At 71.5% G+C, this 56,042-nt stretch carries 53 protein-coding genes, 1 rRNA gene and 2 pseudogenes (1 of these 56 running past the window's edge); 41 read left to right on the plus strand and 15 right to left on the minus strand.

Features of this window, described 5'->3' with window-relative positions:
• The 3 genes from rrf to ACZ3H8_RS35400 form a co-directional block, all read left to right on the plus strand.
• A 5S ribosomal RNA gene (gene rrf, locus ACZ3H8_RS35390) occupies positions 1-91 on the plus strand; the annotation flags it as partial.
• A gap of 255 nt (positions 92-346) precedes the next feature.
• Complete coding sequence (locus tag ACZ3H8_RS35395; protein ID WP_467408787.1) at positions 347-1,612, plus strand: hypothetical protein; 1,266 nt, start codon at positions 347-349, stop codon at positions 1,610-1,612.
• Positions 1,597-2,274, plus strand: coding sequence for a hypothetical protein (locus tag ACZ3H8_RS35400; RefSeq protein ID WP_467408788.1), 678 nt, complete (start codon positions 1,597-1,599; stop codon positions 2,272-2,274). Before ACZ3H8_RS35395 ends, ACZ3H8_RS35400 begins: the two co-directional genes overlap by 16 nt.
• A gap of 61 nt (positions 2,275-2,335) precedes the next feature.
• On the opposite strand, the gene ACZ3H8_RS35405 is transcribed toward ACZ3H8_RS35400, so the two are convergent.
• The gene (locus tag ACZ3H8_RS35405; RefSeq protein ID WP_467408790.1) at positions 2,336-3,616 is read right to left on the minus strand and encodes a DUF1015 domain-containing protein; all 1,281 of its coding nucleotides are present in this window, start codon (positions 3,614-3,616) and stop codon (positions 2,336-2,338) included.
• A gap of 72 nt (positions 3,617-3,688) precedes the next feature.
• Here ACZ3H8_RS35405 and ACZ3H8_RS35410 point away from each other — a divergent pair, with 72 nt between their 5' ends.
• The 4 genes from ACZ3H8_RS35410 (at position 3,689) to ACZ3H8_RS35425 (ending at position 7,810) form a co-directional block, all read left to right on the plus strand.
• Positions 3,689-4,717 (plus strand): HAD hydrolase-like protein, encoded by a 1,029-nt coding sequence (locus ACZ3H8_RS35410; RefSeq protein ID WP_467408791.1) that lies wholly within the window; start codon positions 3,689-3,691, stop codon positions 4,715-4,717.
• A gap of 51 nt (positions 4,718-4,768) precedes the next feature.
• Positions 4,769-5,821 carry a FecCD family ABC transporter permease gene (locus ACZ3H8_RS35415; protein ID WP_467408793.1) on the plus strand — a complete coding sequence of 351 codons (1,053 nt, stop codon included), beginning with the start codon at positions 4,769-4,771 and terminating at the stop codon, positions 5,819-5,821.
• A gap of 172 nt (positions 5,822-5,993) precedes the next feature.
• Complete coding sequence (locus ACZ3H8_RS35420; protein WP_467408870.1) at positions 5,994-6,971, plus strand: FecCD family ABC transporter permease; 978 nt, start codon at positions 5,994-5,996, stop codon at positions 6,969-6,971.
• Between the two features lie 35 nt (positions 6,972-7,006).
• Positions 7,007-7,810 carry an ABC transporter ATP-binding protein gene (locus ACZ3H8_RS35425; RefSeq protein ID WP_467408794.1) on the plus strand — a complete coding sequence of 268 codons (804 nt, stop codon included), beginning with the start codon at positions 7,007-7,009 and terminating at the stop codon, positions 7,808-7,810.
• Here the strand turns inward: ACZ3H8_RS35425 and ACZ3H8_RS35430 are convergent.
• The gene (locus ACZ3H8_RS35430; protein WP_467408795.1) at positions 7,794-8,141 is read right to left on the minus strand and encodes an SCP2 sterol-binding domain-containing protein; all 348 of its coding nucleotides are present in this window, start codon (positions 8,139-8,141) and stop codon (positions 7,794-7,796) included. The two genes, ACZ3H8_RS35425 and ACZ3H8_RS35430, sit on opposite strands and share 17 nt — an antisense overlap.
• Before the next feature lie 42 nt (positions 8,142-8,183).
• Here ACZ3H8_RS35430 and ACZ3H8_RS35435 point away from each other — a divergent pair, with 42 nt between their 5' ends.
• The 6 genes from ACZ3H8_RS35435 to ACZ3H8_RS35460 all read left to right on the plus strand — a co-directional run bounded on the left by ACZ3H8_RS35435 (position 8,184) and on the right by ACZ3H8_RS35460 (position 14,336).
• On the plus strand, positions 8,184-8,537 hold the full coding sequence (locus ACZ3H8_RS35435; RefSeq protein WP_467408797.1) for a hypothetical protein: 354 nt from the start codon (positions 8,184-8,186) through the stop codon (positions 8,535-8,537).
• A gap of 7 nt (positions 8,538-8,544) precedes the next feature.
• The gene (locus tag ACZ3H8_RS35440; RefSeq protein WP_356226052.1) at positions 8,545-9,360 is read left to right on the plus strand and encodes a TlyA family RNA methyltransferase; all 816 of its coding nucleotides are present in this window, start codon (positions 8,545-8,547) and stop codon (positions 9,358-9,360) included.
• Positions 9,357-10,274 (plus strand): NAD kinase, encoded by a 918-nt coding sequence (locus tag ACZ3H8_RS35445; RefSeq protein ID WP_467408800.1) that lies wholly within the window; start codon positions 9,357-9,359, stop codon positions 10,272-10,274. The genes ACZ3H8_RS35440 and ACZ3H8_RS35445 overlap by 4 nt, the downstream gene beginning before the upstream one ends.
• 234 nt (positions 10,275-10,508) lie before the next feature.
• Positions 10,509-12,269 (plus strand): DNA repair protein RecN, encoded by a 1,761-nt coding sequence (recN, locus tag ACZ3H8_RS35450; protein WP_467408801.1) that lies wholly within the window; start codon positions 10,509-10,511, stop codon positions 12,267-12,269.
• Positions 12,270-12,374: 105 nt separating this feature from the next.
• Positions 12,375-13,154, plus strand: coding sequence for a hypothetical protein (locus ACZ3H8_RS35455; RefSeq protein ID WP_467408802.1), 780 nt, complete (start codon positions 12,375-12,377; stop codon positions 13,152-13,154).
• A 90-nt stretch (positions 13,155-13,244) separates the two neighbouring features.
• Positions 13,245-14,336 carry a glycosyltransferase family 4 protein gene (locus tag ACZ3H8_RS35460; protein ID WP_467408804.1) on the plus strand — a complete coding sequence of 364 codons (1,092 nt, stop codon included), beginning with the start codon at positions 13,245-13,247 and terminating at the stop codon, positions 14,334-14,336.
• 54 nt (positions 14,337-14,390) lie between these two features.
• Here the strand turns inward: ACZ3H8_RS35460 and ACZ3H8_RS35465 are convergent, their stop codons facing one another.
• The 3 genes from ACZ3H8_RS35465 to ACZ3H8_RS35475 form a co-directional block, all read right to left on the minus strand.
• A complete protein-coding gene (locus ACZ3H8_RS35465) occupies positions 14,391-16,016 on the minus strand; it encodes a PucR family transcriptional regulator (RefSeq protein ID WP_467408806.1) in 1,626 nt (541 codons plus the stop codon).
• 133 nt (positions 16,017-16,149) lie between these two features.
• Positions 16,150-17,547, minus strand: a complete 1,398-nt coding sequence (locus tag ACZ3H8_RS35470) for an FAD-binding oxidoreductase (protein ID WP_467408807.1) — start codon at positions 17,545-17,547, stop codon at positions 16,150-16,152.
• A gap of 97 nt (positions 17,548-17,644) precedes the next feature.
• Entirely contained in the window at positions 17,645-19,447 is a 1,803-nt protein-coding gene (locus tag ACZ3H8_RS35475) for a glycoside hydrolase family 15 protein (RefSeq protein WP_467408872.1), read from the minus strand.
• A gap of 408 nt (positions 19,448-19,855) precedes the next feature.
• Here ACZ3H8_RS35475 and ACZ3H8_RS35480 point away from each other — a divergent pair, with 408 nt between their 5' ends.
• From ACZ3H8_RS35480 to ACZ3H8_RS35540, 13 genes and pseudogenes are all read left to right on the plus strand, one after another.
• Positions 19,856-21,505, plus strand: coding sequence for a CTP synthase (locus tag ACZ3H8_RS35480; protein WP_398989253.1), 1,650 nt, complete (start codon positions 19,856-19,858; stop codon positions 21,503-21,505).
• A gap of 85 nt (positions 21,506-21,590) precedes the next feature.
• Positions 21,591-22,217 carry an NUDIX domain-containing protein gene (locus ACZ3H8_RS35485; RefSeq protein ID WP_467408809.1) on the plus strand — a complete coding sequence of 209 codons (627 nt, stop codon included), beginning with the start codon at positions 21,591-21,593 and terminating at the stop codon, positions 22,215-22,217.
• A 173-nt stretch (positions 22,218-22,390) separates the two neighbouring features.
• Positions 22,391-24,436 carry a tetratricopeptide repeat protein gene (locus tag ACZ3H8_RS35490; protein ID WP_467408811.1) on the plus strand — a complete coding sequence of 682 codons (2,046 nt, stop codon included), beginning with the start codon at positions 22,391-22,393 and terminating at the stop codon, positions 24,434-24,436.
• Between the two features lie 143 nt (positions 24,437-24,579).
• Positions 24,580-25,695, plus strand: coding sequence for an alanine dehydrogenase (ald, locus tag ACZ3H8_RS35495; RefSeq protein WP_467408874.1), 1,116 nt, complete (start codon positions 24,580-24,582; stop codon positions 25,693-25,695).
• Positions 25,696-26,076: 381 nt separating this feature from the next.
• Positions 26,077-27,222 (plus strand): ParA family protein, encoded by a 1,146-nt coding sequence (locus tag ACZ3H8_RS35500; RefSeq protein ID WP_467408814.1) that lies wholly within the window; start codon positions 26,077-26,079, stop codon positions 27,220-27,222.
• Positions 27,207-27,797: a hypothetical protein gene (locus ACZ3H8_RS35505; RefSeq protein ID WP_467408817.1), complete on the plus strand. Its 591-nt coding sequence runs from the start codon at positions 27,207-27,209 to the stop codon at positions 27,795-27,797. The genes ACZ3H8_RS35500 and ACZ3H8_RS35505 overlap by 16 nt, the downstream gene beginning before the upstream one ends.
• 48 nt (positions 27,798-27,845) lie before the next feature.
• Positions 27,846-29,003: a segregation and condensation protein A gene (locus tag ACZ3H8_RS35510; RefSeq protein WP_467408818.1), complete on the plus strand. Its 1,158-nt coding sequence runs from the start codon at positions 27,846-27,848 to the stop codon at positions 29,001-29,003.
• Positions 29,000-29,602 (plus strand): SMC-Scp complex subunit ScpB, encoded by a 603-nt coding sequence (gene scpB, locus ACZ3H8_RS35515; protein ID WP_467408820.1) that lies wholly within the window; start codon positions 29,000-29,002, stop codon positions 29,600-29,602. Before ACZ3H8_RS35510 ends, scpB begins: the two co-directional genes overlap by 4 nt.
• Entirely contained in the window at positions 29,602-30,702 is a 1,101-nt protein-coding gene (locus tag ACZ3H8_RS35520) for a pseudouridine synthase (RefSeq protein WP_398989267.1), read from the plus strand. Before scpB ends, ACZ3H8_RS35520 begins: the two co-directional genes overlap by 1 nt.
• Before the next feature lie 91 nt (positions 30,703-30,793).
• Positions 30,794-30,985, plus strand: a pseudogene (locus ACZ3H8_RS35525) (nicotinamide riboside transporter PnuC); the annotation flags it as partial.
• Positions 30,986-31,011: 26 nt separating this feature from the next.
• The gene (locus ACZ3H8_RS35530; protein WP_467408821.1) at positions 31,012-31,731 is read left to right on the plus strand and encodes an NUDIX hydrolase; all 720 of its coding nucleotides are present in this window, start codon (positions 31,012-31,014) and stop codon (positions 31,729-31,731) included.
• Positions 31,732-31,736: 5 nt separating this feature from the next.
• Positions 31,737-32,759: an ADP-ribosylglycohydrolase family protein gene (locus ACZ3H8_RS35535; protein WP_467408875.1), complete on the plus strand. Its 1,023-nt coding sequence runs from the start codon at positions 31,737-31,739 to the stop codon at positions 32,757-32,759.
• Between the two features lie 81 nt (positions 32,760-32,840).
• A complete protein-coding gene (locus ACZ3H8_RS35540) occupies positions 32,841-33,575 on the plus strand; it encodes a nucleotidyltransferase domain-containing protein (RefSeq protein ID WP_467408877.1) in 735 nt (244 codons plus the stop codon).
• Here the strand turns inward: ACZ3H8_RS35540 and ACZ3H8_RS35545 are convergent.
• From ACZ3H8_RS35545 to ACZ3H8_RS35560, 4 genes and pseudogenes are all read right to left on the minus strand, one after another.
• Entirely contained in the window at positions 33,507-34,256 is a 750-nt protein-coding gene (locus ACZ3H8_RS35545; RefSeq protein ID WP_467408822.1) for a nucleotidyltransferase domain-containing protein, read from the minus strand. The genes ACZ3H8_RS35540 and ACZ3H8_RS35545 overlap by 69 nt on opposite strands.
• Before the next feature lie 23 nt (positions 34,257-34,279).
• A complete protein-coding gene (locus tag ACZ3H8_RS35550; protein WP_467408879.1) occupies positions 34,280-34,708 on the minus strand; it encodes a Rieske (2Fe-2S) protein in 429 nt (142 codons plus the stop codon).
• A 51-nt stretch (positions 34,709-34,759) separates the two neighbouring features.
• Positions 34,760-34,861, minus strand: a pseudogene (locus ACZ3H8_RS35555) (hypothetical protein); the annotation flags it as partial.
• Positions 34,862-34,887: 26 nt separating this feature from the next.
• Complete coding sequence (locus ACZ3H8_RS35560; RefSeq protein WP_467408825.1) at positions 34,888-35,220, minus strand: DUF952 domain-containing protein; 333 nt, start codon at positions 35,218-35,220, stop codon at positions 34,888-34,890.
• Positions 35,221-35,332: 112 nt separating this feature from the next.
• On the opposite strand from ACZ3H8_RS35560, the gene aroH reads away from it, so the two are divergent.
• The 5 genes from aroH (at position 35,333) to der (ending at position 39,948) form a co-directional block, all read left to right on the plus strand.
• Positions 35,333-35,695 carry a chorismate mutase gene (aroH, locus tag ACZ3H8_RS35565; protein WP_307664353.1) on the plus strand — a complete coding sequence of 121 codons (363 nt, stop codon included), beginning with the start codon at positions 35,333-35,335 and terminating at the stop codon, positions 35,693-35,695.
• Positions 35,692-36,777: a prephenate dehydrogenase gene (locus ACZ3H8_RS35570; protein ID WP_467408826.1), complete on the plus strand. Its 1,086-nt coding sequence runs from the start codon at positions 35,692-35,694 to the stop codon at positions 36,775-36,777. Before aroH ends, ACZ3H8_RS35570 begins: the two co-directional genes overlap by 4 nt.
• A 258-nt stretch (positions 36,778-37,035) precedes the next feature.
• Positions 37,036-37,770: a (d)CMP kinase gene (gene cmk, locus ACZ3H8_RS35575; RefSeq protein ID WP_467408829.1), complete on the plus strand. Its 735-nt coding sequence runs from the start codon at positions 37,036-37,038 to the stop codon at positions 37,768-37,770.
• Between the two features lie 53 nt (positions 37,771-37,823).
• Positions 37,824-38,411, plus strand: coding sequence for a lysophospholipid acyltransferase family protein (locus ACZ3H8_RS35580; protein ID WP_307666035.1), 588 nt, complete (start codon positions 37,824-37,826; stop codon positions 38,409-38,411).
• Between the two features lie 70 nt (positions 38,412-38,481).
• Complete coding sequence (der, locus tag ACZ3H8_RS35585) at positions 38,482-39,948, plus strand: ribosome biogenesis GTPase Der (protein ID WP_467408830.1); 1,467 nt, start codon at positions 38,482-38,484, stop codon at positions 39,946-39,948.
• A 70-nt stretch (positions 39,949-40,018) separates the two neighbouring features.
• Here der and ACZ3H8_RS35590 read toward each other — a convergent pair whose 3' ends face one another.
• A complete protein-coding gene (locus ACZ3H8_RS35590) occupies positions 40,019-40,303 on the minus strand; it encodes a hypothetical protein (protein WP_398989279.1) in 285 nt (94 codons plus the stop codon).
• A gap of 158 nt (positions 40,304-40,461) precedes the next feature.
• Positions 40,462-41,241, minus strand: a complete 780-nt coding sequence (locus tag ACZ3H8_RS35595) for a hypothetical protein (protein WP_398989281.1) — start codon at positions 41,239-41,241, stop codon at positions 40,462-40,464.
• A gap of 522 nt (positions 41,242-41,763) precedes the next feature.
• Here ACZ3H8_RS35595 and ACZ3H8_RS35600 point away from each other — a divergent pair.
• A complete protein-coding gene (locus ACZ3H8_RS35600) occupies positions 41,764-42,408 on the plus strand; it encodes a transglycosylase family protein (protein ID WP_467408832.1) in 645 nt (214 codons plus the stop codon).
• Positions 42,409-42,509: 101 nt separating this feature from the next.
• Entirely contained in the window at positions 42,510-43,076 is a 567-nt protein-coding gene (locus ACZ3H8_RS35605) for a transglycosylase family protein (protein WP_467408833.1), read from the plus strand.
• Here ACZ3H8_RS35605 and ACZ3H8_RS35610 read toward each other — a convergent pair.
• The 3 genes from ACZ3H8_RS35610 to ACZ3H8_RS35620 are packed head-to-tail and all read right to left on the minus strand — an operon-like array spanning position 43,063 to position 46,766.
• A complete protein-coding gene (locus ACZ3H8_RS35610) occupies positions 43,063-43,725 on the minus strand; it encodes an ATP-binding cassette domain-containing protein (RefSeq protein WP_467408835.1) in 663 nt (220 codons plus the stop codon). The two genes, ACZ3H8_RS35605 and ACZ3H8_RS35610, sit on opposite strands and share 14 nt — an antisense overlap.
• Positions 43,722-46,343 carry an ABC transporter permease subunit gene (locus ACZ3H8_RS35615; RefSeq protein ID WP_467408837.1) on the minus strand — a complete coding sequence of 874 codons (2,622 nt, stop codon included), beginning with the start codon at positions 46,341-46,343 and terminating at the stop codon, positions 43,722-43,724. Before ACZ3H8_RS35615 ends, ACZ3H8_RS35610 begins: the two co-directional genes overlap by 4 nt.
• Before the next feature lie 3 nt (positions 46,344-46,346).
• The gene (locus tag ACZ3H8_RS35620) at positions 46,347-46,766 is read right to left on the minus strand and encodes a hypothetical protein (protein WP_467408839.1); all 420 of its coding nucleotides are present in this window, start codon (positions 46,764-46,766) and stop codon (positions 46,347-46,349) included.
• Between the two features lie 120 nt (positions 46,767-46,886).
• On the opposite strand from ACZ3H8_RS35620, the gene ACZ3H8_RS35625 reads away from it, so the two are divergent.
• From ACZ3H8_RS35625 to ACZ3H8_RS35650, 6 genes are all read left to right on the plus strand, one after another.
• Entirely contained in the window at positions 46,887-47,420 is a 534-nt protein-coding gene (locus tag ACZ3H8_RS35625; RefSeq protein ID WP_467408841.1) for an MTB12 C-terminal domain-containing protein, read from the plus strand.
• Positions 47,398-48,681, plus strand: a complete 1,284-nt coding sequence (locus ACZ3H8_RS35630) for an ABC transporter substrate-binding protein (RefSeq protein WP_467408843.1) — start codon at positions 47,398-47,400, stop codon at positions 48,679-48,681. Before ACZ3H8_RS35625 ends, ACZ3H8_RS35630 begins: the two co-directional genes overlap by 23 nt.
• A gap of 54 nt (positions 48,682-48,735) precedes the next feature.
• Positions 48,736-50,022, plus strand: a complete 1,287-nt coding sequence (locus ACZ3H8_RS35635; protein ID WP_467408846.1) for a glycosyltransferase family 4 protein — start codon at positions 48,736-48,738, stop codon at positions 50,020-50,022.
• Positions 50,019-50,810: a hypothetical protein gene (locus ACZ3H8_RS35640; RefSeq protein ID WP_467408849.1), complete on the plus strand. Its 792-nt coding sequence runs from the start codon at positions 50,019-50,021 to the stop codon at positions 50,808-50,810. Before ACZ3H8_RS35635 ends, ACZ3H8_RS35640 begins: the two co-directional genes overlap by 4 nt.
• A gap of 53 nt (positions 50,811-50,863) precedes the next feature.
• A complete protein-coding gene (locus ACZ3H8_RS35645; protein ID WP_467408852.1) occupies positions 50,864-51,823 on the plus strand; it encodes a helix-turn-helix transcriptional regulator in 960 nt (319 codons plus the stop codon).
• Between the two features lie 378 nt (positions 51,824-52,201).
• Positions 52,202-52,417: an I78 family peptidase inhibitor gene (locus tag ACZ3H8_RS35650; protein ID WP_467408854.1), complete on the plus strand. Its 216-nt coding sequence runs from the start codon at positions 52,202-52,204 to the stop codon at positions 52,415-52,417.
• Between the two features lie 97 nt (positions 52,418-52,514).
• Here ACZ3H8_RS35650 and ACZ3H8_RS35655 read toward each other — a convergent pair whose 3' ends face one another.
• A complete protein-coding gene (locus tag ACZ3H8_RS35655) occupies positions 52,515-53,498 on the minus strand; it encodes a phosphatase PAP2 family protein (protein ID WP_467408856.1) in 984 nt (327 codons plus the stop codon).
• 434 nt (positions 53,499-53,932) lie between these two features.
• Here ACZ3H8_RS35655 and ACZ3H8_RS35660 point away from each other — a divergent pair, with 434 nt between their 5' ends.
• Both ACZ3H8_RS35660 and ACZ3H8_RS35665 read left to right on the plus strand, forming a co-directional pair.
• The gene (locus ACZ3H8_RS35660) at positions 53,933-55,573 is read left to right on the plus strand and encodes an MFS transporter (RefSeq protein WP_467408858.1); all 1,641 of its coding nucleotides are present in this window, start codon (positions 53,933-53,935) and stop codon (positions 55,571-55,573) included.
• A gap of 80 nt (positions 55,574-55,653) precedes the next feature.
• Positions 55,654-56,042, plus strand: partial view of an acyl-CoA dehydrogenase family protein gene (locus tag ACZ3H8_RS35665; protein WP_467408860.1) — the start only. The gene runs 802 nt beyond the window's last position; only the first 389 of its 1,191 coding nucleotides appear in the window; the start codon lies at positions 55,654-55,656; its stop codon lies beyond the right edge, outside the window.

The following is a 56,042-nucleotide window of genomic DNA, read 5'->3' on the forward strand; positions in this document are numbered from 1 at the left end:
GCCCGGTTACATTCCGAACCCGGAAGCTAAGCCTTTCAGCGCCGATGGTACTGCAGGGGGGACCCTGTGGGAGAGTAGGACGCCGCCGAACAATCTTTCAAGGACCCGTGGTCCAGCGTTCATGCTGGACCACGGGTCCTTTTTGTTTTGCTTGCTTTTCCGAAGCGCGTCCGAAGGCCGGCTGCGCGAGAATGACTGCAGTACCCGAAGACAGGAGTCACGCCGATGTCCACCAACTCTCCCGACGATCGTCCGGAGCGCGAGCCGCGTCGTAGGGACGGTGGTGAGCGGGGCGGCTTCCGCGGTGGCCGTGACGACAGGGGCCGTGACGACCGGGGTCCGCGTCGTGACAACGACCGTGGTGGGTACCGCGGTCCGCGCGACGACCGTGACCGGCGTGACGACCGGCGTGATGACCGCGGCCGTGATGACCGTTCGGGTGGGTTCCGTCGTGACGACCGCGACCGCGACCGGGGCCGTGACGACCGCGACCGGGGCCGCGACGACCGTGGTCCGCGTCGGGACGACGACCGTGGTCCGCGTCGGGACGACGACCGTGGTGGGTTCCGCGGTGGGCAGCGTGACGACCGTGGCTCTCGCCCCAGCGGCGGCGGGTACGGCTCTCGCCCCAGCGGCGGCGGTGGCGGCGGGTTCCGGCGTGACGACCGCTCCGGTGGTGGCGGTGGCTATGGGCGTCGTGACGACCGGCCGAGCGGGCCGCGTCGTGATGACGACCGTGGTGGACGGCCCAGTGGTGGACGTCCCACTGGTGGCGGCGGCTACGGTCGCCGTGACGACCGCGGCCGTGATGACAGGCGTGACGACCGTCCGTCGGTCCGCCGCGACGACGACCGTGGTGGGTACCGCGGTGGGCAGCGTGACGACCGTGGCTCTCGCCCCAGCGGCGGCGGGTACGGCTCTCGCCCCAGCGGGGGCGGTGGCGGCGGGTTCCGGCGTGACGACCGCTCCGGCGGTGGGTACCGCGGTCCGCGCGACGACCGTGACCGGCGTGACGATCGGCGTGATGACCGCGGCCGTGATGACCGTCCTGGCGGGTTCCGTCGTGACGACCGCGGCCGTGATGACCGGCGCGACGACCGTCCGTCGGTCCGCCGCGACGACGACCGTGGTGGGTTCCGCGGTGGGCAGCGTGACGACCGTGGCTCTCGCCCCAGCAGCGGCGGCGGCTACGGAGGCCGCGACGACCGCGACAGGGACCGTGGGCCGCGTCGCGATGACGACCGCGGTGGACGGCCCGGTGGTGCACGTCCCACTGGTGGACGTCCCACTGGTGGCGGTGGCTACGGGCGCCGTGACGACCGCGACCGTGGTGGGTACCGCGGTCCGCGCGACGACCGGCGTGATGACCGACGCGATGACCGGCGTGACGACCGCGGTGGCCATCGCGGCTCCCGGGACGACCGTGGTGGCTACGGGCGGCGCGACGACCGTGACCGCGACCGCGGGGACCGCGAGCCGATCAAGCGGCTGCCGATTCCCGAGGACGTCACGGGCGAGGAGATCGACAAGGATGTACGGCAGGAGCTGCAGAGCCTGCCCAAGGGCCTTGCCGAGGACGTCGCCAAGAACCTCGTCATGGTCGCCAACCTGATCGACGAGGACCCGGAGCAGGCGTACGCGTACTCCAAGATCGCGCTGCGGCTTGCCTCGCGTGTGGCTGCCGTACGCGAGGCCGCGGGCTTCGCCGCGTACGCGACGCAGAAGTACGCCGAGGCTCTGGCCGAGTTCCGGGCGGCCCGGCGGATGACCGGGAGCGTTGAGCTGTGGCCCGTCATGGCGGACTGCGAGCGTGGGCTCGGGCGTCCCGAGCGGGCGATGGCGATGGCCGGTGAGCCCGAGGTGCTGAAGCTCGACAAGGCGGGTCAGGTCGAGATGCGGCTGGTCGCGGCCGGCGCGCGCAGGGACATGGGGCAGATCGACGCAGCCATCGTGACCCTGCAGAGCCCCGAGCTGGCGTCCAACTCCATACAGCCCTGGACCGCGCGGCTGCGTTACGCGTACGCCGATGCTCTGCTTGCGGCCGGGCGTGAGGCTGAGGCGCGTGAGTGGTTCGCCAAGGCGCTCGAAGCGGACAAGGACGGGGCGACCGACGCCTCGGACCGGCTCGCCGAGCTGGACGGTGTGGAGTTCGTCGACGCCATCGACACGGACGAAGCCATCGACGCGGACGGCACGGACGACGATGACGACGCGTCCGGCGATGACGACGGTGACGACGCGTCCGGCGATGTCGACGGTGACAAGTCCGAGTAGCAGGACGTAACGAGGAAGGGCGGCACCCCAAGCGGGTGCCGCCCTTTCGTATGCGTACGTCCTAGTCCAGCGCGAGGCTTCTCAGCACCAGGCCCGTCGCCGGCTTCGGGCCGAACGAGGTGGACTTGCGGGGCATCGTGACACCCTCGCGGGCGAGATCCCGTACGACCTCTTCCCGTACCGGATGCATCAACACCGCCGTACCGCCGCGGAGTTCGGCCTGCGTCACGACCGCCTCGGTGTCGTGGATGTACGCGATGTGTTCCGGGGTGTCCGGGATCCGCCAGATGTCGTCCAGGAGCGTCGAGTGCAGGACCGTCGCGTCGAGCGTGCGCCACGCCTCGGGGCGGTCGGCGCGCACCGTGCGTGACAGCAGCTCCGGGTCCGGGCGGTCGACGAGGTGGAAGGCGCCGTCACCCGCGAGGAGGAAGGCGTTCCCCTCGGCTGCTCCGTCCGCAAGCGCCTCCAGCGCCTCCGGGAGCGGGACTTCCAGGCGCTGGACGCGGAAGGAGCCGGTCAGCGCGGCGAGTGCCTCGGAGACCGGGAGGCGGTGCAGCAGGCGGTGGATGGCGCGGACCCGCAGCGGGTAGCGGGCCGTGTCGATCAGCAGGACGAGGCCGTAGTTCCACGGGCCGTTCGAGGGGTGTTCGGCGCGCAGTCGCAGATACGTCGCCCAGCGGTGGTGGCCGTCGGCGATCAGGGCCTGACGGTCGGACAGGTCGGCGCGGATCTCGGCCAGATCGGCGGTGTCCGTCACCGACCACAGGCGGTGGCTGAAGCCGTCCTCCGTGGTGGTGGCCAGCAGCGCGGGCCGCAGGACGGTGCGTTCGATGACGGCGGTCGCGCCGGTCGCGTTGCCCATGCTGCGGTAGGTGAGGAGCAGTGGTTCCAGGTTGGCGGCGGTGGTACGCATCAGGGCCGCGCGGTCCGCGACGATGTCCGGCATGACGTCCTCGTGGGGGAGGACGACGCCTTCGGACGGTTCGGACAGGGCGAGCGCGCCGATGACGCCGCGCTGCAGGATGTCGCCCCGGCGCTGCTCGTACACATACAGCGCCGGCTCGGGGTCCGCGGCCAGGATGCCGTCGGCCAGCCAGCGGGTGAGGGTTTCGGCGGCCTGCTGGTGCCGGGCCTGCGCGGTCGTCGCCTGCGGGAGGATCAGCCGGACGATGTTGTGGGGGTCCGCCGACTCGAGGTGGAGCAGTCCGTCGGGCCTGACGACGACGTCGTACGGCGGCGAGGTCACGGCGGCGAGGCTGCCGACCCGCTCGGGGACATAGCGCAGTCCACGGAACGGGATCAGGTGCAGACCGTCGTTGGCCGCGGGACCTTCGGTGTTCATTTGTGCATCGTATGTGGGTGCGCGGATAAGCGATGATCGGGGGGAGTGGCACCGAGTGAGGAGCGGAAGCGAATGAGCCAGCAGAGCAGGAACCGGCCGAGCGGAAGCGCGACGGCGCTGAGCGAGGCTTACGACACGGCACTGCTCGACCTGGACGGCGTGGTGTACGCGGGCGGTGAGGCGATCGCGTACGCCGTGGATTCGCTGCTGACGGCGCGGGAGCGGGGAATGCACCTCGCGTATGTGACGAACAACGCGCTGCGCCCGCCCGAGGCCGTGGCCGGGCACATCACCGAGCTGGGTGTACCGACCGATGCGTCGGACGTCATCACCTCGGCGCAGGCGGTCGCCCGGCTGATCTCCGAGCAGGTGCCGGCCGGGTCCCGGGTGCTGGTGATCGGCGGCGACGGACTACGGGTCGCGCTGCGTGAACGGGGCCTTGAGCCGGTCGAGTCGGCGGACGACGATCCGGCGGCGGTGGTGCAGGGGTACGGCGGTCCTGATCTGGCGTGGGGGCGGTTCGCGGAGGCGTGTTACGCGATCGCCCGGGGTGTGCCGTGGTTCGCGTCCAACACCGACCTGACGATTCCCAGCGCGCGCGGGATCGCTCCGGGCAACGGTGCGGCCGTCGAGGTCGTACGGATCGCGACGGGCGCGGAGCCGCAGGTGGCGGGGAAGCCGCTGCCGCCGATGCACAAGGAGACGATCCTGCGGACGGGCGCGCGCAAGCCGCTGGTGGTCGGGGACAGGCTGGACACGGACATCGAGGGCGCGTTCAACGGGAGCGTGGACTCGCTGCTCGTACTGACCGGGGTGACCGACGGCGCGCAGCTGCTGGCCGCGCCGCCCCAGCACCGGCCGACCTATGTGGACGCCGATCTGCGCGGGATGCTGACCGGGCAGCCCGAAGTGGCCGAGGCGGACGGCGGGTTCACGTGCGGCGGGTGGACCGCGTCCGTACGCGACGAGGCGCTGGCACTCGACGGCGAGGGTGCGCCGCTGGACGGGCTGCGGGCGCTGTGCGCCGCGGCGTGGACGCAGGCCGGGGACGGCGTGTGCACGCTGGACGCGGGCAAGGCGTTGTCCCGGCTGGGGTTGTAGGCCGCGTCAGGGACAGGCTTGATCGGTAGGAGGGTAGGCTAACCTAACCTCGTGTTGGTCGACAGTCCCCCCAAACAGAGCGCGGATCCGATATCCGCAGCTGCGTCCCAGAAGCGCCACGCGGTGCGCGCCATCGGGCTGCTGGTGTCCATCGGCCTCCTGCTGCTGGTCTGTGTCGCGAGCATCGTCGTCGGTGCCAAGTCGATTCCGCTCTCCGACGTGTGGCACGGCCTGTTCCACAACGCGGGTGCCGGCAATGACGTGATCGTCCACGATGTGCGCGTGCCGCGGACCCTGCTCGGTCTGATCGTCGGCGCGGCTCTCGGCCTCGCGGGCGCCGTGATGCAGGCGCTGACGCGCAACCCGCTGGCGGAACCCGGACTGCTCGGCGTGAACGCGGGAGCGTCGGCTGCCGTCGTCTCAGCCATCAGCTTCCTCGGCGTCACATCGCTCACCGGCTATGTGTGGTTCGCGTTCCTCGGCGCGGCCGCAGTCTCCGTTCTCGTGTACGTCCTCGGCGGCAGCCGCGGCGCGACTCCGGTACGGCTCGCGCTCGCCGGGACCGCGGCCACCGCCGCGCTCTACGGATACATCAACGCCGTACAGCTGCTGGACGCCGCCGCCCTTGAACGGCTGCGGTTCTGGACGGTCGGCTCACTCGCCTCGGCCGACATGGCGACCATCGGCAAGGTCGCACCGTTCATCGGCGTCGGCGTGGTGCTCGCGCTGCTGCTCGCGCGGCCGCTCAACGCCATGGAGATGGGCGACGACACCGCCCGCGCGCTCGGCGCGCATCTGAACCGTACGCGCGCACTCGCGATGCTCACCGTCACGCTGCTGTGCGGGGCGGCCACCGCCGCCTGCGGGCCGATCGTCTTCATCGGGCTGATGATCCCGCACCTCGTGCGCACCATCACCGGACCCGACATGCGGTGGATCCTGCCGTACGCAACCGTCCTGTCGCCCGTCCTGCTGCTCGGCGCCGACGTTCTCGGCCGGGTCGTCACCCGCCCTTCCGAGCTGCAGGTCGGCGTCGTCACCGCGCTGATCGGCGGGCCCGTCTTCATCCATCTCGTACGCCGCAAGAGGATGGCCCAGCTGTGAAGGCCGTGCTGTGTCTTCCCGGGGGACGCCGCGCCCCAAAGCGGCTTCGCCGCCGGCCGGACCCCCGGCAGGACAGACAGCTCCGACGACCTGCCCGGAACGTCATGCGAGGGAAATCCCAGTGAAAGCGATACGCACCCGCAGCGGGCTCTCCGTACGGGTCGATCCGAGGATGGCAGCCGTCGTCCTGCTGCTCACCGCGGCCGTCGCGGCCGCCGGAGTCGTACTGATCGGCAGCGGCGACTTCCCGATCCCGCCCGGAGAGGTCATCGCCACGCTCCTCGGGAACGGCACCCCGGCGCAGGAGTTCATCGTCCAGGACCTGCGGCTGCCGCGGGCGCTCGTCGCACTGCTCGTCGGCGCCTCGCTGGCCCTCAGCGGCGCGATCTTCCAGTCCATCTCCCGTAATCCGCTGGGCAGTCCGGATGTGATCGGCTTCGGGCAGGGCGCGACCGTCGGCGCGCTGAGCGTGATCGTGCTCTTCGACGCCGGGGCGGTCGCGGTGGCGGGGGGCGCCGTCGTCGGCGGAGTGGTGACCGGCGTCGCGGTCTACCTGCTGGCGTGGAAGCGCGGCGTGCACGGCTACCGGCTGGTCCTCGTCGGCATCAGCATCGCCGCCATGCTCATCGCCGCCACCCACTATCTGCTGACCAAGGCCAGCCTGGTCGACGCCACCCAGGCCACGCTGTGGATGACCGGCTCGCTCGACGGCCGCGACTGGGCCGAGTTCTGGCCGCTGCTCGGGATGTGCGTCGTCCTGGTCCCGCTGGTGTTCATGTACGGGCGGCCGCTGCGGATGCTGGAGATGGGCGACGACGCGGCGTACGCGCTGGGCGTGCCGGTCGAGCGCACGCGCGTGGTCCTGATGGGCTCGGGCGTTGTGCTCATCGCGGTCGCCACCGCGGCCGCCGGGCCGATCGCCTTCGTCGCGCTGAGCGCGCCCCAGCTCGCCCGCCGGCTGACCCGCTCGCCGGGGCCGAACCTCGCCGCGGCCGCGGTGATGGGCGCCGCGCTGCTGCTGATCGCCGACTGGGTGGCCACCACCGCCTTCGGCGAGCGCCAGCTGCCGGTCGGTGTGGTGACCGGAGTGCTCGGCGGTTGCTATCTGCTCTGGCTGCTGGTCACCGAACGCAAGGCGGGACGCATATGAGCCCCGTGAACCCCCGATCCAGGAGTACGACCCCTATGCAGCGCCTCACCGCGGAATCGGTCACCCTCGGCTACGACCAGCGCGTCATCGCAGAGAACCTCTCGGTGGAGATCCCCGACAACTCCTTCACCGTGATCGTCGGCCCGAACGCCTGCGGAAAGTCGACTCTGCTGCGCGCCCTGTCCCGGATGCTCAAGCCGACCCAGGGCCGGGTCCTGCTCGACGGGCAGGTCATCCACTCGCTGCCCGCGAAGAAGGTCGCCAAGACGCTCGGCCTGCTGCCGCAGTCGTCGATCGCGCCGGACGGGATCACGGCCGCCGACCTGGTCGCGCGCGGCCGCTATCCGCACCAGGGACTCCTGCGCCAGTGGTCGCCCGAGGACGAGCGGATTGTCGAGGAGTCGATGGCCGCGACCGGAGTCGGCGAACTGTCAGAGCGCTATGTCGATGAATTGTCCGGCGGGCAGCGGCAGCGCGTATGGATCGCAATGGCGCTGGCCCAGCAGACCCCGCTGCTCCTGCTCGACGAGCCCACGACGTTCCTTGACATCCAGCACCAGCTCGAAGTGCTCGACCTGTGCGCGGAGCTGCACGAGACGCAGGGGCGGACACTCGTCGCCGTACTGCACGACCTCAACCAGGCCGCCCGTTACGCGACGCACCTCGTCGCCCTGCGCGACGGGCAGGTCGTCGCCGAGGGCGCGCCCGCGGATGTGGTCACCGCCGAGCTGGTGGAGCAGGTCTTCGGGGTGAAGAGCCAGGTCATCGACGACCCCGAGTCCGGGACGCCGCTGGTGGTGCCGGCTGCCCGGAGGCGTACCGCTACAGCAGTGTCCTGAGGCGCAGCAGATCGCGGAAGCCGGCCTCGAGCCTGACCCGGCCCGATGCCCAGGCCTTGGCGAAGTTCAGGTCGCCGTTGACCATCGCCACCAGGTCGTCGCCGTTCATCGCCAGGCGGATCTCCGCCCTGTCGCGCGGCGGACCCGGGTGGGTGTCGGCCACCTCGATCCGGCCGTCGTCCAGACGGCCGGTGAAGGTGATGTCCAGATCCTTGATGTGGCAGCTGAGGGATCGGTCGAGCGCGGCCGCGCCACGCACGTCGCCGTCCGCCTTTGCCAGGTTGTCCGAGAGTTTGTCGAGTGCGGTGCGGCACTCTTCCGTTGTCGCCATCGTGATCGACCGTACCTCAGGGCTTCGCGATAGCGTCTGGGCATGAGCGACTCGATGCCGGGCCCGGAGATCCACGAGCAGGGGATCCAGGAGGCGCCACAGAGCCCCGAGGCCGGGAACCCCGAGGCCAGGAGCCCCGCGCCCGGGAGCCCCGCGCCTGCGGCGGCCGCCGCCCAGGCGTACGAACCCGCCGCGCCCGCGCCCCTCGGCGTGCAGCGCGTACCCACCGGCGACGCCGGCGTGGACGCCCAGCTGGAGCGACTGGCCGACGCCGACCACCTCCCGGCGGACGGACACCTCGAGGTGTACGAGGATGTACACAGGGGGCTGCGAGACGCGCTGACCGCGCTCGACGCACGCCCCCAGCCGTCACCCTCGTACAACCACAGGAGCTGAACCGAACGTGGCAGGAGTGGCCCGCCGCCGCCTCGACGCCGAGCTGGTACGCCGCAACCTCGCACGCTCGCGGGAGCACGCGAGCCAGCTGATCGCCGCGGGGCGGGTGACCATCGGTGGCAACACCGCGACGAAGTCCGCCACTCAGGTCGAGACCAGCGCGGCCATCGTCGTCGCGGCGGACGACGGCGACCCCGACTACGTCTCGCGCGGCGGCCACAAGCTCGCCGGCGCGCTGGAGGCATTCGTACCGCTCGGTCTGAAGGTCGAGGGACGGCGGGCGCTGGACGCGGGCGCGTCGACCGGCGGCTTCACGGATGTACTGCTGCGGGCGGGCGCCGGTCATGTGGTCGCGGTCGATGTCGGATACGGACAACTTGCCTGGTCTCTGCAGAGCGATGAACGCGTCACCGTCAAGGACCGTACGAATGTACGCGAGTTGACGGTGGAGGCGATCGATGGAGAGCCGGTGGACGTGGTGGTCGGGGACCTTTCCTTCATCCCGCTCGCCCTGGTGCTGCCCGCACTGGTGCGCTGCGCGGCTCCCGACGCGGACCTGGTGCTGATGGTCAAGCCGCAGTTCGAGGTGGGCAAGGAGCGGCTCGGCAGCGGCGGGGTCGTACGCAGTCCAGAGCTACGGGCTGACGCGGTGCGGGCCGTGGCGCGCAAGGCGGCGGAGCTCGGGCTCGGTGTGCTGGGCGTCACCGCCAGTCCGCTACCGGGCCCCTCCGGCAATGTTGAGTATTTTCTGTGGCTCCGGGCCGGAGCGCCCGAGCTCGATCCGGCGGATGTCGACCGTGCAGTGGCGGAGGGACCTCGTTGACAACGAAACCAGCAGCGACACCAGCACGCACCGTTTTCCTGCTCGCACACACCGGGCGGCCCGCGGCGATCCGCAGCGCCGAACTCGTTGTACAGGGACTGCTGCGCTGCGGTCTGGGCGTGCGCGTCCTTGAAGCCGAGGCGGCCGATCTGCCGCTGCCGCCGTCCGTCGAGACGGTCCGGGAGGCGACCCCCGGCGTACTCGAGGGCTGCGAGCTGCTGGTCGTGCTCGGCGGGGACGGGACGCTGCTGCGCGGTGCCGAGTTCGCCCGGGCCTCCGGGGTGCCGATGCTCGGCGTCAACCTCGGCCGCGTCGGCTTCCTCGCCGAGGCCGAGCGCGACGACCTCGACAAGGTCGTCGACCGGGTCGTCACGCGCGCCTACGAGGTCGAGGAGCGCATGACCATCGATGTCATCGTGCACAGCAACGGCGACATCGTGCACCGGGACTGGGCGCTGAACGAGGCGGCCGTGCAGAAGGTCTCGCCCGACCGGATGCTGGAGGTCGTCCTCGAGATCGACGGGCGGCCGGTGACCGCCTTCGGCTGCGACGGCATCGTGTGCGCGACGCCGACCGGCTCGACGGCGTACGCCTTCTCGGCCGGCGGGCCGGTGGTGTGGCCGGAGGTGGAAGCGCTGCTGATGGTGCCGATCAGCGCGCACGCCCTGTTCGCCAAGCCGCTGGTGACCTCGCCGACCTCGGTACTCGCGGTGGAGGTGCAGCCGCACACGCCGCACGGGGTGCTGTGGTGCGACGGGCGCAGGACCGTCGAACTGCCGCCGGGGGCACGGGTGGTGGTACGGCGCGGGGCCGTTCCCGTACGTCTCGCACGGCTGCACCACGCGTCGTTCACGGACCGTCTGGTGGCCAAGTTCGCGCTGCCGGTCTCGGGTTGGCGCGGCGCGCCGAGCTGAGCGTCGCGCCGTGGTGAGGGGACTGGGGCCATCCCCGCGTGCGTGGGGAGCAAAGTATCCGGAGCTCGCCCAAAACGGAGACGACCGGACCATCCCCGCGCGGGCGGGGAGCCGTACGGTCAACGAGCCGCGCACTGAAGAGTGACTCCCCGCCCGGTGTCTCCCCGGCGCCGGTTTCCCCGCATACCGTGCAGGGAGGCGGGGCGACGTCGCATCGAATGGGGGAAACCTCGTATGGTCAGGTCCGTGTTGGAGGAGATGCGGATACGGTCGCTCGGAGTCATCGACGACGCTGTCGTCGAGCTGTCGCCCGGTTTCACCGCGGTGACCGGCGAGACGGGCGCGGGCAAGACCATGGTCGTCACCAGCCTGGGGCTGCTGCTCGGCGGGCGCGCCGACCCCGCCCTGGTGCGGATCGGCGCGAAGTCGGCGGTGGTGGAGGGGCGGATCAGTGTGCCCGCCGACGGCCCCGCGGCCGTACGGGCCGAGGAGGCCGGCGCCGAACTCGACGACGGCACCCTGCTGATCAGCAGGACCGTCTCCGCGGAGGGGCGCTCACGGGCCCACCTCGGCGGACGGTCCGTGCCGGTCGGCATGCTGTCCGAGCTGGCCGACGAGCTCGTCGCCGTCCACGGCCAGACCGACCAGCAGGGACTGCTGCGGCCCGCGCGGCAGCGGGAGGCGCTCGACCGGTACGCGGGCGGCGCGGTCACCGGGCCGCATGCCAAGTACGCGGCCGCGTACCGGCGGCTGCGCGCCGTCGCCACCGAGCTGGACGAGCTGACCACGCGCGCCCGCGAGCGCGCCCAGGAAGCCGATCTGCTGCGCTTCGGGCTGAACGAGATCGCGGGCGTCGAGCCGCGGGCGGGCGAGGACGTCGAACTCGCCGCCGAGGCCGAGCGGCTGGGCCACGCGGAGGCGCTCGCGTCCGCCGCGTCCGTCGCGCACGCCGCGCTCGCGGGCAACCCCGAGGACCCGGAGGGCGTCGACGCGACGACGCTCGTCGCGGGCGCGGGGCGGGCGCTCGACGCCGTACGCTCCCACGACCCGGCGCTGGCCGCGCTCGCCGACCGGATGGGCGAGATCTCCATCCTGCTCGGCGATGTGGCGGGAGAGCTCGCCGGGTACGCCGACAATCTGGACGCCGATCCGCTGCGGCTGGCCGCGGTGGAGGAACGGCGGGCGGCCCTGACGCAGCTGACGCGCAAGTACGGCGGGACCGGTGAAGGTATCGACAAGGTCCTGGCCTGGTCCGAGGAGGGCGCCGAGCGCCTCACCGAGCTGGACGGCGACGACGAGCGGATCGATGAGCTGACGGCGGAGCGGGACGCGCTGCGGGGCGAACTGTCGGGTCTGGCCCAGGCGTTGACCGACGCCCGTACCGAGGCGGCGGCGCGGTTCGCCGACGCCGTCACCGCGGAACTGGCCTCGCTCGCCATGCCGCACGCGCGCGTGTCGTTCGACATCCGCCAGACCGAGTCCGTCGACGAGGCCTCCGGCGTGGAGGTCGGCGGCCGCCCGGTGGCGTACGGCCCGTCCGGCGTCGACGAGGTCGAGCTGCTGCTTGCCCCGCACCCCGGTGCGCCGCCGCGGCCGATCGCCAAGGGGGCATCCGGCGGTGAGCTCTCGCGCGTGATGCTCGCGGTCGAGGTCGTCTTCGCGGGGACCGACCCGGTGCCCACCTACCTCTTCGACGAGGTCGACGCGGGCGTCGGCGGCAAGGCGGCGGTCGAGATCGGCCGGCGGCTTGCGAAGCTCGCGAAGTCGGCGCAGGTGGTGGTCGTGACGCACCTGCCGCAGGTGGCGGCGTTCGCCGACCGTCAGCTGCTGGTCGAGAAGACCAACGACGGCTCGGTGACGCGAAGCGGCGTCACGGTCCTCGAGGGCGAGGACAGGGTGCGCGAGCTGTCGAGGATGCTGGCGGGCCAGGAGGACTCCCGGACCGCGCGGGCGCACGCGGAGGAACTGCTGGCGACGGCCCGGTCGGACGGGTAGCGGGCCCTGCGGACGGGTAGCCCTGCGGACGGGTGGCGGGGGCGGACGGTGAGGCTGCGGCCGGGGGCGGACGGCCGACCAGTGGTCCGCCCTAGGGTGGGTCGTATGCGAGCAGCCCAGAACCCCGGGCCCGGTGGCCGTGTTGCCGCGTTCGTCACCGCCCTCGGCGCGACCCGCGGCGTCTACGAAGCGCTGCGCAGGCGGGCGCCGGGAGACCCCACCCAGTGGCAGCGCAAGAACTACGCGGGCCGCACCGTCGACCTCTACGCCGGGCCCGCCGCGGCGGTCGGAGCCGCGCTCGGGACCGTGCCGGCCCGGACCCGGGGCGCGGCAGGGTTCGTGGTGGTCGTGGCCGGGGCGTGCGGGGCGTACGACGACATCGCCGGGGCCGGTGACCCGCGCCGCGGGTTCCGGGCGCATCTGGCCGCGCTCCGGCAGGGCGAGATGACCAGCGGGACCGTCAAACTGTTCGGGATCGGGGCCGCCGGGCTGGCCGCGGGCGCGCTGCTCAAGGAACGGCCGGCCGACAAGCTCCTCGCCGGGATCGTGATTGCCGGCACCGCGCACCTCGTCAACCTCGTGGACGTCGCCCCGGGGCGGGCCGCCCTCGCCGTGCTCGGCATCGGCGCACCCGGGCTGCTGCGGCGCGGCAGCGCGGGCGCCCTCGCCGCGGCGCCCATGGGAGCCGCCGCGGCGATCCTCACCGAGGACCTGGGCGAGCGGACCATGATCGGAGACACCGGCGCCCACGCCCTGGGCGCGGCCCTCGGCGCCGCGATCGCCGCGGGCAACGGCCGCGCGGGACTGGCCGTTCACGCGGCGGGTCTGATCGCGGCGGCGGCCTACGGGGACGAGGTCAGCCGGCTCGCCGGTTCCCCCATGTGAGTGATCCCGCGACACGGCCGCCCGGTACCTGACACGGCGGCGACATCCCGACGGTGCCGGAACGTGCGTACGGGCTGGCATCCTTGGCGCGTGACACAGCTGCGTACGGCCCAGGTGCTGGGCGGCGGCAGTGCGGGCAGCAGCGCGCACGTCAGGTCGCTGGCCGCGGGGCTGGTGGCACGGGGCGTGCGGGTGACGGTGTGCGCGCCCGCCGAACTGGAGCACGTCTACGACTTCCCCGGCGCCGGGGCCCACTTCGCGCCCGTGCCGCGGCGGAGCGACCCGGCGGCGGTCGGGGCGCTGCGCGTGGCGTGCGCGGGGGCGGACGTGGTGCACGCGCACGGGCTGCACGCCGCCGTACGCACCACGCTGGCGCTCAGGGGCCAGCACGTACCCCTCGTCGTCACGTGGCACACGCGCTCCCACGACGACGGGGCGCGGGCGCGTGGCCGGTTGCTGCAGCTGCTGGAGCGAAGGGCCGTGCGGGCGGCGGCAGTTGTGCTCGGCACCTGCTCCGAGCTGGTCGACCGGGCTCGCGTCCGGGGCGCACGTGACGCCAGGCTCGCACCGGTCGCGGCGCCGGCGCCGCGGGGCTGGGCGGGCGCGATCGAGGGGAAGGCCCGGGCCGAACTGGGCGTGGTGGACCAGCCGTTGCTGATGGCCGTCGGCAGCCTGGAGCCGCGCCGGGGGTACGGGACGCTGCTGGACGCGGCGCGGTTGTGGCGGGGCCTGGACCCGATGCCGCTGGTGGTGATCGCGGGGGAGGGGCGGGAGCGGGGCGCGCTCCAGCGCCGCATCGAGGCGGAGGATCTGCCGGTGCGGCTCATCGGCCGCCGCGACGACATCGCCGACCTGCTGTCGGCGGCGGACGTGGCCCTGCTCACGAGCCGCTGGGAGGCCCGCTCCGTGCTCGCCCAGGAGGCGCTGCGCCTGGGCGTCCCGCTGGTCGCGACGGCGGTCGGCGGCGTGCCGGAACTGGTGGGCGAGGCGGCGGAACTGGTCCCGTACGGCGACGCGGCCGCGCTGGGCGAGGCGGTGGCGCGACTGCTGGGGGACGCGGGGCGGCGGGAGGAACTCGCGGCGGCGGGGCGGGCGCAGGCAGGGACGTGGCCGACGGAGGACGACACGATTGCGCAGGTGCTGAGCGTGTACGACGAGGTGGTGGCGGGGCGGGGGGCCTGACCCCGGAGCGGAGCCCGACGCCGCGCACCGCACCCCCGGGCCCCGGTCTCACCCTCACGGCACGTGACGCCTCGCCCTCAGTGCCAGGCTCAGGGCCAGCACCGTCTGGGGGTCGTCCAAGTCCGTGCCCAGGAGTTCGGAGATGCGGGCCAGACGGTTGTACAGCGTCTGGCGGTTCAGGTGGAGTTCGCGGGCCGTTTCCGCCTTGCGGCCCGCGTGAGCCAGGTACGTCTGCAGCGTGGGGAGCAGCGGCGGACGGGACGTCGCGTCGTGGTCGCGCAGCGGGCCGATCGCGCGGTCCACGAAAGCCGCCAGGTCCGGGTGGTCCCGTAGGCGCCACAGCAGCAGGTCGATGTCCAGGCGGCGTGCGTCGTACCACGGGCGGTCGGACAGGCCCTGCGCCGCCGTCGCCGTTTCCGCCGCGTGGCGCAGGCCCGCCGATGCCGCCGCCCAGCCGCCTGCCATGCCGACCACCACGACCGGCGGGTGCGCGCCGGCCCTCTCCAGGCCGGCCCGTTCCACGCCCGCTCGCAGTGCCGCCGCGACCCGGTCCGCGACCGCCGTGCGTTCGGATTCGGAGCGCAGGCCCAGCAGCAGCGGGACCCGGCCCTCCACGGGGCGTACGCCCAGCAGCACCGGTACGCCCACCGAGGACAGCTCCTCCAGTACGGCCCGGGCCAGCAGCGCCCAGTTCCCGGAGGGGGTGAGCTCGGGGGCCAGACGCATGACGACCGGCAGCAGCGGTCCTTCGCCCGGTTTGAAGCCCAGGACGCGGGCCTGGGCCGGCGCGTCCTCCGCCGTGATGCGGCCCTCCGCCAGGTCCGTCAGGAAGTCGCCGCGGCCGCGTGCCGCCAGTTCCTCCTCCTGGCGGGCCTGCATCAGGACGACCGCCAGCAGCCCGGCGGCCCGCTCGGCCGCCATCCGGTGCACCGTGAGCAGCGGGGAGCCGACGGCCAGCAGCACCAGCCGGGCGCGTACCGAAGCCGCCCCCTGCCCGCCCCCGGGGACGTCCACCAGGACCGTTCCGGCCGGCGGGGACTCCCGCACGGCCCGCTGCCCGCGCAGCCCGTCCCACACCTGGAGCGGATCCGCACCGGCCTGCCCCGACTCGGAGCCTGCCGCGTACAGCAGCTGTCCGTCCGCCGTCTCCAGGAAGACCGGGTTCGCGGTGAAGTCCGCGAGGATACGCAGCACTTGGGGCACCCCGCCCCCGCCGAGCAGTGCGTCCGTACACCGCCGGTGCACATCCTCGGCCTGCCGCAGCAAGGCGTAGTGCCCATTGACGATCTCGGTGTGGATCTCCTCCGTCACCGAGACGAAGGCGACCTCGCGGTGCAGCTGCACCAGCGGCAGCCCGGCCGCCCGCGCCGTCTCCACGATCGCCGCGGGCAGCCGGTCGAAGCGCGGCCCGAGCTCCACCACCAGCGCGGCGATCCCGCGGTCGGCGAGGCGCCGTACGAAGGCACGCTGCTCGGCCGGCCGGGTGCCGAGGCCCAGGCCCGTGGTGAGCAGCAGCTCGCCGCCCTTCAGCAGCGAGGCGATGTTCGGCACCTCGCCGGCGTGCACCCAGCGCACCGTGCGCTGCAGCCGGTCCGCGCCGGCGACGACCTCCGGAAGCCCGCCGCGCAGCCCGGGCAGTTCCAGCGCCCGCTGCACCGTGATTCCGCCTTGGGTCTCCACTGACTCTCGCCTCGCGATTTCACTCGGGCCGGACGGGTGGCGCCGCCTTGGACGAAGGCGTCGCCCAGGATTCGACGCTACTGTGCCGGTGCGCGTCGGCGATTGCCAGGCCCCCTGACGGATACGGCGGGTGTCACGCGCCGTTCGGCGGGGCCGGTTGGATGTTGTGGTTCAGCCGGAACACATTGTCCGGGTCGTACTCGGCCTTGACGGCGGCGAGCCGCTTGTAGTTGTCGGCGCCGAAGCTGGACATCACCCGCTCCCGGCCCTCCTGCCCGATGAAGTTGAGATACACCGTGCCGCTGGACCAGGTCGCGAAGTCGGCCCGGACGTCGCGGACCCACTGCTTGCCGCGTTCGTCGTCCATCGGGTTGTCCCAGATGCCGAAGGGATGGACGGCCCACGGCGATGCGCGCCAGGGCACCGGATAGTCCGCCCGGCCCCTCGCCACCGCGCCCCCTACCGGGAAGAGGATGTGCTGCGAATTCGAGGGCACCGGCATGGCGGAGGCATGGGAGCAGAAGACGTCCACGGCCTCGTCCGGGAAGCTCTCCAGATACTCGGCGGACCAGTAGTTCCGCAACCCGGGCGGGTCGTCGAGCATGCACTGCAGTTCCGCGTACGGAAGCTCCGCGATCACCTCTGCCTCATGACCGAGCCCCTGCAGCGGCTCGGTGACCTCGCGGGCCTCCGCCTCCCCGCCCGTGTAGGTGACCAGGGCAACGAGCATGAGCTCGCCCACCAGCTGCTCGGGGACGAACGGCTCCGGCGGCCCGGTGAGGTAGATGCAGCCACCGCCGGCCTCATCCGGGGCGGATTCCCCGAAGTCGCGGAAGGCTTGCAGCACTTGGGGTCCGGCCTCCGGCCGGAACACCAGCATGACCATGCTCATCGCGGGCAGCTCGTGCAGTGTCAGGGTGATCGAGGTGGCCACGCCGAAGTTGCCGCCGCCGCCGTGCAGCGCCCAGAACAGCTCCTGGTTCTCGTCCTCACTCGCGTGCACCGTGCTGCCGTCGGCGGTCACCAACTCGACGGCGATGAGATTGTCGCAGGCCAGTCCGTACTTGCGCTCCAGCCAGCCCGATCCGCCGCCCAGTGTGAAGCCGCCCACGCCGGTGGTCGACGCGCGGCCGCCCGTGGTCGCCAGGTCGTACGGCTGTGTCGCGCGGTCGAGGTCGCTCATCGTGGCGCCGCCACCGATGCGTGCCGCACGGGAGTCGGCATCGACGATCACGGTGTGCATCCGGCGCAGATCGATCACGATCCCGCCGTCGGTCAGTGACATGCCCGCGACACTGTGGCCGCCGCCGCGGACCGCGATCTCCAGTTCCTGATCTCTCCCGAAGCGGATCGCCCGGGCCACATCCGCCTGCGTCTCGCACTGGGAGATCACGGAGGGCCGCCGGTCGATCATGCCGTTGAAGACCGCGCGGGCCTCGTCGTATCCCCTGTCACCAGGGACGATTGCTTCCCCGGTCAGTTCTTGGCGGAAACCGGCCAGAGCCGTGTCCGCTATGTCTTGGGGCGCCATAGTGGCCCCCTTTCGAGGGCGCGACAGGACTTTCTCATCGTAGTCCCGCAGGGCGGGACGTGATCAGTCGGGAGAAGGGCCCAGCCGCGCCGCTCGGCTACCCTCCGTACGCCCCTGAAGCCGTCAGCCGCAGCGCCGTGTCGATCAGTGGAACGTGGCTGAACGCCTGCGGGAAGTTCCCCACCTGACGCTGGAGCTTCGGATCCCACTCCTCGGCCAGCAGCCCCAGGTCGTTACGGAGCGACAGCAGCTTCTCGAACAGCCGCCGCGCCTCGTCCACCCGCCCGATCATCGCCAGGTCGTCGGCGAGCCAGAACGAGCAGGCGAGGAACGCGCCCTCGTCGCCCTCGAGGCCGTCGACGCCGGCCTCCTCGCCGGCCGTCGGATAGCGCAGTACGAAACCGTCCTCGGTCGACAGCTCCCGCTGGATCGCCTCGATCGTGCCGATGACGCGCTTGTCGTCCGGTGGCAGAAAGCCCATCTGCGGAATCAGCAGCAGCGACGCGTCCAGCTCCTTGGAGCCGTACGACTGTGTGAAGGTGTTGCGCTCCTTGTCGTAACCCTTCTCGCAGACATCGCGGTGGATGTCGTCGCGCAGCTCACGCCACCGCTCGATCGGCCCGTCCGCGTCCCCGGACTCGATCAGCTTGATGGTCCGGTCGACCGCGACCCAGGCCATGACCTTGGAGTGCACGAAGTGCCTGCGCGGCCCGCGCACCTCCCAGATGCCCTCGTCCGGCTGGTCCCAGTGCTTCTCCAGGTAGCGGATCAGCTTGAGCTGCAGCAGCGAGGCGTAGTCGTTGCGGGCCAGACCCGTCATATGGGCCAGATGCAGCGCCTCGGTGACCTCGCCGTACACATCCAGCTGAAGCTGGTGCGCGGCACCGTTCCCGACCCGGACAGGGCCGGAGTTCTCGTAGCCGGGCAGCCAGTCCAACTCGGCCTCGCCCAGCTCCCGTTCACCCGCGATCCCGTACATGATCTGCAGGTTCTCCGGGTCGCCCGCGACCGCGCGGAGCAGCCACTCGCGCCAGGCGCGGGCCTCCTCGCGGTAGCCGGTGCGCAGCAGCGACGACAGGGTGATCGCCGCGTCGCGCAGCCAGGTGTAGCGGTAGTCCCAGTTGCGTACGCCGCCGATCTCCTCCGGCAGCGACGTGGTCGGCGCGGCAACGATCCCGCCCGTCGGCGCGTACGTCAGCGCCTTCAGCGTGATCAGTGAACGGACCACGGCCTCGCGGTAGGGCCCGTGGTACGTGCACTGCTCGACCCACTCCCGCCAGAAGTCGCCGGTCGCCTCCAGGGAGCCTTCCGGGTCCGGCAGCGCCGGCGGCTGGTGGTGCGAGGGCTGCCAGCTGATCGTGAACGCGATCCGCTCACCGGGAGCGACGGTGAAGTCGGAGTACGTGGTGAGGTTCTTGCCGTACGTCTCAGTCTCGGCGTCCAGCCACACCGAGTCGGGCCCGGCGACGGCGACCGTACGCCCGTCGACCTTGTGGACCCACGGCACCACACGCCCGTAACTGAACCGCATACGCAGCGCCGAGCGCATCGGCACACGCCCGCTCACGCCCTCCACGATCCGGATCAGCTGCGGCGCACCATCGCGAGGCGGCATGAAATCCGTCACACGGACCGTGCCGCGCGGCGTGTCCCACTCCGATTCGAGGATCAGCGAGTCACCGCGGTAGCGGCGCCGGTCGGCCGTCGGGGGCTCCGCCTCCGCGGCGTGCGCCGGCCCGAGCCGCCAGAAGCCGTGTTCTTCGGTGCCGAGCAGGCCGGCGAAAATGGCATGCGAGTCGAAGCGGGGCAGGCACAGCCAGTCCGCTGTGCCGTCCCTGCAGACCAGGGCAGCGGTCTGCATGTCCCCGATGAGTGCGTAATCCTCGATGCGCCCGGCCACGTGCATCTCCAGTCGAACGGCCACGTCCGCCCCGCGGGGCGCTTACTGCAGTCAAGGGTCGTTGACGAGCCCTGCTCGATGCGCTTCGCCCGCGCCCTTGTACATCGCTCGGCAGCGAGTGTCCGAGCAGGATACGACGCACCCTGATGATCCGCGCGGCCCGCCCGACAACCTGAGACGGCCGAACGGGTGAGCCAAGGGTGAGCCCCCGGTGATGGGTGTGCCTATAAGACCATGCGTGGCCGGAAGCGGTCACGCGCTGTCGCTGATACCCTGGTACCCCGTGGACCGGTGGCCGTCCTGTGTGAAACAGGGGCCCCGAAACCGCAGCGACGGCACCCCCCGAACCCCCTCGGAGGCACGCCGGCACGCACCTCACCTCGCGACCACGGGAGCCCCCTCTTGGCGATGCCGCCCAAATCCATGACGACCAAGCACATCTTCGTCACCGGGGGTGTCGCCTCCTCCCTCGGCAAGGGCCTCACGGCCTCCAGCCTGGGCGCGCTGCTCAAGGCGCGGGGCCTGCGGGTCACGATGCAGAAGCTCGACCCGTATCTCAATGTCGACCCGGGCACCATGAACCCGTTCCAGCACGGTGAGGTGTTCGTCACCAACGACGGCGCCGAGACCGACCTGGACATCGGCCACTACGAGCGCTTCCTCGACGTCGACCTCGACGGCTCCGCCAACGTCACCACCGGTCAGGTCTACTCCACGGTCATCGCCAAGGAGCGGCGCGGTGAGTACCTCGGCGACACCGTCCAGGTCATCCCGCACATCACCAACGAGATCAAGCACCGCATCCGCCGCATGGCCACCGACGACGTCGACGTCGTGATCACCGAGGTCGGGGGCACCGTCGGCGACATCGAGTCGCTGCCGTTCCTGGAGACCGTCCGCCAGGTCCGCCACGAGGTCGGCCGCGACAATGTCTTCGTCGTACACATCTCGCTGCTGCCGTACATCGGCCCGTCCGGCGAGCTGAAGACCAAGCCGACCCAGCACTCCGTCGCCGCGCTGCGCAACATCGGTATCCAGCCGGACGCGATCGTGCTGCGCGCCGACCGTGACGTGCCGACCGCGATCAAGCGCAAGATCTCGCTGATGTGCGACGTCGACGAGGCGGCCGTGGTCGCGGCCATCGACGCCAAGTCGATCTACGACATCCCCAAGGTGCTGCACACCGAGGGCCTCGACGCCTATGTCGTACGCAAGCTGGACCTGCCGTTCCGCGATGTCGACTGGACCACCTGGGACGACCTGCTGGACCGCGTGCACAACCCCGACCACGAGGTCACGGTCGCGCTGGTCGGCAAGTACATCGACCTGCCCGACGCCTACCTCTCGGTGACCGAGGCGCTGCGCGCCGGAGGCTTCGCCAACAAGGCCCGCGTCAAGGTCAAGTGGGTCACCTCCGACGACTGCAAGACCCCGGCGGACGCGCAGAAGCAGCTCGGCGACGTCGACGGGATTCTCATCCCCGGCGGCTTCGGCGACCGTGGCGTGACCGGCAAGGTCGGCGCGATCACCTTCGCCCGCGAGAACAAGATCCCGCTGCTCGGCCTCTGTCTGGGCCTGCAGTGCATCGTGATCGAGGCCGCGCGCAACCTCGCCGAGATCCCCGAGGCGAACTCCACCGAGTTCGACGCCACCACCGCCCACCCGGTGATCTCCACCATGGAGGAGCAGCTGGCGTACGTGGAGGGCGCGGGCGACCTGGGCGGAACGATGCGCCTGGGCCTCTACCCGGCGAAGCTCGCCGAGGGCTCGATCGTGCGCGAGGTCTACGGCGACCAGCCCTACGTCGAGGAGCGCCACCGCCACCGCTACGAGGTGAACAACGCCTACCGCGCCGAGCTGGAGAAGAAGGCGGGCATCCTCTTCTCGGGCACGTCCCCCGACAACAAGCTCGTGGAGTACGTCGAGTATCCGCGCGAGGTGCACCCCTACCTGGTCGCCACCCAGGCGCACCCGGAACTGCGCTCCCGCCCGACCCGCCCGCACCCGCTCTTCGCGGGCTTGGTGAAGGCCGCGGTGGAGCGCAAGACGGGCAAGTAATCGCAGGCGATACGGTTGCCGGGGTACGGGGCTTTTGGGTTCCCCTACCCCGGTTTTCTGTTGTGTGTGGTGGGAGGACTTTTTCATGACCATCAAGGACACGCCCGAGGAGTGGCACGTCGCCGCTACCGCGACGCCTTTCCGGGGCAACAAGACCAGCGTCCGCACCGACGACGTGGTCATGCCCGACGGCACGGTGGCGCGGCGGGACTACCAGGTCCACCCCGGCTCGGTGGCGGTGCTGGCGCTCGACGACACGGGCCGTGTCCTCGTACTGCGTCAGTACCGGCACCCCGTGCGCCACAGGCTCTGGGAGATTCCGGCCGGTCTGCTGGACGTGCCGGGTGAGAACCCGCTGCACGCCGCGCAGCGCGAGCTGTACGAGGAGGTGCACGTCAAGGCCGAGGACTGGCGGGTGCTGGTGGACGTCTACACCACGCCTGGCGGCTGCGACGAGGCCGTACGGATCTTCCTCGCCCGTGATCTGTCGGAGGCCGAGGGCGAGCGCTTCGAGGTCTCAGAGGAGGAGGCCGACATGGAGCTCGCGCGGGTACCGCTCGACGAGCTCGTACGTGGCGTGCTCGCCGGTGACCTCCACAACAACTGCCTCGTCGTGGGCGTCCTGTCGGCCACCGCCGTACTGGCGGGCGACGGCTTCGACTCGCTGCGCCCGGCCGAGGCCCCCTGGCCGGCCCGCCCCTTCGAGGCCTGAGCGAGGACCGATCGGGCTCGATCGGGGCTTTGTCCGACGATCCGCTGAACCGAACGGGCGATGCCCCCGCCGCGCTCTGCAGGGATCGTCGCAGAGAGTGAACTACGCTCGGAACGCCCGTGCGGAGTCCCGGCGGGCTCGGCTCGTGCGCGGACTGGACGGGAGCGTGGCCCGTGGCGGATCAAGCGGTGGACTCGGGCGGCCGGGCCGGGGCGTCCCGGGACCAATTCTTCGGGCGGCAGCGGGAGTTGAAGTCCCTGCGGGCCGATATCGAACGGGCCGGCCTGAACACCCTGTCCGGACGCAAGGCACCCCGCGCCCGCGTTCTCCTGATCGCAGGGCGGCCCGGATCCGGACGTACCGCACTCGCCGAGGAACTCGCCTTCCGGCTCGCCGACGACTATCCCGACGGGGTGCTGCGCGCCCGGCTGACCGAACCCGGCGGGCGGCGCGTCCCGATGGACTCGGCCGCCCGCGAACTGCTCGACTCCCTCGGCGTCGCATCGCCGCCCGGCGCCGACGAGGACGAGCTGACCGAGATGGTCCGCGAGGCGCTCGCGGAACGCCGGATGCTGCTGCTCCTCGACGACGCCGGTGACGCCGAGCAGGTCGACCCGCTGCTGCCCGACAACCCCGACTGCCTGGCCGTGGCGGTCTCCGAGGGGCCGCTGACCGGCATCCCCGACGTACGGCCGTGCACGCTCGGCGGGATGGACGCGAAGTCCGCGATCGAACTGCTCAGCACCTTCACCGGGTCGGTGCGTATCACCGTCGACCCGCAGGCCGCCGAGTCCATCGCCGAGGAGTGCGGCGGGCTTCCCGCAGCACTCGTCCTGGTCGGCGGCTGGCTCGCAGGCAGGCCGAGGGCGTCCGTCGCCGACGTGGCCAAGCGGCTGCGGGCACTGCCCGACGACGGGGCGCAGCCAAGGGGTGCAAGGCCGCTGGCCCGGGCCTTCCGGCTGGTGTACGAGTCCTTGCCGCAGTCGGCCGCCCGGATTCTGCGACTGCTGGCCCTCGCGCCCGGCGGGTTCGCCGACGTGCACACCGCGTCCGCGCTGGCCGGCTGCTCGCTCTCGGCCGCCCAGTCCACGCTGGACGACCTCGTCGCCCTCCGCCTGCTGCACTCGGTGGGTGCCCCTCTACCGGAGACAGGGGAAGGGCAGTACGTGGTGCCGGGCTGTCTCCTGCCGATGCTGCGCGCCCTGCTGGAGACGCAGGACCGGCCTTCCGAGTTGCAGCTGGCCCGGGCCCGGATGCTGGAGCGGACCGTGCGACAGCTGCAGTCCTGCCGTGCCATCACCGAGCCGGACGGATCCCCGGCGCGCAAGAAGCTGGCCGGGCTGCCGAGCGGACTGCGTTTCCCGAACGCGCCCGCCGCGGCGGCGTGGCTGAGTGCGCGGCTGCCCGCTCTGCTGGCATCCGCACGCCTCGCGGTCGAGGACGGCGGGCTGGACACCCTGGCGCGCCGGCTGGTTGCGGCGCTGGTCAGGGCGCTGGCCGCGCACCGCGGCACCGGGGCCGCCGCTCCCGAGCTCTACGGCCTGCACCGGCTGGTCCTCGGCGTCGCCGAGCGGCGCGGACTGCACCGGGAAGCGGCCGCGGCCCTGCTCAATCTCGCCGATCTGGATGCGCAGACCGGCCGCATCGAGGCGGCGCTGGCCCGCTACCGGGCCGCGCTGGACGCCGGACGGGCCGCGAACGATCCGTACGCGACCGGCCGCGCGATGGAATCCGTAGGCGGCGCCTACCAGGAACTGGGGGACTGGCAGCGGGCCGCCGACTGGTACGGCCGGGCGCTCGCCCAGCGCCAGGCGCGCGGCGAGCGGGCCGAGGAGGCACGGCTGTACGGCCGGCTCGGCACCGCGCACACCTACGCCGGCCGGTACGGCGACGCGCTGCGCAGCTGGCGGGCCGCGGTGGCCGGCTACCGCAGAGTCGGCGATCTCCCGTCCCAGGCACGAGCGTTGAGCGAGGCGGCTCGCGTACAGGAATATGCGGGCCGGCCGGAAGAGTCCTTGCACACCTGCAGGGAGGCGGTGGACTGGGCGCGGCAGGCCGGGGACGTACGGCTGCAGGCAGCTCTGCAGCTCAGGCTGGCCGACACGCTCGACCGGCTGGGCGACCCGGCGGCAGCCCGGCTGCACCGTTCCGCTGCGGAAAGACTGCTCGGAGAAGAGGATTCCACCTACGAAATCCGTAGCACTTCAGCCAAGGATTGATGCTTTGTAAGGCTAGACAGCGAGAAATCCTTCATTAGACTGGCTCCGCCACGTGTTCTCGTGGTGTCATCCGGTGCGTCATACGTATCCGGGTATGTATGGCTATGCCCCCTGTATCCCCTGAGCCAAGGACCGTGATCGACGTGAAGGTCGGCATCCCCCGCGAGGTCAAGAACAACGAGTTCCGGGTGGCGATCACCCCCGCCGGCGTGCACGAGCTCGTGCGCCACGGCCACCAGGTCTTCATCGAGCAGAACGCCGGTGTCGGCTCCTCGATCATGGATGACGAGTTCGTCGCCGCGGGTGCGCAGATCCTGCCCACCGCCGACGAGGTCTGGGCCATCGCCGACCTGCTGCTGAAGGTCAAGGAGCCCATCGCCGAGGAGTACCACCGCCTCCGCAAGGACCAGACGCTCTTCACCTACCTGCACCTGGCCGCCTCCCGCGCGTGCACGGACGCCCTGCTGGAGTCCGGCACCACCGCGATCGCGTACGAGACGGTGGAGACCGCGAACCGCGCGCTGCCGCTGCTCGCCCCGATGTCCGAGGTCGCGGGCCGGCTGGCCCCGCAGGTCGGCGCGTACCACCTGATGCGCTCGGTCGGTGGCCGCGGTGTACTGCCGGGCGGCGTCCCGGGCACGGCGGCCGGCGAGGCTGTCGTCATCGGCGGCGGCGTCTCCGGCTGGAGCGCCACGCAGATCGCGGTCGGCATGGGCTTCCACGTCACCCTGCTCGACCGTGACATCAACAAGCTGCGCGAGGCCGACAAGGTCTTCGGCACCAAGGTGAAGACGATCGTCTCCAACGCCTTCGAGCTGGAGAAGGCCGTCGTCGAGGCGGACCTCGTCATCGGCGCCGTTCTCATCCCGGGCGCCAAGGCCCCGAAGCTGGTCACCAACGAGCTCGTCGCCAAGATGAAGCCCGGAAGTGTACTTGTCGACATTGCAATCGACCAGGGCGGCTGCTTCGAGGACTCGCGTCCGACCACCCACGCCGAGCCGACCTTCATGGTCCACAACTCGGTCTTCTACTGCGTCGCCAACATGCCCGGCGCGGTGCCCAACACCTCCACCTACGCGCTCACCAACGCGACGCTGCCGTACATCGTGGAGCTCGCGAACCGCGGCTGGGTCGAGGCGCTGCGCCGCGACCCCGCGCTCGCCAAGGGCCTCAACACCCATGACGGCCAGGTCGTTTACGGCCCGGTCGCCGAGGCTCACGGCCTTCAGAGCGTCGAACTGAGCGCGCTCCTCGGCTAGGCGTCAACGCGCGTCGTCAACATCAATCCCACGGCCGGACCTTGCCGAGCAAGGTCCGGCCGGATGTGTATCCGACCATTTTGCGACGCTCGCTCAACTCGCGTCGAACGTAACCCTTTAGCCGTTTCGCGCACCATCGAAACCAGAGGGCCAGGTCACGCCGGAAGTCCTGAGCACTCTTGACAGAAGGGTGTTCGGTTGCCGACACATCGGGCCGGGTCCGGCGGATTGTGTTGCTGCGGACCGGTGACACGCCATAGAGTCGCCAACCGTCGGCATGGTGCCACGCTGACCTATCGATAAAGTTTCCTGGTCACGTCCAAGGAGGTAAGACGACTTGTGAATGAGTCGACATTTACTCCCGGGGGTGGTCAACCAGGTATGCCTGCGAGGGGCCTGGTCCCGTCAACAGAGCAGCCCGGGCTCGAGGCTGTCGGCTCCGTTGCTGTCCGAACCTCCGTGACACGCCAGCACACGACGCACATGACGACAGCCCACACGATGAAGATGATGGACGGCCAACACGTGAACGCCATGGCCGGCAACGAGAGTGGCCGAGAGTCCACCCACTTCGCCGCCTACGAGGAAGTCCCCGAGGGGCACTTCTACGACCCCGACGCCGAGTACGAGCCAGACCCCGAGTACGCGGCCACCCTCGCCCCTGACGCCGCGCGTCAGCGCCGCGAGCGGATCGGCCCCACCGGGCGGCCCCTGCCGTACTTCCCGATCCCGGGCCCGCTGACCGACCACGGTCCCGCGAAGATCATCGCGATGTGCAACCAGAAGGGCGGCGTCGGCAAGACGACGTCGACCATCAACCTGGGCGCCGCGCTCGCGGAGTACGGACGGCGTGTACTGCTCGTCGACTTCGACCCGCAGGGAGCCCTGTCGGTCGGCCTCGGCGTCAACCCGATGGAGCTCGACCTCACCGTCTACAACCTGCTCATGGAGCGGGGCATGGCGGCGGACGAGGTGCTCCTGAAGACCGCGGTGCCCAACATGGACCTGCTGCCGAGCAACATCGATCTCTCGGCCGCGGAAGTGCAGTTGGTGAGCGAGGTCGCGCGCGAGTCGACGCTGCAGCGCGCGCTGAAGCCGCTGATGTCGGACTACGACTACATCGTGATCGACTGTCAGCCGTCGCTGGGCCTGCTCACGGTGAACGCGCTGACCGCCGCGCACAAGGTGATCGTGCCGCTCGAGTGCGAGTTCTTCGCGCTGCGCGGGGTGGCGCTGCTGACCGAGACGATCGAGAAGGTCCAGGAGCGGCTCAACCCCGACCTGGAGCTCGACGGCATCCTCGCCACGATGTACGACTCGCGCACGGTGCACAGCCGTGAGGTGCTGGCGCGGGTGGTCGAGGCCTTCGACGACCACGTCTACCACACGGTGATCGGGCGGACCGTGCGCTTCCCGGAGACGACGGTCGCCGGTGAGCCCATCACCACGTACGCATCGAACTCCGTCGGCGCCGCCGCGTACCGTCAGCTCGCCAGGGAGGTGCTCGCCCGGTGTCACGCCGAGTGAGTCTGCCCGGGGCCGACGAGCTGTTCCGTACGACCGGGGGCATGGCGCTGCAGGCTTCCTCCCCTGCGTCGCAGCGCCGCAAGGCGAACGGCGAGCCGAGGGTACCGGCGCCGGCGGGGGAGAGCGATCCGGCCGGCGATGGCGCGGCCGAACCGTCCTCGTCCGTCAGTTCGTCCAACTCGTCGTCGGAGGAACACTCCACTGCGGACGCGGACTCCTCCGCGGAAGGGCGCAGCCGGGGGGCGGAGGCGGAGGCCGTACCGAAGGCTCGTCGCCCGCAGGAGGCGGCCTCTGCGGGAGCCGCCGCCGTTTCGCCGACCGGACAGACGCGCCGCAGGGGGCGTGGCGCGAACCGCCGGCCCAGCGGCCGCGAACGGCACGACGAGAAGATCACGGTCTATGTCTCGGCCGAGGAACTGATGGACCTCGAGCATGCGCGGCTGGTGCTGCGTGGCGAGCACGGGCTGGCCGTCGACCGCGGGAGGATCGTCCGCGAGGCGGTGGCGGTGGTACTGGCGGATCTTGAGCAGCGCGGCGAGGCGAGCATTCTCGTACGACGTCTGCGCGGGCGCTGACGGTAGCCTGCGCGCTGCCCTGCCTGCTCCTTTTGCCCCTGGACCGCGATGCCCCCGACCGATGACTCCGCCATCCCCCAGCCTTCGGCCGGGGGCGCCGGCTCGTTTCGCTCACCCCGCCGCTCGCTGGGCCGCGGCCCGGGCGCGCCGGCCGCCCCCGGCGAGGCGGAGGCGGCGCAGCCCGAAGTCCCGAGCGAGCCGGAGGCGGCCGAGACCGACCCGCCGGGCGAGGCCAGGGCCCCGGAGCCCGGAGCTCCGAGCGAGCCGGAGGCGGGCGCGCCGGACGCTCCCGGCGAGGCGGAGGCGGCGCAGCCCGAAGCCCCGAGCGAGCCGGAGGCGGCCGAGACCGACCCGCCGGGTGAGCCCGAGGCCGCCGAGGGCGTCCCCGCCGAGCAAGCCGTCGACGATGGGCGGTTCAAGGTGCGGCTTGCCAACTTCGAAGGGCCCTTCGATCTCCTGCTGCAGCTGATCTCCAAGCACAAGCTCGACGTCACCGAAGTCGCCCTCTCCAAGGTCACCGACGAGTTCATGGTGCACATCCGGGCCATGGGCGACGACTGGGACCTCGACCAGACCACCGAGTTCCTCGTCGTCGCCGCCACCCTGCTCGACCTCAAGGCCGCCCGGCTGCTACCGACCGCCGAGGTGGAGGACGAGGCCGATCTCGCGCTGCTCGAAGCGCGGGATCTGCTCTTCGCGCGGCTGCTGCAGTACCGCGCCTACAAGCAGATCGCCGAGATCTTCAGCGCACGGCTGGACGAAGAGGGCAAGCGGTATCCCCGTACCGTCGGACTCGAAGCCCAGTACGCCGAGCTGCTGCCCGAAGTCGTCATCAGCATCGGCGCCGAGGGCTTCGCCAAGCTCGCCGTGAAGGCGATGCAGCCCCGGCCCAAGCCGCAGGTGTACGTCGACCACATCCACGCCCCCCTCGTGTCCGTGCGCGAGCAGGCCGAGGTGGTCGTGGCGCGGCTGCGGGAGGCCGGTGAGGTCACCTTCCGGGAGCTCGCCGCGGACGCGCCCGACACCCTCACCGTCGTCGCGCGCTTCCTCGCGCTGCTGGAGCTGTACCGAGACAAGGCCGTCGTTCTGGAGCAGGACGACGCCCTGGGGGAACTCGTGGTCAGGTGGACCGGCGGCGAGTCGGATGCGACTGTCACCGATGAATTCGATTCTGAGGTTCGCGAGAACCAGGAGGAGGAGGCGTGAGCGATCTCAAGCCCGCGCTCGAAGCGGTCCTCATGGTCGTCGACGAGCCGGCCACCGAAGAGCACCTCGCCAAGGTCCTGGAGCAGCCCCGCCGGGCCGTCGCCGACGCGCTGCGGGAGCTGGCGGACGAGTACACGGTCCAGGGCCGCGGCTTCGAGCTGCGGCTCGTCGCGGGCGGCTGGCGGTTCTACTCGCGGGCCGAGCACGCCGACGCCGTGGAGCGCTTCGTACTCGACGGGCAGCAGGCCCGGCTCACCCAGGCCGCCCTGGAGACCCTCGCGGTCGTCGCGTACCGCCAGCCGGTCAGCCGTTCGCGCGTCTCGGCCGTGCGCGGAGTGAACTGCGACGGCGTGATGCGCACCCTCCTCCAGCGCGGTCTGGTCGAGGAGGCGGGCACGGAACCTGAAACAGGTGCGATCCTGTACAGGACGACGAACTACTTTCTGGAGCGGATGGGCCTGCGCGGCCTGGACGAGCTCCCGGAGCTCGCGCCCTTTCTCCCTGAGGCGGAGGCGATCGAGGCCGAGACGCAAGAGGGTGTGCCGTCGTTCGATCCGGACGCACCGGACACCGACGCAGACGACAAGACGGAATTTTGATGCGAAGCAGCGGCAGGAACAGCGGAAGCGGCAACCGGGACTCCCGGGGCGCCGGCGGGAACCGGGACTCCCGGGGCGCCGGCGGGAAGGGGCGCGACGACAAGCAGGGGCAGCGCCCCCGCCGCCCCCGGCCCGAGGAGCGCCGTTACGACGTGGGCGGTTCCACCGAGGAAGGCGGCGGCGTCCGCAAGGGCCGCGGCGCGTCCGCGCGCGGCGGCGCCAAGGGCGGCCCGAAGCCTGCGCAGAAGCCTCAGGGTTCCCGGCGTGGCGCACCGGCCCGCCCCCGTGAGCTCGACGCCAAGATCGAGCAGCGCAACCGGGACAGGTACGCCGACAAGCCGCAGATCAAGACCCCCAAGACCTTCCCCGGCGCCGAGCAGGAGGGCGAGCGGCTGCAGAAGGTGCTGGCCAGGGCCGGCATGGGCTCCCGCCGCGCCTGCGAGGAGCTGATCGAGCAGGCCCGTGTCGAGGTCAACGGCAAGATCGTCGTCGAGCAGGGGCTGCGCGTAGACCCCGACAAGGACGAGATCAAGGTCGACGGGCTGACCGTCGCGACCCAGTCGCACCTGTTCTTCGCGCTGAACAAGCCCGCCGGCGTCGTCTCCACGATGGAAGACCCGGACGGGCGCCAGTGCCTCGGTGACTACGTCACCAACCGCGAGACCCGTCTCTTCCACGTGGGCCGGCTCGACACCGAGACCGAGGGCATCATCCTGCTCACCAACCACGGCGAGCTGGCCCACCGGCTGACCCACCCCAAGTACGGCGTGAAGAAGACCTACCTCGCCGCCATCCAGGGTCCGCTCCCGCGCGAGTTGGGCAAGCGGCTCAAGGACGGCATCCAGCTCGACGACGGCTACGCCCGGGCCGACCACTTCCGGGTCGTCGAGAACACCGGCAAGAACTACCTGGTCGAGGTGACGCTGCACGAGGGCCGCAAGCACATCGTGCGCCGGATGCTCGCCGAGGCCGGCTTCCCGGTCGACAAGCTCGTACGGACCTCCTTCGGGCCCATCGCACTGGGCGACCAGAAGTCGGGCTGGCTGCGCCGCCTGACCAACACGGAGGTCGGCATGCTGATGAAGGAAGTCGGCCTGTAGCCACACCAGTTCTCGCACGAAGCCCGCGGTCACCTTCGGCCGCGGGCTTCACGCATCTTGTGGGACAGGCCCGTTCGCCTTTATAGTCAACATGACTATTAAGGGGGCGGGCGTGAGTCTCTCGGACATCGTCGAACTCCTCGGCTTCGGCAGCGGCGCGCTCTGCGTCCGGCTCGTCGCGCGCCCGCGCATCGCCACCCCCGCCGTGTACGGCTGGTGGACCTGGACCCACGGGGGTGGACCAGGTTCCGACGCTCCGCTCGCGGCGGGGGTGGTGGGGACCCTCGCGCCCCCCATTCCGGAGAAACGATGATGCAGGGCTACGACCCCGGCGCCTTCCCGCCCTTCGCGGTCACCGTCGACCTCGCCGTCTTCACCGTCCGCGAGGGACGGCTGAACGTCCTGCTCGTCGAGCGCGGGGAGGACCCGTACAAGGGCGATTGGGCGCTGCCGGGCGGCTTCGTACGCCCCAGGGAGTCCGCCGGGCAGGCCGCACGCCGCGAACTGGCCGAGGAGACCGGCCTGTCGCGAGAGACCGCCGCCGACCTCCACCTGGAGCAGTTGCGGACCTACAGCGACCCCGACCGCGACCCGCGGATGCGGGTCGTGTCCGTCGCGTACACCGCGCTGCTGCCGGATCTCCCGGAGCCGCGCGGCGGCGGGGACGCGGCGCTGGCCCAGTGGATGCCTCTCGCCGACGCCCGGCTCGCCTTCGACCACGACCAGATCCTCGCCGACGCACACGAGCGGATCGGCGCCAAGCTCGAATACACCTGCCTGGCCACCAGCTTCTGCCCGCGCGAGTTCACGCTCGGCGAGCTGCAGCAGGTGTACGAGACGGTCTGGGGCGTCGACCTCGACCGGCCCAACTTCCGGCGCAAAGTCCTCACCACACCCGGCTTCGTCGAGGCGGTCGAGGGCCCGCCGCGCCGCACCGGCGGCCGCGGGAAACCGGCCGCACTGTACCGGGCGGGTGCCGCCTCGGCCCTGCACCCTCCACTTCTGCGACCGGAAGGACGGCACGCATGACCGCCATGAGGACCACGAGGACCATCACCAAGCAAGCGGCCACCGGCTCGCTGATCGGGCTCGCGCTCGGGGATGCGCTGGGCTTCCCGACCGAGTTCGACGACGTGCCCCAGATCCTCGCCAAGTGCGGGACGTGGCGGATGATGGACCTGCCCAGGCCCGCGATCGTCTCGGACGACACCCAGATGACGCTCGCCCTGGCGCGCGGCATACGCACCGCGATGGACCGCGGACTGCTCGTCGCCTCCAGGCTGACCCGGCCGGTGCGCGAGGAGTTCGTCGACTGGTACCACTCCCCGGAGAACAACCGCGCCCCCGGCCGCACCTGCATGGTCGCCTGCCAGATGCTCGACAGCGACCGGCCGTGGCAGGAGGCCAGCCAGATCGGCTCCAAGGGCTGCGGCGCCAATATGCGGGTCGCGCCGATCGGTCTCGTACCGGGGCTGAGCGAGGAACAGCGGGCGGGCGCCGCGCAGTTGCAGTCCGCGCTCACCCACGGCCATCCGACGGCGCTCGCGGCGAGCGACCTCACGGCGCGCGCGGTGTTCCTGCTCGCGCAGGGTGCGGAGCCGATGGGTCTGGTCGGCCAGCTGCGTTCGTACGCGTACGAGATGCGCAGCCACTACTACCACCACTGGCTCGGCAACCTGTGGACCTACTCCCACGACCCGACGCCCGAGGCGTTCATCGCGCGGGGGTGGGACGAGTGCCTGAAGGTCCTGGAGCGGCTCGCGACCGCGGTGCGCACCGCCAACCCCGAGACCGATCCGTGCCTGGCCACGGGAGACGGCTGGATCGCCGAAGAGGCCCTCGCCACCGCCCTGCTGTGCTTCCTGCTCTTCCCCGAGGAGCCGGTCATGGCACTGCGCCGGGCCGCCTGCACCAAGGGCGACTCGGACTCGATCGCCTGCATCGCGGGCGCGCTCGTCGGCGCGCATCTGGGGGCGGGCGTCTGGCCCAAGGAGTGGTCCGAGCGGATCGAGTACCGCAGCGATCTGATGTCGCTCGGCGCCCTCTGGGACTCTTGATCCATGACTGACCCGCTGACTGACCCGCTGACCGACCCGCTGTCTGATCCGCTGCCTGATCCGGTGTCTGATCCGCTGGAGATGGAGCTCGGCCCCGTCGTCGACGAACAGTCCGACCCGCTGCTCTTCGTCACCGTCTCCGGGGCGCATCTGTACGGATTCCCGTCCCGGGACTCGGACGTGGACCTGCGCGGGGTCCATCTGCTGCCCGTCGAGGACCTGCTGGGGCTGAGCGAGCCGGACGAGACCCGGTCCCGGATGTGGGACCGGGACGGCGTCGAGATGGACCTGGTCACGCACGACGTACGCAAGTTCGTACGGCTGATGCTGCGGCGCAACGGCTATGTGCTGGAACAGCTGCTCTCACCGCTGGTGGTGCACACCTCGGACGCACACGCGGAGCTGGCCGCGCTCGCCCCGGGCGTGCTCACCAGCCACCACGCCCACCACTACCGGGGGTTCGCGAACACCCAGTGGCGGCTCTTCGAGAAGACCGGGGAGCTCAAACCGCTGCTGTACACCTTCCGCGCGCTGCTCACCGGTATCCATCTGATGCGCAGCGGCGAAGTGCAGGCCCATCTGCCCACCCTGCTCGCGGAGGTCGACGCCCCGGGTCATCTGCCGCAGCTGATCGCGGCCAAGGCGGACGCCGAACACGGCCCCGCGTCCGGCGTCGACCGGGAACGGGTGCGCTCCGACGTCGAAGCGCTGCACGCAGTCCTGGAGGAGGCGCGGCTGGCCTCGCGGCTACCCGACGAGCCCACCGCTTACGACGCCCTGCGCGATTTCGTGGTCCGCGTACGCCTGGAGCGCTGACGCCCGGCGGGTGCGGAACAGGAAGTCCTCGACCCGTGCCCGGTCGGCCTCGGCCGGCAGCGGTGAGCCCGGCGCTGCCGCGTCGGCCTCGTCCGCGAGGTGCGTCATCCATGCCTCGACCCGCGGCCACGGCACTTCGCCCCGCTTGACCGCGAGCAGCCGCTCCCGGTCGGCGCCGGCGTCGATGACCAGCTCGCCCGTACGCAGCAGGTCCCGGCAGCTGCCGAGCAGCCGCAGCAGATGCATGGCGTGCTTCCAGCGCGGGGCGCCGTGCTGACGGACGTCCGCCTCCAGCTTCTTGCGCTGGCCCACCGCATAGCGCACGAACGTCTGGTGGGCCTGCCGGGACAGGAACGCGTCGCGCAGGGCGAGCAGTTCCCGGCCGGTGTCGTCGACGTGCTCGACGAGGGGGGAGTGCAGGCACTCCAGGACGTTCGGGTTGGCCCGCAGCGCGAGCTCCAGGAAGCGCTCCAGCTCCCAGGAGAACTGCTCGTGGGCCGGGCCATCGAGATGCGTCGGAGGCTTGTCGAAGCGCCAGTAGAGCGCGGCCGGGGCGAGGAAGACCCCGCGGCGGTCGGTGTCGCTGCCGTCCGTGGCCAGCCCGAAGGCGCGCGAGCCCATCACGCAGGAGTAGACGGTGTGGTCGCGGACGAGTGCATCGGGCGTCACCTCGGGCGTCATGCGCGAGAGGGTACGTGAGGGGGTCAGACCAGCCGGATGCTGTCCCCGGAGATGGCGATCTGCTTCGCGGGCAGCGGTGTGGTGGCGGGGCCCTCGGCGACCGAGCCGTCCGTGATGCGGAACTTGCTGCCGTGGCAGGGGCAGTCGATGGTGCCGGCCGCGATCGTCCTGACGAGGCATTTCTGGTGGGTGCAGAGGGCCGAGAACGCCTTGAACTCGCCTGCCTCCGGCTGGGTCACCACGACCTTCTCGTCGACGAAGACCCTGCCCCCGTCGACCGGGATGTCGGCGGTCTTGGCGAGCTCGGCGCCGGCCGGTGAGGCACTCGGTGCTTTGCTGGCCGGCGGTGCGCTGGTCGGGCCGCCGCCCCCGTCCCCGTCGCCGCAGCCCGACACCAGAGCGGCGGCGCCCGCCGCACCCGCCGCCAGAAGCGTCCTTCGTTGCGCGTCCATGGCTGTCTCCCTGTTGTCGTGACCTTCAGCCGGATCACCGAGCATCTTGGCGCTCAAAGCGCCGAAGACGAAGCAACCGGGCAGCGTGTGCCGCATCAGGCGGGCGCTGTACGTCTGACAGCCCAGTCCGCGAGGGCCGCGGAGGGCCGGCATCCAGCCCTGGTCCTCCGGCCGGGCCGTCAGGCCCAGGGGATGAGCTCCCGCGCGTGCCCGTCCGCGTCCCGGCACACCGCAAGCACCGCGGTGACGGCGGCCCGCTCGATCGGCCCGTACACATGCGGGAAGAGCATGTCCTCAGAACCCTCCCAGCGGATCTCTGCGGCGAGCTCCGCCTCGTCGATCTGGAGGACCAGCAGGTCCGGCACGTCCCGGTAGAGGCCGTCGGCGATGGCGAGCGCGGCCGGCCCGTCGGGCGAGCAGTGCACAAAGCCTTCGGTGGCCAGGGAGGCCGGGGCGTAGGGACGGTCCACGTCCGCCGTCCATTGGTCCACCGGAACGACATGAAAGAGCATGCCGCCAGTTGTAGCGCAGGGCTGCCGCGTGCTCGAAGGGTGGTCGCCGCAGCCGTGTACCCCGGTCCCTGACTACGCTGAACGGAGCACTCGCCCAGTTAAGGAGCACGACGTGGCGGTACGAGCGGTCCGGGGAGCTGTCCAGCTGGAACGGGACGAGGCCGGACACATGGACGAGCAGGTCAGCGAACTGCTCACCGCCATCCTGGAGCGGAACGGGCTGGGCACGGACGATCTGATCAGCGTCTGGTTCACGGCCACTCCGGATCTGCACAGCGACTTCCCGGCGGCGGCCGCGCGCAAGCTGGGCATCGTCGACGTACCACTGATCTGCGCGCAGGAACTGGACATCGTCGGGGCGATGCCCCGTGTCGTACGGATCCTCGCGCACGTCGAGTCGGATCTGGCCAAGTCGGAGATCGCGCACGTGTACCTCGGTGCCGCGGCCGCCCTGCGCAAGGACATCGCCCAGTGAGAACCGCCGTCGTCATCGGAACCGGCCTGATCGGCACGTCCGCGGCCCTCGCCCTGGCGGGGCGCGGAGTCGCCGTGCACCTCGTGGACCACGACCCGGAGCGGGCCCGTACTGCCGCCGCGCTCGGCGCGGGGACGGACGACCCGCCCGAGGGCCGGGTCGACCTCGCGATCGTCGCCGTACCGCCGGCGCATGTCGCCACCGCGCTGGCCGACGCGATGCGCGGCGGGACCGCGCGCGGCTACCTCGACGTGGCGAGCGTCAAGGGCGGGCCGCGGCGTGAGCTGGAGGCGCTGGGCCTGGACCTGAGCGCGTACATCGGCACGCATCCGATGGCGGGCAAGGAGCTCTCGGGTCCGCTGGCGGCGACAGGGGATCTCTTCGAGGGCCGCCCGTGGGTACTGACGCCCACGCGCGACACGGACACCGAGGTGCTCAACCTCGCCCTCGAGCTGGTCGCGCTCTGCCGGGCCGTCCCGGTGGTCATGGACGCCGACGCCCACGACCGGGCGGTGGCCCTCGTCTCCCACACCCCGCAGCTGATCTCCTCGATGGTCGCGGCCCGGCTGGAGGACGCGGACGACACGGCGGTACGGCTCTGCGGCCAGGGCATCCGTGACGTCACCCGGATCGCGGCGTCCGACCCCCGGATGTGGGTCGAGATCCTCTCCGCGAACCCGGGCCCGGTGGCCGACGTGCTGGCCGGGGTCGCGGCGGACCTGGACGAGACGGTCCAGGCGCTGCGGTCCCTTCAGTCCTCCGACGAGTCCAAGCGCCAGGACGGCGCGGAGGGCATCGAGGACGTCCTGCGCCGGGGCAACGCGGGCCGCGTCCGCGTCCCGGGCAAGCACGGCGCTGCCCCGACGTCGTACGAGATCGTGGCGGTCCTGATCAGCGACCAGCCGGGCGAGCTGGCGCGGATCTTCGCGGATGCGGGCCGGGCCGGTGTGAACATCGAGGATGTCCGCATCGAACACGCGACGGGCCAGCAGGCGGGCCTGGTCCAGCTGATGGTGGAGCCGGCGGCGGCGACGGTGCTGACGGCGTCGTTGCGGGAGCGGGGCTGGTCGATCCGCCAGTGACCACGGCGTCGGGCGGGAAATCAAGCCCCTCCGGCGATTGAGGAGCGGGGGTCCGGGGGCTCCGCCCCCGGACCCGGACGGCGCCTGGACTCCAACCGCCGACGGTCTGAAATTCAGCCCGTCCGGCGATTGAGGACTGGGGTCCGGGGCGAAGCCCCGGTGGCGCCGCCATCCGTGTGTAAAGGCGGCCCCAAGTACTCGGTAACCTTGTTCAGGGCCCACCGGCAATTCCGCCTGCCCTCTCCGCGTACCAGGAAGGTGTCCGACACCGTGGAATCCGTGATCGTCGCCATCGACGGCCCCTCCGGCACGGGCAAGTCGAGCACCTCCAAGGCGGTCGCCGCAGCGCTGGGGCTGAGCTATCTCGACACCGGCGCCCAGTACCGCGCGATCACCTGGTGGATGATCAGTAACGGCGTCGACCTCCAGGACCCGGCCTCGATCGCCACCGCCGCCTGCAAGCCCGCCATAGTCTCCGGCACCGACCCGGCCAACCCCACCATCACCGTGGACGGCGTGGACGCCACCGGGCCGATCCGTACGCCCGAGGTCACCTCCAAGGTGAGCGCGGTCAGCGCCGTCCCCGAGGTGCGGGCCCGGATCACCGAGCTGCAGCGCTCCATCGCCTCGGCCGCCGAGACCGGCATCGTCGTCGAGGGGCGCGACATCGGCACCACCGTCCTGCCGGACGCGGACCTGAAGATCTTCCTGACCGCATCGCCCGAGGCCCGCGCCGCCCGCCGCAGCGGGGAGCTGAAGGGCACCGACGTCGCGACCACCAAGGAAGCCCTGATCAAGCGGGACGCGGCCGACTCCAGCCGTAAGACGTCCCCGCTCGCCAAGGCTGACGACGCGGTCGAGGTGGACACCACCGACCTGACCCTGCAGCAGGTCATCGAGTGCGTCGTCACCCTCGTCGAGGAGCGGCGCAGCCGAGGAGCGGAGTCGAGGCGGAGCGCGACCGACAACACAGAGAAGCGAGCCGCCCGGTGACCGTACCCTCGAAGAAGGGCGCGGCGGTCGGTCGGGGCATCGGCATCGGGCTCATGTACGGACTGTTCAAGCCGCGGGTACTCGGCGCCTGGCGGGTTCCGGCGACCGGCCCCGTGATCCTCGCCGTGAACCACTCGCACAACATCGACGGCCCGATGCTGATGGGCACTGCACCCCGTCCCGTGCACTTCCTGATCAAGAAGGAGGCGTTCGTCGGCCCCCTCGACCCGTTCCTGCTGGGAATCGGTCAGCTGAAGGTGGACCGTACGAGCACCGACCGCACTGCCATCACCAACGCCCTCGGCGTCCTGGAGAACGGCGGCGTCCTCGGGATCTTCCCCGAGGGCACCCGGGGCGAGGGAGACTTCGCCTCGCTGCGCGCCGGGCTCGCGTACTTCGCCGTACGCTCCGGCGCCCCGATCGTCCCGGTGGCGGTGCTGGGAAGCACCGAGCGCCGCGGACGGTTGATACGGGCACTGCCTCCGCTGCGCAGCCGGGTCGACATCGTCTTCGGTGACGCCTTCGAGGCGGGCGACGGCAGCGGCCGCCGCACGCGCAAGGCGCTGGACGACGCCACCGTGCGTATCCAGGATCGGCTGACCGCCCACCTGGAAAACGCCAAGCGCCTCACCGGGCGCTAGGCGAGACTTTAGTAGTGGATCGCGCGACAAGCGGTCCATCGATGATGCAACTTAACGAGGTAAGCACTTCATGAACGACCAGATCCACTCCGGCGACGAGCACGAGCACGGAGCGCTTGGCGACGCCGAGTACGCGGAGTTCATGGAGCTCGCCGCGGATGAGGGCTTCGACGTCGAGGACGTCGAGCACGCGATCGGCGAGGCCGGTCACGGCCCGCTGCCCGTCCTCGCCGTCGTCGGCCGCCCCAATGTCGGCAAGTCGACCCTGGTGAACCGCATCATCGGCCGCCGTGAGGCCGTCGTCGAGGACAAGCCCGGCGTCACCCGTGACCGCGTCACCTACGAGGCCGAGTGGGCCGGCCGCCGCTTCAAGGTCGTCGACACCGGCGGCTGGGAGCAGGACGTCCTCGGCATCGACGCCTCCGTCGCCGCCCAGGCCGAGTACGCCATCGAGGCCGCCGACGCGGTGGTCTTCGTCGTGGACTCCACGGTCGGCGCGACCGACACCGACGAGGCCGTCGTCAAGCTGCTGCGCCGGGCCGGCAAGCCCGTCGTGCTCTGCGCCAACAAGGTCGACGGACCCAGCGGCGAGGCGGACGCCACCGCCCTGTGGTCGCTCGGCCTCGGCCAGCCGCACCCCGTCTCCTCGCTGCACGGCCGCGGTACGGGCGACATGCTCGACGCCGTCCTGGAGGTGCTGCCCGACGCCCCGGCCCAGACCTTCGGCAACGCCGTCGGCGGCCCGCGCCGCATCGCCCTGATCGGCCGCCCGAACGTCGGCAAGTCCTCGCTGCTCAACAAGGTGGCGAACGAGGACCGGGTGGTCGTCAACGAGATCGCCGGCACCACCCGCGACCCGGTCGACGAGCTCATCGAACTCGGCGGTGTCACCTGGAAGTTCATCGACACGGCCGGCATCCGGCGCCGGGTCCACCTCCAGGAGGGCGCGGACTACTACGCCTCCCTGCGTACCGCCGCCGCCGTGGAGAAGGCGGAGGTCGCGGTCGTCCTGATCGACGCGACGGAGTCCATCAGCGTCCAGGACCAGCGGATCATCACCATGGCCGTCGAGGCCGGGCGTGCCATGGTCGTCGCGTTCAACAAGTGGGACAACCTCGACGAGGAGCGCCGCTACTACCTGGAGCGCGAGATCGAGACCGAGCTCGGGCAGATCGCCTGGGCGCCGCGGGTCAATGTGTCCGCCCGTACCGGCCGCCACATGGAGAAGCTTGTCCCGGCGATCGAGACGGCCATCGCGGGCTGGGAGACGCGCGTCCCGACCGGTCGGCTGAACGCCTTCCTCGGTGAGATCGTCGCCTCCCACCCGCACCCGATCCGCGGTGGCAAGCAGCCCCGCATCCTCTTCGGCACCCAGGCCGGCACCAAGCCGCCGCGGTTCGTGCTCTTCGCCTCCGGCTTCCTGGAGCACGGCTACCGCCGCTTCGTCGAGCGCCGGCTGCGCGAGGAGTTCGGCTTCGAGGGCACCCCGATCCACATCTCGGTGCGGGTGCGCGAGAAGCGCGGCCGCAAGAAGTGACCTGAATGCGTGGCAATGGCGCTGCCCCGGACCGGTGAACGGTCCGGGGCAGCGCCATGTCGTCCCGGGGTCACAGACCCCGGCGGGGACCCGGCGGCAGCGCCGCCGGGACATGGTTCCCGTTGTGCGGCCGGCTCAGCGGGTACGGCTGCCAGCCCGCCCCCGGGTGGCTCGTATGGCCCGATGACCCGCTGCGGCTGCTGTGCAGCCCGGTGCCGAAGGCCCTGAAGTCGAGATCCTCCTCGCCGCTCCGGTCGCCCGGCAGCGCCCTGAACGCCCTGCGGTACTCGGAGTACAGCGTGTCGTAGATGGGCGTGGGCGAGTGGCCGACCGTCGCGTCACGCGCGGGGCGCATGGCGGGGATCTGACTCTGGTACGGCTGGCGGGAGGGGTCGTATGAGTACACGTACCTGCAACGACCCCCGCCGCCGGACGGATGCGGGCGCGGAGCTGCATTCTTCCGAGGGACGTACGAAACGTGCGCCCGGGGTACGTTTCCGCACCCTGGCGTCGTCACGTACCGGCGAGCGGCATCGCCGCGGCCACCAGGCGCCCGCCCGCCGCGGCCTTCTCCAGCGCCTCGCGCAGCAGGTCCTCGCGCGGCTGCTGGCCGATCGAGCCGACCGGGGCGGCGAAGACGAGCACCGTGTGCGACTTGTTGGCGGCCGCGCGCCAGCCGTCGGTGACCTGGAGCGGCTGATGGGCCTGCCACCAGGCGACCGGGCTGCCGCCGCCGGTGCCGGGCTGGAGCACGGCGTGCAGCTGTCCCATGGCGACCAGGACGGACCAGCCGGGGAGCCGGCCGGGCCTCCGGTTCATGTCGGAGACCGGCTGGAAGCCCTGCTCGATGAGGAGCGGGAGGAAGTCGTCGCCGCCGAAGCCGGCGGTGCCGGGGCGGGCGATGGGCGCGGTCGGCTCGACGACCAGGGCGGGGTGCAGATCGCCGTCGATCAGTACGAGACCGCTGGTGATGCCGAGGACGGCCTGCTGAGGACCGCCGCCGGGGATCTGTGACTCGTCGCCGGTGATGGACCGAACGGCGCCCTGCAGCTGGTCCTCGGCGACCTGGACGACCTGCGAGGGAATGCAGGTGGCGTGGGCGAAGGCGAGAACGGCGGTCTCCTCGCCGACGAACAGCACGGTGCTGGTGCGTTCCTGCTCGGAGTCGCCCGGGGTACGGCAGGAAGTGCAGTCGTAGCTGCCCGGGGCGTTCTCGCCGGCGAGCAGCCGGTCGGCTTCTTCGTCGCCGATCTCGGCGCGTACGTCCTCGCTGACGTCGAGCATGCGCGGCACGGGTGGCTCCTCGGGACTTGTTGCGTGCGCCGGGTGGTTCCCGGCTCGTAAAGGTTCAACGGGTGATCTGTGGCCGGAGTCACGCGTGAAATGGAACGGAATCACACCATCCGACGCAGGCAGTGAAACCGCGGGCGGAATCGGTTACTCCATGTCAACGGCTGTTGATTACACGGAACTTGGTCCGGTGAAGCGGGTCACAGACCCCTTCGCCACCAGGTCGACAAATCATGAAATCAGCGAATCAAGTGGGTGGCCGGATTTCGCCGATACTGCGAGTAACGGGCAACTGGCCTGGAATGACAGCGGATTGGTTGATGCCGCGGCGTTGAGCTGCCTAGATTCCTCCGCCGTGTGCAGAGAGCACCGCCCGGGACAGCCCACCGGCCGTACAGCCAGTACGGCGCAGCAGCAGCACAGAACGACTGACCTCAGGTGGGCGAGGCGGAGCTGACGCACGGCGCCGGATGCGCCGAAGTCGGCACCGCCCAGGGGGACCCCGGGTCCTTCGAGAGGGATTTGATGTTCACGAGTTCCCGTTCCATACGCAGGCGTGACACGGCGGCGCTGGTGAGCGCCGCACTGGTGGCGCCGCTGGCTCTGCTCGCCGCGACGACGGGCGAGGCCCGGGCGGCGGACGAAGGGGTATGGGACCGCATCGCAGCGTGCGAGAGCGGCGGAAACTGGCACATCAACACCGGCAACGGCTACTACGGCGGGCTGCAGTTCTCCGCCGGGACCTGGCGCGCCTACGGCGGCGGGGCGTACGCGTCCACCGCGGACCGGGCGAGCAAGGGGCAGCAGATCGCTGTCGCCGCGAAGGTCCAGCGGGCGCAGGGGTGGGGCGCATGGCCCACCTGCGCGGCGCGGGCCGGGGCGTACGGCAAGGCGCCGGCGGGACAGAAGGCCGACGCTCCCAAGTCCACGGCCCACAAGGCCAGAACGAAGGGCACGTCCGCGGCTGAGGCAAAGGCGCCGAAGCGAGCAGCTGCCCACACCGAACGCGGCAGCGCCCGGGGCGGCGACTACACCGTCCGGCGCGGCGACACCCTGAGCGGGATCGCGTCGGCGCACGGCACCTACTGGCGCGATCTGTACGCCGCCAACAAGGCCGTCATCGGCGGTGATCCGAACCTCATCGTGCCCGGGCAGCGGCTCGCGCTCTGAGGTGCCCTTCGGCAGCCCCGCCCGGGTCCGACCGGGTGGGGCTGCCTGCCGCCCGCGCGCGGCACCGGCTCTCGTGGGGCCGCGCTGCCTAGCGTGACCCGATGTCGAAGATCCGCTTCTGGCCGACAGCGACGGCTGCCGCGCTGCTGCTGGCACTGGTGCCCCTGAGCGGCTCGTACGCCGCGCCCCCGCTTCCGCCGCCGCCCGCACCCGGAAGCCCCGGCATCGGCGTCGGCTCCGGACCGGCCGCCTGTGTCGCCAGGGGATGGCCGTGGAGCTGTCTCGCCACGTGCGAGAGCAGCGGTCGGTGGAACGCCAACACCGGCAACGGCTTCTACGGCGGACTGCAGTTCTGGCAGCCCACCTGGGAGGAGCACGGCGGCCTCGTCTACGCGCCGCGCGCCGACCTCGCCACCCGCGAGCAGCAGATCAAGGTCGCGGAGGAGGTGCTGCGTACGCAGGGATGGGAAGCGTGGCCCGTCTGCGCCAAGAAGTACGGCCTCAGCGGCCGTGTCCACACGGTCCAGCCCGGCGACACGCTCTCCGCGATCGCCGGGCGCTTCGGCGCCAAGGGCGGCTGGCAGGCGCTGTACGCGGCGAACAAGGCCACGATCGGCAGCTCTCCGCACTTGCTCCAGGTGGGCATGATGCTGGTCATTCCGGGCTGAGCTCGGCAGGCTCTCCGCTGAATACGATGGAGCCGCGGCGCAGTTCATGGACGAGGACCGGGGGCGTCCGGACGCCGCTCAGGCCGGATGGCAGGCGCTGTTCCGCGATGACGACGGCGGCGTCGAGGGCGCGCAGGAGTTCGTACGTACGGGCCGCGACGGGCGGTGCCATGCCCTGGGCGGGCTCGTCGACGAGGACGACACGAGCAGGTGAGAGCAGGGCGCGGGAGACCGCGAGCATGCGCTGCTCGCCGCCGGAGAGGGTGCCCGCGCGTCGCCCGAGGAGCGGACGGAGTGCCGGATAGCCGTCGATGGCCTGGGTGAAGTCCCCGTCCACCGAGGCCAGTTCGAGATTCTCGGCGACGGTGAGGGTGCCGTACACCGCGCGCAGATCCGGTACGAAGCACAGGCCCCGGCGGGCCCGTTCGTCGGCGCGCAGACCGGTCACGTCGCTGCCGTGCCACACCACCCGGCCGGCGGCGAGCGGCACGGTCCCGGCGAGGGCGCGCAGCGCGGTGGTGCGGCCGGAGCCGTTGCGCCCGATCAGTACCGTGAGGGCGCCGGCGGGTACGGGAAGGTGGACGCCGTGCAGGGCTTCCAGGGGGCCGTACCGTACGCGGGCGGCGCGCAGCTCGATCTCGACGGTCATCGCACGATCCGCCCCGCCGCCATGACATGCACGGTGTGCGCGATGCGCGCGACGAGATCGAGATCGTGCTCGACGACGAGCACGGCCATCCCGTCCGCGGCGAGCGCGCCGAGGATCCGGGCGAGCCCCTCCGCCTCCACGGCGTCGAGTCCCGCGGCGGGCTCGTCGAGCAGCAGCGTGTGCGGCCCCCCGGCGAGCGCCCGCCCCAACTCGGTACGCCGCAACGCCCCGGTGGACAGCCCGGCGGCGGCCCGGTGCCGGACGGGCCCGTCGAGCCCGAGCAGCCGGAGCACGGGCCCGACGGCCTCGGGGTCGCGTCGGCGTCCTTGCTCGGCGCCGATGCGTACGTTCTCCTCGACGGTCAACGACGGGAACACGGCGAGCTGCTGGAACGTCCTGGCAATTCCGAGCCGCGTGCGCGCGTGGGCGGCGCGCCGGGTGATGTCGACGCCATCGAGCTCGACCCGCCCGGAATCGGGCCGGAGGGTCCCGCACAGACAGTGAAAGAGGGTGCTTTTCCCGGCCCCATTGGCCCCGATGAGGGCGGTGACCTGCCCGGAGGGGAGGACGAGATCGACCCCGTCGAGGGCGGTGTAGTCGCCGTAGGCGAGCCGGACGTGTCGAGCGACGAGGGTATGGGCGCGGGGAGTTGGCTGCCGCTGGGGAGCGGTCGGCGGGCTCCCGGAGGGGTGGCGGCGGTGCGCGGGTGTGCCCGGGGCGGGGGTGGGCCCGGTCGGGCCGGGGCCGTCTTCGCCAGGCCCGGGTGGACGCCTCCTGGCAGCCGGGGTCTTGGCCCGGCCGCTCGGCCCTGCCGCGGTGCCCCTTCCCGTCTCGGTCAGGCCCAGGCGGCGCAGGGTCCGGCTCGGGGCGTCCGGGAAGCGGCCGATCAGGATGGCCAGGATGCCGATGACCGCCGCCGCGACGCCGCCGCGGGCTCCCGCGTCGAGGCCCACCAGCAGGGCCGCCGCGACAAGCGGGCCCACCAGGTTGTCCGCGCCCAGGACTACCACCGCGGCGAACCAGAGCAGGCCGCGTACCGGGTCGTACGCCGAGGGGTCGAAGGCGCGCAGGCCCATGCCGAGCAGGCCGCCGCCCAGCGCCGCGAGGGCCGCGCCGATGACGAAGGCCAGGAGTTTGAGCGCGGGGACCGGGACGCCGGCCGCCGACGCGCCCGGTTCGTGGTCGCGCATGGCCGCGAGCGCGCGGCCCGTACGGCCCCGGCGCAGCGCCCCTACCGCGAGCAGCGCACCGGCCAGGACGGCCAGTTCGACCAGGTAGAAAGCGCGGTCGGACGACAGGCCGGCCGGGCGGGACAGTGACAGCCCCGCCGTCGCGTACGGCTGCGCGAAGACGAAGCGGCTCACGCCCACCCCCACCGCAAGCGTCGCCAGCGCCAGCGCAAGCCCGTGGCGGCCGATTGCCGGCCAGCCGGTGAACAGGCCCAGTGGCGCGACCAGCAGCACCGCGACGACCAGCGCGAGGAGTTCGGGCATCGCCGGGAGCCACGGGAAGCGCCCGGCCGCAAGCAGCGCCGTGAAGAGCGCGCCCAGGCCCGCGTACGCCGCCTGGCCCAGCGAGATCTGGCCGCCCCGGCCCGTCACCACCACCAGCGACAGCAGGATCACCGCCAGCGCCGGCACCTGGATCGAGGTATGCAGGTCCGAGCCCGCGAAGCCGAGCGGGAGCAGGAACAGGATCGCGGCCACCAGCCACACCACGCCCGGCACCCGTACCGCGGGCGCGGCGGGGCGCGCGAGCGTGTCCCGCGCCCCCACCCCCGGCAGCACCAGCGCCGCGATCAGCAGCGCCACCACGAAGAGGTTCGCGCCCACCGCCTGGATCAACGGCTCGCCCCACCCCGAGGGGTGCAGCCGCGTCAACTGCGCCTGGGACACGCCGATCGCCAGCGCCGCGACCACCGCTACCGGCAGGCTCCGCATCCGGGCGATCACCGCGACCGCGATCACCTCGACGACCAACAGCGGCAGCCCGTAGGGATCGAGACGTACGTACGGAACGAGCAGCACACCCGTAACACCGGCCGTGAACGAGCCGAACGCCCAGCCCACAGCCGACACCCTGTCCGCGTCGATCCCGCCCAGCGCCGCGAGCGCACGGTTGTCGACGACGGCGCGCAGCTCGCGGCCGAAGCGGGTCCACCGGGTGACCGACGTGACCAGCGCGGCCAGCAGCAGTACGGCCGACAGCTGCACCCACGGGTCGTCCGGCAGCAGCACCGGCGCGTCCGCCCGCGCACCGCCGCCCCACACCAGCGCCGCGCCCCCCACGAGCAGGACGAACACCCCGATCGACGCGACCAGCGCGCGCCCGGGGTCCATGTCCAGCACCGCGATCGGCCGGAAGACCAGACGGTCCAGGACGAGCCCGATCCCGGGGGCGACGACCAGCAGCGTCACCGCCGCGGCGAGCGGCAGCGGCCAGCCCCACTCCACCGCGAACTGCCGCAGCACATACGCGCAGACCATCGCGATCGCACCGTGCGCAAGATTCAGCACGCCCGTCGCCCGGTAGGTGACGATCAGTCCGACCCCGCTGAGCGCGGCCGCGCTGCCGACCGCGAGCCCCGCGAGGGTGAGGTCGTACGTCAGCGAACTCACCCGTCAGACCCGGGGCTCGCAGACGGGACACGGGCCGAGCTCCCGGTCGCCGACCGGCTCGGCCTCCGGTTTGCCCGCCACCAGAGGGCAGTCGGGGCGGTGCGCCAGCGTTCCGCCGGGCACGCACAGCGGGGGTCCGTCCGAGGACGGCGCATCCCAGGCCGGTACGTCCCTGAAGGGCGAGGCTCCCTCCGGCCCGGCCTCGGCCTCTCCCCGCACCCCCGCGGCCCGGCAAGCCGCCGCGACCAGCACCGCCCCCGCCACCAGCAGCGCCGCACCCGGCATCGTGCAGGAGGCCAGATAGGGGATCTGCCGTTCGGCGAACCGCTCGCCGGACACGCCGTACCAGCCGATCACACACAGCACCGCGCCACCGGTCGCGGCTGCGAGCCCGCCCCACCACAGCAGTCGGGAAGTCGGCATCCGGGGGCCCTCCCGCCGCTCTGGCACCGGTCTGGTCATGGCACTGGTGATGCACGCCGATTCCTTGCACTATGCCCTGAACGGACAGACGCTGGAAGCCGACAACCGGTGGTGAGCCAGATGGTCCATGTCAGGCCCAAGACAACCGCGGCATGGGCGGCCGCCGCGATCCTGGCCTTCGTACCCGCCGCCGCAGGATGCTCGGACGACAGCGGCGGCGGCTCGAAGTCCTCACCCACCCCGTCGGTGACGGCCCCGGCGACGCCGTCGCCCAGCGCCCCGGCCGCGGACGGCCCCGCCGACCCCGCCGCCGCGAAGGCCGAGATCGAGAAGAACTGGACGACGTTCTTCGACCCCAAGGCGGCCACGGATGCCAAGGTCAAGGTGCTGGAGAACGGCGAAGCGCTGCGGCCGCTGCTCGCCGCATTCAGCGGCGACAAGAACGCCGCGCAGTCCTCGGCCAGGGTCACAGACGTGCAGTTCACCTCCGCCACCGAAGCCACCGTCACCTATGACCTGCTGGTCGGCGGCGCCCCCGCCCTGCCCGGCACCAAGGGCACCTCGGTCTACCAGGACCAGACCTGGAAGGTCTCCGTGAAGACGCTCTGCGCCCTGGTCGAGCTCAGCGGCAATGCCGCCGCGCCGGGCTGCTGAAGCCCTGCTGCTCGCGGCGCTCCTGACCGGGGGCGCCGCCTGCGGCAGCCGGCTGCCCGAGAGTGACTTCGACAGCCCACCGTCACCCACCCGAAGCAACGCCGCCGAGCCGATCCGCGTCGGCATCATCAGCAGCGCCACCAGCCCGGTCGGCGGCGCCGCCTTCAGCGGTCCCGGCGACGGCGCGAAGGCCTACTTCGACGCGCTCAACGCCAAGGGCGGACTCGCCGGCCGCCGTATCGAGGTCGTCACCTGCGACGACGGCGGCAGCGGCGTCGGCAACAACGAATGCGTGCACAAGCTCCTCGACGAGCGGAAAGTCTTCGCCCTGGTCGCCACCACCGCACTGGAGTACGCGGGCGCGCCCCTCGTCGCCAAGGCCGGCGTCCCCGACATCGGCGGCCAGCCGATCGGCCCCGCGTACGACACGTATCCGCATCTGTACGGGATCTACGGCAGCCTCGCCCCCCGCACCGGCGGCAAGCCCGGCTGGAACGGCACCCTCTACGGCGGTACCGAGGTCTACCGCTACTTCGCCCGCGAACATGGCGCCCGAACCGCCGCCGTCGTCTCCTACAACCAGGCCGCATCCGCCGCGTACGCCCGGCTGATCACCCGGGGCCTGAAGGCCGAGGGCTATCGCGTCGTGGGCGAACAGGTCGACTTCGCCCTGCCGAACTTCCGTGCCGTCGCCGCCGATCTCCGGCAGCAGGGCGCCGACTTGGTCTTCGACGCGATGGACACGCACGGCAACGCCCGGCTGTGCGAGGCGATGGACGCCGTCGGCGTACGCGTCACCGCCAAGGTCACCAATGTGCAGAACTGGGCCTCGTCCGTACCGAAGGACTTCAAGAACGCGCCGAGCTGCCGCAACGCCCTGTGGGTGACCGGATCGAGCCGCAACCACGACGACGTCACCCATCCGGCCGTACGTGAATTCCGCGAGGCGATGAAGGGCCGCGAGCTCTCCCAGTGGCAACTGGAGGGCTGGGCGGCGGCCATGTGGTTCACCGACGCCGCCCGGTCCTGCGCGGCGGATCTCACGCGCGCGTGCGTCGAGCGGTTCGTCAACCGCCCCGAGCCGTACACCGCCCGTGGCCTGCTGTTGCCCGTCCGCTACGAGAAACTGGCCGAGCCACCGAAGACCCGCCGCACCTGTCTGTCCGTCGCCCGCTGGCAGGACGACAAGGGCTGGGTGACGCAGGGCGGTGAGATGACCGAGAACTGCTTCACCGTGCCCCAACTCCCTTATCAGCCGTAACAGACAGGTACAGTCCACTGCGGCACACATGAAGACTGGGGGACGCTGCGGCGTATGCACATCTCTTTTCTGCTCCACAACGTGTACGGCATCGGCGGGACGATCCGGACGACGTTCAACCTGGCCCAGACCCTGGCCGAGCGGCACGACGTCGAGATCGTCTCCGTCTTCCGCCACCGTGACGAACCCACCATGGGCGCGCCGGCCGGCGTCACCATGAAGCACCTCGTCGATCTGCGCAAGAGCAGCCCCGGCTACGACGGCGACCATCCGGACTACAAGCGCCCCGCCAAGGTCTTCCCGCGCGGCGACGGCCGTCACAAGCAGTACAGCCGCCTCACCGACGCCCGGATCGCCGCCCATCTGGGATCCGTTGAGGCCGATGTCGTGGTGGGCACCCGCCCCGGGCTCAATGTGCACATCGCCCGCCAGACCCGCCGCGGCCCGGTCCGCGTCGGCCAGGAACACCTCACGCTGGACAGCCACGGCTACCGGCTGCGCCGCGAGATCGGGCACCGCTACCCTCTCCTCGACGCGATCACCACCGTCACAGAGGCGGACGCCCGGTCCTACCGTTCCAAGCTGAAACTGCCCGGCGTACGGATCGAGTCCGTGCCCAACAGCGTGCCCGCGCCGACGCTCCGGCCCGCCGACGCCTCCAGCAAATGGATCGTCGCGGCCGGCCGGCTGACCAGGGTCAAGCGGTACGACCTGCTGGTCAAGGCCTTCTCCAAGGTGGTCGCCGCGCGTCCCGACTGGCGGCTGCGGATCTACGGCAGCGGAGACGCGACCGGCAACGAGAGGAACGCGCTGCGCACCCTCATCGAGGAACGCGGGCTGCACAACCATGTCTTACTGATGGGCCCCGCCAACCCGCTCGAACCTGAGTGGGTCAAGGGCTCGATCGCCGCCGTCACCTCCAGCCTGGAGTCGTTCGGCATGACCATCGTCGAGGCGATGCGCTGCGGCCTGCCGGTCGTCTCCACCGACTGCCCGCACGGGCCCCGCGAGATCATCGAGGACGGCGTCGACGGCCGTCTGGTGCCGGTCGGCGACGTGGACGCGATCGCCGACGCGCTGCTCGGGCTGATCGAGGACGACGAGTTGCGCCGGCGCACCGGGCAGGCGGCGCTCGCCGCCTCGGCCCGCTTCGACCCGGCGCGGATCGCCGAGCGCCATGAAGCCCTGTTCACCGAGCTGGTCGCGCGCGGCGAGGGCCGCTCGCGCAGTGCGCTGCGGGACGCCGCGCACCACGCCCGGGGCACGCTGTACGACGGGGCCTACGCCCTGCGCTATCTGGGCGCCGACGTGATCCTCCGGAAAGGGAAGAAGTCCTCATGACCACGTCCACCGAGCGGCGGGTGCCGCGGGCCGACTGCATCGCCGACTCCGCGGGGGGCATCACCTTCGACATCGCGGGGGCCGGTGCGCCGGACGCCGTGCTGGTGCTGAAGCTGCGCGGTGGCGCGGGCCCACAGGACGAGACACGACTGCCGCTGACTCCCACGGGGGAGGGCAGCTCGCGCGCCGTACTGCCCAGCACGGTCGAGCTGGCCGAGGGCCGCTGGGACGCGTACGTCGGTGACGAGGCCGTCGAGCCCGGCATCCGGGACCTGCGCACGCTGGTCGACCGCGCGCCCGACACCGACCGGATCGCCGCGCGCGTGCCCTACCCGACGGAGGACGGCCGGCTGGCGGTGCGCTGCTGGGTGCGGGCGCCGCACGCCGAGGCCGGGGAGATCGGCCTCGCGCCGGAGCGTGGCGCGATGACGGTGGAGGGAGTGCTGTACGGGGCCGTACTGGGCGAAGGGGCCGTCGCCGAGGCTCGGCTGCGCGGCTCCGACAAGGCGCATCGGGTGCCGGTGACGGGCGGCGACGGCGGAGCCTTCGGCTTCACCCTGCCCTACGGCCCGCTGGCGGAGCAGCACCTCGGCAAGCAGGAGTTGTGGGACATGTGGCTGCGGCCCACGGCGGACGCCGCCTGGATGCGGATCGCCCGCATCCTCGACGACGTCTGGGACCGGAGGAACATCTTCGTGTACCCGAGGCTGCCGTCCGGCAACTGGCTGGCCGCCCCCTGTTACACGAGCGACAACGAACTCTGCGTACGCCTCACCGAAGCGCCCTGACGCGCGCCATTTGAGGACAGCTGCTGTCCGCAATCGCTGGCAGACTCGACACCATGTTGGAGACCTCGGCAAGACTGCTGCGCCTGCTCTCGCTGCTCCAGGCCCACCGCGAATGGTCCGGCGCAGATCTGGCCTACCGCCTCGGCGTCACGCCGCGTACGGTCCGGCGCGACGTCGACCGGCTGCGCGAGCTCGGCTACCCCGTCAACGCAAGCCCCGGAACGGGCGGCGGCTATCAGCTCGGCGCCGGGGCCGAGTTGCCGCCGCTGCTGCTCGACGACGAGGAGGCGGTGGCCGTCGCGGTGGGCCTGCGCACCGCCGCGGGCCATGGCGTCGAGGGCATCGGCGAGACCTCCGTACGCGCCCTGGCCAAGCTGGAGCAGGTGCTGCCGAACCGGCTGCGCCGCCGGGTCGGCGCGCTCAACGCCTTCACCGTGCCGATGCTGCGGGGCCGGCAGAGCTCCACCGTCGACGCGAGCGTGCTGACCGAACTGGCCAACGCGTGCCGGGACAGCGAGCGGCTGCGCTTCGAGTACCGCGACCACGGCGGCTCCGCCACCCGCCGCACCGTCGAGCCGCACCGTCTGGTGTGCACCGAGCGGCGCTGGTATCTCGTCGCCTGGGATCTGGACCGCGGCGACTGGCGTACGTTCCGTGCCGACCGGATCACCCCGAAGCCGCCGCACGGCCCGCGCTTCGCTGCTCGCACACCGCCGGCCGAGGACCTGGCCGCGTATGTCTCGAAGGGCGTCTCCACACACGCCTACGCCGCCCAGGCGGTCATCCGGCTGCACACCTCGGCCGAACTGGCCGCCGAGTTCGTCGGTCCGTCCGACGGCGCCATCGAGGCGGTCGACGAGAAGACGTGTCTGCTGCGCACCGGGGCCGCGAGCCTGGATGTGCTCGTGATCCATGTGATGCTCATGGGCGTGGACTTCGATGTGATCGAGCCGCAGGAGCTGACCGAGCACATCAGGACGGTCCGGGACCGGCTTTCCCGTGCCCTGGACTGATCGCCTCCCGCCCCGGCGGCCTCCGTACCCATCACTGTCCCTCGCTGTTCGCGGCTCGGACTTCGTCTCATTGCGCGCCAAGACTGTTCGGACGCGTGGGGGGATTCTGTAATGAACCGGTGAATTCTTCACCGTTCGTCAATTTGCCCTCCGGCGCCTGACGCGAACAATTCCGCAGGGGGAATTCAGCATGATCAGCAAGGCCGGTGGAATTACCGTGCGGGCGGCGTTGAAGTGCACGTTCGAGTGACTGTGTATGGGCTAAACGCGTGTCGTGATCCTGTGACAGAAGCGTGACCGGTGAGGTACGTGGGAGTGCTGAAGCATCCCTTCGGCCCCGGCTTCCGTCACCGTCCGCGGCCGCCTACGGTGGGTGTCATGGCACCCATACCGACCCCTCCCGCACAGCCCGACGACGCCCCCGACGCGTATGTCGGCCTCGCCGCCGACGGTGCCGAGCAGCTGGCCCGTGAGCGTGGCTGGAGCACCATCAGATCGCTGCCGCCGGGCGCCATCATCACGATGGAGTACCTGGAAGGCCGGCTCAACTTCGAGGTGGAGGGCGGCATCGTCATCCGCTGCTGGCCGGGCTGACAGGCCCCGCACGCGTACGGCGAAGGCCCCGACCGTCATGGTCGGGGCCTTCGCCGTACGTTCCGCCGGGTTTCCCGCGGAACCCACTGACACTGACTCAGCCGCCAGTCACCGGCCGCGAGGTCGGCGGACGGCGGCTGCCGGACGGGGTCATGGGCGTCCGCTCGGAGCGCACCGTGTGCGACCTCGGCTGGGTGAGCTGCGCCGTGGTCCTGCCGTTCGCAGCCGGCCGGCCACCGACGGCGGCCACCGGCTCGCGGGCCGGATCCTGCTCCTGTGAAGGCTCACGCTGCGGGAATATCCCGGGCCTTGGGCCACCCGCCGCGACCGGCAGCGAGGGAGCGAGCCGGCGGCGCGCACGCAACTGCTCGCGCAGCGAGAGGATCCAGGCCTCCGCGCGGCCGATCAGCGGCTCGCACCAGGGCAGTGCGAGCAGGATCAGCAGCCCGGCCGCCCAGCCGAGCAGCACATCGCTCAGCCAGTGCGTACCGAGGTACACGGTGGTCAGGCCGACGCCCAGAGAGACCACTGCCGACAGGGCCGACAGATAGCGTCTGGCCAGCGGAGTGGTGGCCAGATACGCCAGGATTCCCCAGGTCACGACCGCGTTCGCGGTGTGCCCGGAGGGAAATATATCGCCGCCGGCGAAGAGCTCGGCGGAGCCGATCTGCGTCGCGTAGTGGGGACCGAGACGGCCCAGTCCGATCTTGACGGCGCCCACCGTCGCGTTGAGCAGCAGCAGCGAGGCGCCGAGCACCAGCAGGGGTCGCAGGGTGTGCTGACGCCAGGAGCGCCAGCCCAGCCAGGCCGCGACCATCACGGCTGTGGGTCCGCGCTGGCCGAGAACCACGAAGTAGTCGAGGAAGGCGTGCAGGTCCGGCCACTGCTGGTAGGGCCGGAACAGCATGACCTTCCAGTCGATGATCACCAGCCAGGTCGAGGCCAACACGGCCACGACGATGGCGAGATAGAAGGCCGACGTCCCGCCGAAGAGGGCGAGACGGGTGCGGCTCATCCGCGGGATCTCTATCTTCGGCGGTTCCGGCTCCCGGTCCAGGCGGGCAAAGATGTCGGTACGCACCCAATCGACGTTACAGCGAGTGAGTGTCCGCCCAGGTCGATCCCGCGGGTTCGTGATGACGATGTGATGTGGACTATGTCTCAGATCGAGTTTTACTCCGGGCCAATTCGGAAATTCCGATGACCTTGCGTTCTATTGCCCGCGAGCCCGTCATCATGGGGTTCTATCCGGGGCGCAAATAAAAGTTCACCACTTCCCCGTACGGAATTTCCCCCTCGTTGGCGGACGTCCAGGATCGGCTCCGGTTCCGGGCGTGGCGTGGCGTACGCCACACGCGCATGCCCGACCGGGTGAGAGATGGACCACGCGCCACACGCCGGATCTCGCGTACGCTGGCGGCTCACTCGCCCGTCGATGCCGGACCGCCCTGTGGGACAGCAGCACTGTCCCCGGCTGGCCCGCCGAGCGCGAGGGACTCATTGGGAGGTACGTACATGTCCGGGACGATCACGACCGGCGCACGGCTGCGTGCCGCCGGCGGCGGTGCGAACCGCTGGGTCGTCCTCGTCGTCCTCTGTATCAGTCTGCTGCTCGTCGCGCTCGACGCGACCGTGCTGCACGTCGCCGTCCCCGCCGTCACGGAGGACCTCCGCCCCAGCGGAGTCGAGCTGCTGTGGATCGTGGACGCGTACCCCCTCATCTGCGCCGCGCTGCTGATCCTCTTCGGCACGCTGGGCGACCGGGTCGGCCGCCGCCGTGTGCTGCTGATCGGTTACGGCATCTTTGGCGTCGCCTCCTTGGCCGCCGCGTTCGCCCCCACCCCGGAGGTGCTGATCGGGGCGCGCGCCCTGCTCGGCGTCGGCGGCGCGATGATCATGCCCGCGACGCTCTCGATCCTCCGCGCGGTCTTCCCCGACAGGCGGGAGCGGGCGACGGCGATCGGCATATGGACCGCGGTCGCCGCGGTCGGCGCCGCCACCGGACCGGTCCTCGGCGGTTTTCTCGTCGAACACTTCTGGTGGGGCTCGGTCTTCCTGATCAACATCCCGCTGATGGCGCTGATCCTGCCCGTCGGCCGCTGGCTGCTGCCCGAGTCCAGGGGCGGCGCCGACGGGCCCTGGGACGTACTGGGCGCGCTGATGGCCGCGGCCGGTGTGCTCGGCGCGGTCCTCGGCATCAAGCGGCTGGGCGCCGGCGACACTGTCCTCGACATCAGGACGGCGGGGCCGCTGCTGCTGGGCGGTGTGCTGCTCGCCCTGTTCGTGCGGCGGCAGAAGCGCCGCGAGCATCCGCTGATCGATATGCGGATGTTCGCCAGGGCCGCCTTCTCCACCTCCGTCGGCTGCATCATTCTCGCCATGCTGGCGCTGGTCGGCCTGGAGCTGATCGCCGTCCAGTACCTCCAGCTCGTCCTCGGGCTGAGCCCGCTGGAGACCGGCCTGCGGCTGCTGCCGCTGACCTTCGCCGCGATGGCCGCCGGCGCCACCGGCTCGCACACCCTGCACCGCGTCGGCCCGCGCCGGATGGTCGGCTGGGGCTTCGTGCTCACCGCCGCGGCCGTGCTGTTGCTGACCCTGATGGGACAGCACGACCGGCCCTGGCTGCTCACCACCGGCTTCGTGCTGCTCGGCTTCGGACTGCAGACCACGCTGTTCGCCGCGTACGAGTCGATGCTCAGCGAGGCACCGCCGGACCAGGCGGGCGGGGCTGCCGCGATCGGTGAGACCTCCTACCAACTGGGCGCGGGGATGGGCATCGCGCTGCTCGGCAGCGTCATGAACGCGGCGTACTCGCCCGCGCTCGCCTCGCTCACCGGCGTCCCGGGATCGGCGGGCTCGGCCGCCTCCCATTCGCTGGGCGAGGCCTACCAGGTGGCGGACCGGCTCGGCGGCCCCGCGGGCGCGATGGTGCGCAGCACGGCGCGCCACTCCTTCGTCAACGGCCTCCATATAACGCTCCTGGTCAGCGCGGGACTGCTGCTGCTCGGCGCGCTCGCTGCGCTGCGGCTGCCCAAGGTCATGGAGTGCGCGACTGTCACCGCCGAGAAGTGCCCGAAGCCGAGGCGCCCGGAAGTCTCGCTCCCGGCGAGCCGCGAGCCCGCCGAGGCGGCCGGGTCTGGACGCGCGGCACACTGAGCCGTAACGTCAGCCGGAGCAGTAACTAACACTGCTAGTTTTCTGTGTCCGCTGTGTGAGCGCCGCCGGAGGCCACGCCCATGTCCGCACCCTCGAAGCTGCCGCCCTTCGACCCCAGCGACCCCCTCGGCATCGACGATCTGCTCGCCCCCGAGGACCTCGCGATCCGCGACACCGTCCGCAGCTGGGCCGCCGACCGCGTGCTGCCGCACATCGCCGACTGGTACGAGCGCGGGGAGCTCCCCGGCATCCGCGAGCTGGCCCGCGAACTCGGCTCGATCGGCGCGCTCGGCATGTCCCTGAAGGGATACGGCTGCGCGGGCGCCACCGCCGTCCAGTACGGCCTCGCCTGCCTGGAGCTCGAAGCCGCCGACTCCGGCATCCGCTCGCTCGTCTCCGTCCAGGGCTCACTCGCCATGTACGCGATCCACCGCTTCGGCTCCGAGGAGCAGAAGCAGCGGTGGCTGCC

It is taken from the genome of Streptomyces sp. NPDC002868 (assembly GCF_055563295.1).

Bases quoted from the DNA above. Each gene is read 5' to 3' on its own strand.
- der (WP_467408830.1), top strand. From the start codon at position 38,482: ATGAACGACCAGATCCACTCCGGCGACGAGCACGAGCACGGAGCGCTT.
- ACZ3H8_RS35520 (WP_398989267.1), top strand. From the start codon at position 29,602: ATGCGAAGCAGCGGCAGGAACAGCGGAAGCGGCAACCGGGACTCCCGG.
- ACZ3H8_RS35480 (WP_398989253.1), top strand. From the start codon at position 19,856: ATGCCGCCCAAATCCATGACGACCAAGCACATCTTCGTCACCGGGGGT.
- ACZ3H8_RS35420 (WP_467408870.1), top strand. From the start codon at position 5,994: ATGGCAGCCGTCGTCCTGCTGCTCACCGCGGCCGTCGCGGCCGCCGGA.
- ACZ3H8_RS35485 (WP_467408809.1), top strand. From the start codon at position 21,591: ATGACCATCAAGGACACGCCCGAGGAGTGGCACGTCGCCGCTACCGCG.
- ACZ3H8_RS35630 (WP_467408843.1), top strand. From the start codon at position 47,398: ATGCCGCCGCGCCGGGCTGCTGAAGCCCTGCTGCTCGCGGCGCTCCTG.
- ACZ3H8_RS35580 (WP_307666035.1), top strand. From the start codon at position 37,824: ATGTACGGACTGTTCAAGCCGCGGGTACTCGGCGCCTGGCGGGTTCCG.
- ACZ3H8_RS35635 (WP_467408846.1), top strand. From the start codon at position 48,736: ATGCACATCTCTTTTCTGCTCCACAACGTGTACGGCATCGGCGGGACG.
- ACZ3H8_RS35500 (WP_467408814.1), top strand. From the start codon at position 26,077: ATGCCTGCGAGGGGCCTGGTCCCGTCAACAGAGCAGCCCGGGCTCGAG.
- ACZ3H8_RS35625 (WP_467408841.1), top strand. From the start codon at position 46,887: ATGGTCCATGTCAGGCCCAAGACAACCGCGGCATGGGCGGCCGCCGCG.
- ACZ3H8_RS35590 (WP_398989279.1), bottom strand. From the start codon at position 40,303: ATGCGCCCCGCGCGTGACGCGACGGTCGGCCACTCGCCCACGCCCATC.
- ACZ3H8_RS35640 (WP_467408849.1), top strand. From the start codon at position 50,019: ATGACCACGTCCACCGAGCGGCGGGTGCCGCGGGCCGACTGCATCGCC.
- ACZ3H8_RS35455 (WP_467408802.1), top strand. From the start codon at position 12,375: ATGCGAGCAGCCCAGAACCCCGGGCCCGGTGGCCGTGTTGCCGCGTTC.
- ACZ3H8_RS35510 (WP_467408818.1), top strand. From the start codon at position 27,846: ATGCCCCCGACCGATGACTCCGCCATCCCCCAGCCTTCGGCCGGGGGC.
- ACZ3H8_RS35470 (WP_467408807.1), bottom strand. From the start codon at position 17,547: ATGGCGCCCCAAGACATAGCGGACACGGCTCTGGCCGGTTTCCGCCAA.
- ACZ3H8_RS35410 (WP_467408791.1), top strand. From the start codon at position 3,689: ATGAGCCAGCAGAGCAGGAACCGGCCGAGCGGAAGCGCGACGGCGCTG.
- ACZ3H8_RS35660 (WP_467408858.1), top strand. From the start codon at position 53,933: ATGTCCGGGACGATCACGACCGGCGCACGGCTGCGTGCCGCCGGCGGC.
- ACZ3H8_RS35600 (WP_467408832.1), top strand. From the start codon at position 41,764: ATGTTCACGAGTTCCCGTTCCATACGCAGGCGTGACACGGCGGCGCTG.
- ACZ3H8_RS35560 (WP_467408825.1), bottom strand. From the start codon at position 35,220: ATGCTCTTTCATGTCGTTCCGGTGGACCAATGGACGGCGGACGTGGAC.
- ACZ3H8_RS35645 (WP_467408852.1), top strand. From the start codon at position 50,864: ATGTTGGAGACCTCGGCAAGACTGCTGCGCCTGCTCTCGCTGCTCCAG.
- ACZ3H8_RS35425 (WP_467408794.1), top strand. From the start codon at position 7,007: ATGCAGCGCCTCACCGCGGAATCGGTCACCCTCGGCTACGACCAGCGC.
- ACZ3H8_RS35550 (WP_467408879.1), bottom strand. From the start codon at position 34,708: ATGGACGCGCAACGAAGGACGCTTCTGGCGGCGGGTGCGGCGGGCGCC.
- ACZ3H8_RS35540 (WP_467408877.1), top strand. From the start codon at position 32,841: ATGGAGCTCGGCCCCGTCGTCGACGAACAGTCCGACCCGCTGCTCTTC.
- ACZ3H8_RS35545 (WP_467408822.1), bottom strand. From the start codon at position 34,256: ATGACGCCCGAGGTGACGCCCGATGCACTCGTCCGCGACCACACCGTC.
- ACZ3H8_RS35605 (WP_467408833.1), top strand. From the start codon at position 42,510: ATGTCGAAGATCCGCTTCTGGCCGACAGCGACGGCTGCCGCGCTGCTG.
- ACZ3H8_RS35400 (WP_467408788.1), top strand. From the start codon at position 1,597: ATGGTCGCCAACCTGATCGACGAGGACCCGGAGCAGGCGTACGCGTAC.
- ACZ3H8_RS35535 (WP_467408875.1), top strand. From the start codon at position 31,737: ATGAGGACCACGAGGACCATCACCAAGCAAGCGGCCACCGGCTCGCTG.
- ACZ3H8_RS35610 (WP_467408835.1), bottom strand. From the start codon at position 43,725: ATGACCGTCGAGATCGAGCTGCGCGCCGCCCGCGTACGGTACGGCCCC.
- ACZ3H8_RS35620 (WP_467408839.1), bottom strand. From the start codon at position 46,766: ATGCCGACTTCCCGACTGCTGTGGTGGGGCGGGCTCGCAGCCGCGACC.
- ACZ3H8_RS35430 (WP_467408795.1), bottom strand. From the start codon at position 8,141: ATGGCGACAACGGAAGAGTGCCGCACCGCACTCGACAAACTCTCGGAC.
- recN (WP_467408801.1), top strand. From the start codon at position 10,509: ATGGTCAGGTCCGTGTTGGAGGAGATGCGGATACGGTCGCTCGGAGTC.
- ACZ3H8_RS35650 (WP_467408854.1), top strand. From the start codon at position 52,202: ATGGCACCCATACCGACCCCTCCCGCACAGCCCGACGACGCCCCCGAC.
- ACZ3H8_RS35405 (WP_467408790.1), bottom strand. From the start codon at position 3,616: ATGAACACCGAAGGTCCCGCGGCCAACGACGGTCTGCACCTGATCCCG.
- ACZ3H8_RS35435 (WP_467408797.1), top strand. From the start codon at position 8,184: ATGAGCGACTCGATGCCGGGCCCGGAGATCCACGAGCAGGGGATCCAG.
- ACZ3H8_RS35530 (WP_467408821.1), top strand. From the start codon at position 31,012: ATGATGCAGGGCTACGACCCCGGCGCCTTCCCGCCCTTCGCGGTCACC.